The 57671-nt window shown below is 46.3% G+C and carries 60 protein-coding genes and 8 tRNA genes (1 of these 68 running past the window's edge); 14 read left to right on the forward strand and 54 right to left on the reverse strand.

The annotated features are described in order from the left end of the window. Nucleotides 1-186: 186 nt before the first annotated feature. The 22 genes from D2910_RS09875 to acpS form a co-directional block, all read right to left on the reverse strand. Nucleotides 187-260 (reverse strand) — tRNA-Gly (locus D2910_RS09875). 31 nt (nt 261-291) lie between these two features. Further along, nucleotides 292-368 (reverse strand) — tRNA-Arg (locus D2910_RS09880). Between the two features lie 15 nt (nt 369-383). Then, nucleotides 384-469, reverse strand: a tRNA-Leu gene (locus D2910_RS09885). A gap of 113 nt (nt 470-582) precedes the next feature. Continuing rightward, nucleotides 583-657: transfer RNA gene (locus D2910_RS09890), tRNA-Gln, on the reverse strand. 7 nt (nt 658-664) lie between these two features. Then, nucleotides 665-740: transfer RNA gene (locus tag D2910_RS09895), tRNA-Asp, on the reverse strand. A gap of 3 nt (nt 741-743) precedes the next feature. Further along, nucleotides 744-820: transfer RNA gene (locus D2910_RS09900), tRNA-Met, on the reverse strand. Between the two features lie 255 nt (nt 821-1075). After that, a tRNA-Glu gene (locus tag D2910_RS09905) sits at nt 1076-1150 on the reverse strand. Nucleotides 1151-1154: 4 nt separating this feature from the next. Continuing rightward, nucleotides 1155-1229 (reverse strand) — tRNA-Asn (locus D2910_RS09910). Nucleotides 1230-1469: 240 nt separating this feature from the next. Beyond that, nucleotides 1470-1922, reverse strand: coding sequence for a SprT family protein (locus tag D2910_RS09915; RefSeq protein ID WP_084243021.1), 453 nt, complete (start codon nt 1920-1922; stop codon nt 1470-1472). Nucleotides 1923-1985: 63 nt separating this feature from the next. After that, entirely contained in the window at nt 1986-4142 is a 2157-nt protein-coding gene (locus D2910_RS09920) for a Tex family protein (protein ID WP_117313406.1), read from the reverse strand. Between the two features lie 54 nt (nt 4143-4196). After that, on the reverse strand, nt 4197-4796 hold the full coding sequence (locus D2910_RS09925) for a PP2C family serine/threonine-protein phosphatase (protein WP_084243023.1): 600 nt from the start codon (nt 4794-4796) through the stop codon (nt 4197-4199). Continuing rightward, entirely contained in the window at nt 4796-5578 is a 783-nt protein-coding gene (sigB, locus tag D2910_RS09930) for an RNA polymerase sigma factor SigB (protein WP_084243024.1), read from the reverse strand. Before sigB ends, D2910_RS09925 begins: the two co-directional genes overlap by 1 nt. Next, entirely contained in the window at nt 5556-6026 is a 471-nt protein-coding gene (gene rsbW / locus D2910_RS09935) for an anti-sigma B factor RsbW (protein WP_084243025.1), read from the reverse strand. The genes sigB and rsbW overlap by 23 nt, the downstream gene beginning before the upstream one ends. Nucleotide 6027: 1 nt before the next feature. Then, complete coding sequence (locus tag D2910_RS09940) at nt 6028-6357, reverse strand: anti-sigma factor antagonist (RefSeq protein ID WP_084243392.1); 330 nt, start codon at nt 6355-6357, stop codon at nt 6028-6030. Nucleotides 6358-6465: 108 nt separating this feature from the next. Then, nucleotides 6466-7467, reverse strand: a complete 1002-nt coding sequence (locus D2910_RS09945) for a PP2C family protein-serine/threonine phosphatase (RefSeq protein WP_084243026.1) — start codon at nt 7465-7467, stop codon at nt 6466-6468. A gap of 12 nt (nt 7468-7479) precedes the next feature. After that, nucleotides 7480-7881 carry an anti-sigma regulatory factor gene (locus D2910_RS09950; RefSeq protein WP_084243027.1) on the reverse strand — a complete coding sequence of 134 codons (402 nt, stop codon included), beginning with the start codon at nt 7879-7881 and terminating at the stop codon, nt 7480-7482. 2 nt (nt 7882-7883) lie between these two features. Further along, a complete protein-coding gene (locus D2910_RS09955; RefSeq protein WP_071152217.1) occupies nt 7884-8246 on the reverse strand; it encodes an STAS domain-containing protein in 363 nt (120 codons plus the stop codon). Next, nucleotides 8243-9073, reverse strand: a complete 831-nt coding sequence (locus D2910_RS09960; RefSeq protein WP_084243028.1) for an RsbT co-antagonist protein RsbRA — start codon at nt 9071-9073, stop codon at nt 8243-8245. Before D2910_RS09960 ends, D2910_RS09955 begins: the two co-directional genes overlap by 4 nt. A gap of 212 nt (nt 9074-9285) precedes the next feature. After that, on the reverse strand, nt 9286-9636 hold the full coding sequence (locus D2910_RS09965) for a type II toxin-antitoxin system PemK/MazF family toxin (protein ID WP_033543552.1): 351 nt from the start codon (nt 9634-9636) through the stop codon (nt 9286-9288). Nucleotides 9637-9640: 4 nt separating this feature from the next. Then, nucleotides 9641-9925, reverse strand: a complete 285-nt coding sequence (locus tag D2910_RS09970; protein ID WP_084243029.1) for a transcriptional regulator — start codon at nt 9923-9925, stop codon at nt 9641-9643. 101 nt (nt 9926-10026) lie between these two features. Continuing rightward, nucleotides 10027-11142, reverse strand: a complete 1116-nt coding sequence (gene alr, locus D2910_RS09975; protein WP_117313407.1) for an alanine racemase — start codon at nt 11140-11142, stop codon at nt 10027-10029. After that, complete coding sequence (gene acpS / locus D2910_RS09980) at nt 11126-11512, reverse strand: holo-ACP synthase (RefSeq protein ID WP_117313408.1); 387 nt, start codon at nt 11510-11512, stop codon at nt 11126-11128. Before acpS ends, alr begins: the two co-directional genes overlap by 17 nt. 68 nt (nt 11513-11580) lie before the next feature. Between acpS and D2910_RS09985 the strand changes: the two genes are divergently transcribed. Next, on the forward strand, nt 11581-12189 hold the full coding sequence (locus D2910_RS09985; RefSeq protein ID WP_084243032.1) for a rhomboid family intramembrane serine protease: 609 nt from the start codon (nt 11581-11583) through the stop codon (nt 12187-12189). Nucleotides 12190-12215: 26 nt separating this feature from the next. On the opposite strand, the gene D2910_RS09990 is transcribed toward D2910_RS09985, so the two are convergent. From D2910_RS09990 to D2910_RS10020, 7 genes are all read right to left on the reverse strand, one after another. Further along, entirely contained in the window at nt 12216-13745 is a 1530-nt protein-coding gene (locus D2910_RS09990; protein WP_117313633.1) for a PH domain-containing protein, read from the reverse strand. After that, the gene (locus tag D2910_RS09995; RefSeq protein WP_117313409.1) at nt 13738-14217 is read right to left on the reverse strand and encodes a PH domain-containing protein; all 480 of its coding nucleotides are present in this window, start codon (nt 14215-14217) and stop codon (nt 13738-13740) included. Before D2910_RS09995 ends, D2910_RS09990 begins: the two co-directional genes overlap by 8 nt. A gap of 171 nt (nt 14218-14388) precedes the next feature. Then, entirely contained in the window at nt 14389-15903 is a 1515-nt protein-coding gene (gene cshA, locus D2910_RS10000; protein WP_117313410.1) for a degradosome RNA helicase CshA, read from the reverse strand. Nucleotides 15904-16237: 334 nt separating this feature from the next. Continuing rightward, on the reverse strand, nt 16238-16936 hold the full coding sequence (locus D2910_RS10005; protein WP_117313411.1) for an alpha/beta hydrolase: 699 nt from the start codon (nt 16934-16936) through the stop codon (nt 16238-16240). Nucleotides 16937-16950: 14 nt separating this feature from the next. Continuing rightward, nucleotides 16951-18312 (reverse strand): UDP-N-acetylmuramoyl-tripeptide--D-alanyl-D-alanine ligase, encoded by a 1362-nt coding sequence (locus D2910_RS10010; RefSeq protein ID WP_117313412.1) that lies wholly within the window; start codon nt 18310-18312, stop codon nt 16951-16953. 13 nt (nt 18313-18325) lie between these two features. Continuing rightward, the gene (locus D2910_RS10015; RefSeq protein ID WP_117313413.1) at nt 18326-19396 is read right to left on the reverse strand and encodes a D-alanine--D-alanine ligase; all 1071 of its coding nucleotides are present in this window, start codon (nt 19394-19396) and stop codon (nt 18326-18328) included. A 150-nt stretch (nt 19397-19546) separates the two neighbouring features. Beyond that, a complete protein-coding gene (locus D2910_RS10020) occupies nt 19547-20317 on the reverse strand; it encodes a hypothetical protein (RefSeq protein ID WP_117313414.1) in 771 nt (256 codons plus the stop codon). Nucleotides 20318-20476: 159 nt separating this feature from the next. On the opposite strand from D2910_RS10020, the gene D2910_RS10025 reads away from it, so the two are divergent. Then, the gene (locus D2910_RS10025) at nt 20477-21664 is read left to right on the forward strand and encodes an FtsW/RodA/SpoVE family cell cycle protein (protein WP_084243038.1); all 1188 of its coding nucleotides are present in this window, start codon (nt 20477-20479) and stop codon (nt 21662-21664) included. Nucleotides 21665-22196: 532 nt separating this feature from the next. On the opposite strand, the gene D2910_RS16910 is transcribed toward D2910_RS10025, so the two are convergent. After that, nucleotides 22197-22337: an Lmo0850 family protein gene (locus D2910_RS16910; protein ID WP_165850170.1), complete on the reverse strand. Its 141-nt coding sequence runs from the start codon at nt 22335-22337 to the stop codon at nt 22197-22199. 293 nt (nt 22338-22630) lie between these two features. Here D2910_RS16910 and D2910_RS10030 point away from each other — a divergent pair, with 293 nt between their 5' ends. Then, nucleotides 22631-23806 (forward strand): MFS transporter, encoded by a 1176-nt coding sequence (locus tag D2910_RS10030; protein ID WP_084243039.1) that lies wholly within the window; start codon nt 22631-22633, stop codon nt 23804-23806. 23 nt (nt 23807-23829) lie between these two features. On the opposite strand, the gene D2910_RS10035 is transcribed toward D2910_RS10030, so the two are convergent. Both D2910_RS10035 and D2910_RS10040 read right to left on the reverse strand, forming a co-directional pair. After that, complete coding sequence (locus tag D2910_RS10035; protein WP_117313415.1) at nt 23830-24687, reverse strand: SDR family oxidoreductase; 858 nt, start codon at nt 24685-24687, stop codon at nt 23830-23832. 96 nt (nt 24688-24783) lie between these two features. After that, on the reverse strand, nt 24784-26082 hold the full coding sequence (locus tag D2910_RS10040) for an MFS transporter (protein ID WP_117313416.1): 1299 nt from the start codon (nt 26080-26082) through the stop codon (nt 24784-24786). 118 nt (nt 26083-26200) lie between these two features. On the opposite strand from D2910_RS10040, the gene D2910_RS10045 reads away from it, so the two are divergent. Next, nucleotides 26201-27421 (forward strand): helix-turn-helix domain-containing protein, encoded by a 1221-nt coding sequence (locus D2910_RS10045; protein ID WP_117313417.1) that lies wholly within the window; start codon nt 26201-26203, stop codon nt 27419-27421. 34 nt (nt 27422-27455) lie between these two features. Here D2910_RS10045 and D2910_RS10050 read toward each other — a convergent pair whose 3' ends face one another. Both D2910_RS10050 and D2910_RS10055 read right to left on the reverse strand, forming a co-directional pair. Then, nucleotides 27456-28982 carry an aminotransferase class V-fold PLP-dependent enzyme gene (locus D2910_RS10050; RefSeq protein WP_117313418.1) on the reverse strand — a complete coding sequence of 509 codons (1527 nt, stop codon included), beginning with the start codon at nt 28980-28982 and terminating at the stop codon, nt 27456-27458. Between the two features lie 15 nt (nt 28983-28997). Further along, nucleotides 28998-30116 carry an NAD(P)/FAD-dependent oxidoreductase gene (locus D2910_RS10055; protein ID WP_101801581.1) on the reverse strand — a complete coding sequence of 373 codons (1119 nt, stop codon included), beginning with the start codon at nt 30114-30116 and terminating at the stop codon, nt 28998-29000. Nucleotides 30117-30268: 152 nt separating this feature from the next. Here D2910_RS10055 and D2910_RS10060 point away from each other — a divergent pair, with 152 nt between their 5' ends. From D2910_RS10060 to cls, 5 genes are all read left to right on the forward strand, one after another. Beyond that, nucleotides 30269-31111 carry an MBL fold metallo-hydrolase gene (locus tag D2910_RS10060; protein WP_084243044.1) on the forward strand — a complete coding sequence of 281 codons (843 nt, stop codon included), beginning with the start codon at nt 30269-30271 and terminating at the stop codon, nt 31109-31111. Between the two features lie 207 nt (nt 31112-31318). Further along, nucleotides 31319-32581, forward strand: coding sequence for a glycosyltransferase (locus D2910_RS10065; protein ID WP_084243045.1), 1263 nt, complete (start codon nt 31319-31321; stop codon nt 32579-32581). Then, nucleotides 32526-33245, forward strand: a complete 720-nt coding sequence (locus D2910_RS10070) for an HAD-IIB family hydrolase (protein ID WP_240633599.1) — start codon at nt 32526-32528, stop codon at nt 33243-33245. The genes D2910_RS10065 and D2910_RS10070 overlap by 56 nt, the downstream gene beginning before the upstream one ends. 203 nt (nt 33246-33448) lie before the next feature. Then, nucleotides 33449-34279 (forward strand): squalene/phytoene synthase family protein, encoded by an 831-nt coding sequence (locus D2910_RS10075; RefSeq protein WP_101801579.1) that lies wholly within the window; start codon nt 33449-33451, stop codon nt 34277-34279. Between the two features lie 139 nt (nt 34280-34418). Further along, nucleotides 34419-35873, forward strand: a complete 1455-nt coding sequence (gene cls, locus D2910_RS10080) for a cardiolipin synthase (RefSeq protein WP_084243047.1) — start codon at nt 34419-34421, stop codon at nt 35871-35873. Nucleotides 35874-35958: 85 nt separating this feature from the next. Here the strand turns inward: cls and D2910_RS10085 are convergent, their stop codons facing one another. Further along, nucleotides 35959-36834 (reverse strand): M15 family metallopeptidase, encoded by an 876-nt coding sequence (locus tag D2910_RS10085; protein ID WP_117313419.1) that lies wholly within the window; start codon nt 36832-36834, stop codon nt 35959-35961. Nucleotides 36835-36954: 120 nt separating this feature from the next. Here D2910_RS10085 and D2910_RS10090 point away from each other — a divergent pair, with 120 nt between their 5' ends. Beyond that, complete coding sequence (locus D2910_RS10090; RefSeq protein WP_117313420.1) at nt 36955-38106, forward strand: 3-phenylpropionate MFS transporter; 1152 nt, start codon at nt 36955-36957, stop codon at nt 38104-38106. A gap of 285 nt (nt 38107-38391) precedes the next feature. Here the strand turns inward: D2910_RS10090 and D2910_RS10095 are convergent, their stop codons facing one another. From D2910_RS10095 to D2910_RS10110, 4 genes are all read right to left on the reverse strand, one after another. Continuing rightward, nucleotides 38392-38637 carry a hypothetical protein gene (locus D2910_RS10095; RefSeq protein WP_117313421.1) on the reverse strand — a complete coding sequence of 82 codons (246 nt, stop codon included), beginning with the start codon at nt 38635-38637 and terminating at the stop codon, nt 38392-38394. A 54-nt stretch (nt 38638-38691) separates the two neighbouring features. After that, the gene (gene yidC, locus D2910_RS10100; protein WP_084243051.1) at nt 38692-39492 is read right to left on the reverse strand and encodes a membrane protein insertase YidC; all 801 of its coding nucleotides are present in this window, start codon (nt 39490-39492) and stop codon (nt 38692-38694) included. A gap of 173 nt (nt 39493-39665) precedes the next feature. Further along, nucleotides 39666-40451 (reverse strand): helix-turn-helix domain-containing protein, encoded by a 786-nt coding sequence (locus D2910_RS10105; protein ID WP_084243052.1) that lies wholly within the window; start codon nt 40449-40451, stop codon nt 39666-39668. A gap of 282 nt (nt 40452-40733) precedes the next feature. Next, the gene (locus tag D2910_RS10110) at nt 40734-41639 is read right to left on the reverse strand and encodes a diacylglycerol/lipid kinase family protein (RefSeq protein WP_084243053.1); all 906 of its coding nucleotides are present in this window, start codon (nt 41637-41639) and stop codon (nt 40734-40736) included. A 105-nt stretch (nt 41640-41744) separates the two neighbouring features. Here D2910_RS10110 and D2910_RS10115 point away from each other — a divergent pair, with 105 nt between their 5' ends. Beyond that, entirely contained in the window at nt 41745-42872 is a 1128-nt protein-coding gene (locus tag D2910_RS10115; RefSeq protein ID WP_117313422.1) for an MFS transporter, read from the forward strand. A gap of 35 nt (nt 42873-42907) precedes the next feature. Here the strand turns inward: D2910_RS10115 and D2910_RS10120 are convergent, their stop codons facing one another. Beyond that, nucleotides 42908-43294, reverse strand: coding sequence for a hypothetical protein (locus D2910_RS10120; protein ID WP_084243055.1), 387 nt, complete (start codon nt 43292-43294; stop codon nt 42908-42910). 63 nt (nt 43295-43357) lie between these two features. After that, a complete protein-coding gene (locus tag D2910_RS10125; RefSeq protein WP_117313423.1) occupies nt 43358-43825 on the reverse strand; it encodes a GNAT family N-acetyltransferase in 468 nt (155 codons plus the stop codon). Between the two features lie 94 nt (nt 43826-43919). Between D2910_RS10125 and D2910_RS10130 the strand changes: the two genes are divergently transcribed. After that, nucleotides 43920-44411 (forward strand): GNAT family N-acetyltransferase, encoded by a 492-nt coding sequence (locus D2910_RS10130; protein WP_084243057.1) that lies wholly within the window; start codon nt 43920-43922, stop codon nt 44409-44411. A gap of 23 nt (nt 44412-44434) precedes the next feature. Here the strand turns inward: D2910_RS10130 and D2910_RS10135 are convergent, their stop codons facing one another. From D2910_RS10135 to mntR, 6 genes are all read right to left on the reverse strand, one after another. Further along, entirely contained in the window at nt 44435-45127 is a 693-nt protein-coding gene (locus D2910_RS10135; protein ID WP_117313424.1) for a DUF4064 domain-containing protein, read from the reverse strand. Between the two features lie 423 nt (nt 45128-45550). Beyond that, nucleotides 45551-45832 carry a GNAT family N-acetyltransferase gene (locus D2910_RS10140; RefSeq protein ID WP_084243059.1) on the reverse strand — a complete coding sequence of 94 codons (282 nt, stop codon included), beginning with the start codon at nt 45830-45832 and terminating at the stop codon, nt 45551-45553. 16 nt (nt 45833-45848) lie between these two features. After that, the gene (locus D2910_RS10145) at nt 45849-46820 is read right to left on the reverse strand and encodes a ring-cleaving dioxygenase (RefSeq protein WP_084243060.1); all 972 of its coding nucleotides are present in this window, start codon (nt 46818-46820) and stop codon (nt 45849-45851) included. A 675-nt stretch (nt 46821-47495) separates the two neighbouring features. After that, nucleotides 47496-48380, reverse strand: a complete 885-nt coding sequence (locus tag D2910_RS10150; RefSeq protein ID WP_084243061.1) for a DUF1002 domain-containing protein — start codon at nt 48378-48380, stop codon at nt 47496-47498. A gap of 52 nt (nt 48381-48432) precedes the next feature. Beyond that, nucleotides 48433-49296: a CvfB family protein gene (locus tag D2910_RS10155; RefSeq protein WP_084243062.1), complete on the reverse strand. Its 864-nt coding sequence runs from the start codon at nt 49294-49296 to the stop codon at nt 48433-48435. A 20-nt stretch (nt 49297-49316) separates the two neighbouring features. Continuing rightward, nucleotides 49317-49739 (reverse strand): transcriptional regulator MntR, encoded by a 423-nt coding sequence (gene mntR, locus D2910_RS10160; RefSeq protein ID WP_084243063.1) that lies wholly within the window; start codon nt 49737-49739, stop codon nt 49317-49319. 164 nt (nt 49740-49903) lie between these two features. Here mntR and D2910_RS10165 point away from each other — a divergent pair, with 164 nt between their 5' ends. Next, nucleotides 49904-50059 carry a lmo0937 family membrane protein gene (locus tag D2910_RS10165; protein WP_117313425.1) on the forward strand — a complete coding sequence of 52 codons (156 nt, stop codon included), beginning with the start codon at nt 49904-49906 and terminating at the stop codon, nt 50057-50059. A 57-nt stretch (nt 50060-50116) separates the two neighbouring features. On the opposite strand, the gene D2910_RS10170 is transcribed toward D2910_RS10165, so the two are convergent. The 3 genes from D2910_RS10170 to D2910_RS10180 are packed head-to-tail and all read right to left on the reverse strand — an operon-like array spanning nt 50117 to nt 53679. Next, nucleotides 50117-51235: a GNAT family N-acetyltransferase gene (locus tag D2910_RS10170; RefSeq protein WP_084243064.1), complete on the reverse strand. Its 1119-nt coding sequence runs from the start codon at nt 51233-51235 to the stop codon at nt 50117-50119. A gap of 25 nt (nt 51236-51260) precedes the next feature. Continuing rightward, complete coding sequence (locus tag D2910_RS10175; RefSeq protein WP_117313426.1) at nt 51261-53357, reverse strand: heavy metal translocating P-type ATPase; 2097 nt, start codon at nt 53355-53357, stop codon at nt 51261-51263. Next, nucleotides 53323-53679, reverse strand: coding sequence for an ArsR/SmtB family transcription factor (locus tag D2910_RS10180; protein WP_117313427.1), 357 nt, complete (start codon nt 53677-53679; stop codon nt 53323-53325). The genes D2910_RS10175 and D2910_RS10180 overlap by 35 nt, the downstream gene beginning before the upstream one ends. 175 nt (nt 53680-53854) lie before the next feature. On the opposite strand from D2910_RS10180, the gene D2910_RS10185 reads away from it, so the two are divergent. Then, on the forward strand, nt 53855-54274 hold the full coding sequence (locus D2910_RS10185; RefSeq protein WP_084243067.1) for a universal stress protein: 420 nt from the start codon (nt 53855-53857) through the stop codon (nt 54272-54274). Nucleotides 54275-54324: 50 nt separating this feature from the next. On the opposite strand, the gene D2910_RS10190 is transcribed toward D2910_RS10185, so the two are convergent. The 4 genes from D2910_RS10190 to D2910_RS10205 all read right to left on the reverse strand — a co-directional run. Continuing rightward, on the reverse strand, nt 54325-54660 hold the full coding sequence (locus tag D2910_RS10190) for a fluoride efflux transporter FluC (protein WP_117313428.1): 336 nt from the start codon (nt 54658-54660) through the stop codon (nt 54325-54327). Further along, nucleotides 54657-55001 (reverse strand): fluoride efflux transporter FluC, encoded by a 345-nt coding sequence (locus D2910_RS10195; RefSeq protein ID WP_240633615.1) that lies wholly within the window; start codon nt 54999-55001, stop codon nt 54657-54659. Before D2910_RS10195 ends, D2910_RS10190 begins: the two co-directional genes overlap by 4 nt. Before the next feature lie 44 nt (nt 55002-55045). Then, nucleotides 55046-57412: a penicillin acylase family protein gene (locus tag D2910_RS10200; RefSeq protein WP_117313430.1), complete on the reverse strand. Its 2367-nt coding sequence runs from the start codon at nt 57410-57412 to the stop codon at nt 55046-55048. 91 nt (nt 57413-57503) lie between these two features. Beyond that, on the reverse strand, nt 57504-57671 hold the end of the coding sequence (locus tag D2910_RS10205; RefSeq protein WP_084243071.1) for a potassium/proton antiporter. 1311 nt of this gene lie beyond the right edge of the window; the window shows 168 of its 1479 coding nt (coding positions 1312-1479); the start codon falls outside the window, past its right edge; the stop codon is at nt 57504-57506.

A 57671-nucleotide genomic window follows, 5' to 3' on the forward strand; every position in this document is an offset into this window, starting at 1 on the left:
AGCGTTCGTCCTGAGCCAGGATCAAACTCTCCATTATAGAAGTAGTTGATTGCTCAATACTGCTGGCGCATCGCCGTTCCGAAGAACGCACGATTCGCTTTGATCTGCACAAGTGCTGATCAGTAGATTGTTTATTGACGTTTTGCTGTTCAGTTTTCAAGGTTCAAAATTCAAAGTTAAAAATTATGGAGCGGGTGAAGGGAATCGAACCCTCATCATCAGCTTGGAAGGCTGAGGTTTTACCACTAAACTACACCCGCATAAAGTTTGTATTATATAGAAGAAAAAGATTGGCGCGCCCGAGAGGACTCGAACCTCTAACCGCTTGATTCGTAGTCAAGTACTCTATCCAATTGAGCTACGGGCGCAATCGGAATACGCTATGGTGCGGCCGAGAAGAGTCGAACTTCCACGGGATTTCTCCCACTAGGCCCTCAACCTAGCGCGTCTGCCATTCCGCCACGACCGCATATTATTTTAGAGACAAATTATATTATAACCATTCGTCGACCTTAAGTCAACAATAACCTTCGAGGATCAATCGGCAATATATTCATCTTCTTTATTCTATATAAATAAAAATGGCTGGGGTACCTGGATTCGAACCAGGGCATGACGGGATCAAAACCCGTTGCCTTACCGCTTGGCTATACCCCAATAAAAATGGCGGTCCCGACCGGGATCGAACCGGCGATCTCCTGCGTGACAGGCAGGCATGTTAACCGCTACACCACGGGACCATTTGGTTGCGGGGGCAGGATTTGAACCTGCGACCTCCGGGTTATGAGCCCGACGAGCTACCGAACTGCTCTACCCCGCGATAATAGTATATAGTGAGTACTTTCATACTCGATGTTCCGGTAGTTGACACCTGCATCGGCTTCGCCTGCTTCGGTGTTACTCACCGTCTTCGTGCGGTTCGTTGCTCTACCCCGCGATAATAATATTTACAATGTCTCTCTCGTATTTCTACGACGTCTAATCAGTATAACACTGTACGCAACTTAATGCTTGAAGAAATGAAATATGTTATTCAAAGATAATTCATTATGTATAAATTTCTAAGAAATAATAATGGTGACCCCTACGGGATTCGAACCCGTGTTACCGCCGTGAAAGGGCGGTGTCTTAACCGCTTGACCAAGGGGCCATTCTGGCTCCGAAGGTAGGACTCGAACCTACGACCATCGCATTAACAGTGCGGTGCTCTACCACTGAGCTACTTCGGAATAATGTTTTAAGTACTTGTCGACTTTTTCTATTATAAAGAGCGCCGAGAGAATCGTCAACTACTTTTCAACAAATAATTTTATATTTAAATTCCCGGCATATTAAATGCCGCAACGAAAAAGAAGATCCCCAACTTCGAGGACCTTCTTGAGAATCGGCTAAAATATCTTCGAGGAATTTTTCCAGCTTACAAGATTGAAAAATTCCCGAAACCAATCACATGTATTTTTATCAAAGGATTATTTCATAGCCAGCTTTCCCGAACATCTGCCGCAGCGATACTTCTCGGTATTCATCCGGATCTTGCGGATATAGTCGGTCTGGCACGAAACGCATTGATAAATATAACGCTTTGCCGTCTGGCGTTTGCCATTCTGTTCAATGTGCGAACAAAATCTCGGTGAGCCGGTCAGCTTTAAAAGATTCCGGAAATCTGCGTCGCGGTGCTTATAGCCTTTCCCTTCCAAATGAAGATGATAATGACAAAGCTCGTGCTTGATAATCCCTTCCAGCTCTTTATAACCGAATTTCTCATATGAGCTTGGATTGATTTCGATATTATGCGAGCGAAGCATATAGCGGCCGCCCGTAGTGCGAAGTCTGGAATTGAAAATACCTTTGTGGATGAATGGCTTCTTGAATATCGTTTCAGAGATTTCCTCTATTAATCCTGTCAGTTCGTAATCAGTCATTCGGATTCCCCTGTTTCATTATTATAGAAAATGGCCGTCCCGAATTGCAGAACGGCCATCTAGTTAAATCTGTTCTTTCGGCTGAAGCATCGTCAAAGCGATGCGCCCTTTGTCTTTTTCCACTTTTTCCACCCAAGCAGTCACGATATCGCCTACAGCGACGACTTCAAGCGGGTGTTTCACAAAACCTTTTTTCAGTTTCGAGATGTGGACGAGCCCATCCTGTTTCACGCCGATGTCTACAAACGCCCCGAAATCGACGACATTGCGGACGGTTCCCTGAAGCTCCATCCCCGGCAGCAAGTCTTCCATCTTCAAAATGTCACTTTTCAATAGTGGCTGCGGGAATTCATCGCGCGGATCACGGAATGGTTTTTTTAACGCATCCAATATATCCTGTAATGTGATTTCGCCGACTTCCAGTTTCTCTGCAAGCTCTTTTACATCCAAACCATCCAGCTTTTCAGCAGTCTCAGGCTTACCGACGTCTTTTTTATCGGCGTCGACCATTTCCAGCAGTTTTTCAGCTACCGCATAACTTTCGGGATGTATGCCTGTAGCATCCAACGGATTCTTCCCTTCCGGAATTCTCAGGAAACCGATTGCCTGTTCATAAGTTTTGGCACCGAGGCGCGGAATTTTCTTCAATTGGACGCGTGAAGTAAAGCGCCCGTTTTCATCACGCACTTTAATGACGTTTTCAGCCACCGTCTTACTTAAACCGGCTACATACTGAAGCAATGAAGAAGAGGCTGAATTCACATTGACCCCAACTTGGTTTACCGCTGTTTCTACAACAAATGTCAATTGGTCAGCCAATTTCTTTTGAGAAACGTCGTGCTGATACTGCCCCACGCCTACTGCTTTGGGATCGATTTTCACCAGTTCCGATAATGGATCCTGCAATCGGCGGGCAATTGACGCGGCACTCCGTTCTTCTACTTGAAGATCCGGAAACTCGGCTCGTGCGATATCCGATGCGGAATAAACACTGGCACCCGCTTCGTTTACGATGACATAAGAGATGTCAGCAGCGCTTCCAGAAATGAAATCCGCCACGAATTGTTCCGTCTCCCTCGAAGCCGTGCCGTTTCCGATAGCCATAATCTCAATCGGATACTTGTCAGTTAGGCGTTTCATAGTCTTTTTCGCACCTGCCTGGTCATTTTTCGGCGCATGAGGGTAAATAACAGCAACTTCCAGTAATTTACCAGTTTCGTCAATTACGGCTAATTTACAGCCAGTCCGGTATGCAGGGTCCACCCCTAATACCATTTTGTTTTTCATTGGCGGCTGCAATAAAAGATTACGCAGGTTTTCGGAAAAGATATGAATTGCCTGCGTTTCGCCTTTTTCACTGAGTTCATTTCTGATTTCGCGCTCTACGGACGGTTGGATCAGCCGTTTATAGCTGTCTTCAATCGCTTGTTCCAAGTAAGGCACGGTATTTCCTGAACCTGTGATCCATTTCCTCTTCATCAAAGTGATGATCCGGTCAGCCGGCGGATTGATCGCGACTTTCAGTACATTCTCCTTTTCGCCGCGATTGATCGCCAAAATACGGTGAGGTACGATTTTTTGGATAGCTTCTTCGTATTCATAGTACATTTCAAAAACCTGTTTTTCATCGTCATGGTCTTTTTTGACGGCAGTAGCGATCATTCCATCTTTTCTCGTCATATACCGGATTTTCTCCCGAATATCCGCATCATCCGCGAAAAGTTCGGCCAAAATATCTTGTGCTCCTTGAAGTGCTTCTTCGGCATCCGCCACTTCTTCGCTGATGAATTCGGAAGCTTTTTTCAGGACGTCGCCATTGCCTCCTTCGAAAAGCCAGTCAGCTAGCGGCTGCAAACCTTTTTCTTTTGCAATGATTGCTTTTGTCCGGCGTTTTTGTTTATAAGGGCGATACAGATCCTCCACTCGTTGAAGAACCGTTGCCTCCTGAATCTCCTTCTCAAGCTCCGGAGTCAATTTTTCCTGTTCAGTGATCGAACGGATGATTTCTATTTTTCGTTGTTCAAGATTTTGTATATAAGTATAACGGTCATCAATCGCTTTAATCTGAACTTCATCAAGTGAACCCGTCGCTTCTTTGCGGTAACGGGCGATGAACGGGACGGTATTGCCGTCTTCGATCAAAGCGATAACCTGTGCCACCTGATTGGGGCGCACATCTGTCTCTTTAGCGATCAGGCTTTGGATTTGTTGTGATTCCATCAAAACACTCTCCTTTATTTCCACTCTATTTTACCACACAAAAAAGAAGCCCACTCATTTGAGCAGGCTTCCTGTTATGAATGTCGCGTCGTCACCGGTTTGAATGGTGGCGAGAATATCGTAATACAATTGTTCAGGGAATCCTGAACGGCGCATCAAACTTTTCGGATTGCGCAATTCCACACCATCCGAGTGGATGAGGAATAAGTCATCTTCCACATAAGTGTAGAGCTGTGTGTGCAATTTTTGGGGACGTCCGGAAAGATACCCCATTACCGGGAGCGGATAGATCATTTCATCTGTCCCTTTTCGGTAAAGATAGAACCGGATATTCCCGACGCAGCTGTACTCAAGGGTCTTGCTCTTAAAGTCCACTTTAAAGATGGCAACCGCTGCGCCTCTTTTTTGCACCATCAAATCATTAAAACGGTTCATCAGACTGTCTATCGATTCGTGGTGATGTTCTCTCAGAATTTGCGGGATGACCTGCGAAGATTCTCTCGCAATAGGCCCACTCCCTAGACCATCGGCTACTGAGCAAATAAAGTAATCATCGGTTAAGACTGTGTGATAGCTGTCCCCGGATTCAAAATTACCTTTTTTTGCTTCATTGAAGATACAGGCGTCAATAAACTTGTGACGAATTTTTTCCACTACGAAACTCCACCCGCCGCTAATATGGCTTCCTGTAATTTCTTGATGGCCTTGCGCTGCAGGCGAGAAACATGCATTTGCGAGATACCCAGTTTATCGCCGGTCTCTTTTTGGCTCAGCTGCTCTATGTAGGTGTACTGGATGATTTGCTTCTCGCGTTCGGAAAGCACATTCATCGCATTGGCCACCAACATGCGCTGATCCGCTTTTTCATACCCATCGTCTTCTTGTCCGACAACGTCAAATAAAGTAACGGTGCTTCCGTCTGAATCGGCCTCCAAGGAATGGTCCATGGACAGAGCTTGATAGCTTTTTCCCATTTCCATCGCTTCAAGTACGTCGTCCTCTTCGACATCAAGATATTCTGCAATTTCCCAAACTTGCGGGGAACGCTGGAGCTCACTCGTCAATACTTCTACAGTCGCTTTGATTCGCGGCCCTAATTCCTTGATTCTCCGAGGCACATGAATCGCCCAGGTCTTATCGCGCAGGAATCGTTTGATTTCACCGATAATAGTCGGGACAGCAAACGCTTCAAAACTGCGGCCAAATGAAGGGTCATATCTTCTGATAGCACCCAGAAGCCCCAGCATGCCCACTTGCGCTATGTCCTCGTGGTAAGATTTACCATTCGAGTATTTGCGCGCAATGGATTCCACAAGTCTTTTGTAATTATTTACAAGATGTGTCTGGGCTTCCTCGTCTTCATTTTTCTGATAAGCCTCAATCCATTCCAATACCTGTTCTTTGGTAGGCTGATTAGGATGAGATCGTTTCGACATCCTCTTCCACCTGCTCTCCTCCAACATACTTTGTCATGAAGACTGTTACGCCTTCCTGATGATGGACTTTCACTTCATCCATTAATGTTTCGATCAAATACAGGCCAAGTCCTCCTTCACGAAGAAAATCCCCTTCAGCCTGATCGTGGTATGGACCCACTTTCGCTTTGGTTTCTTCAAAGTTGAAGCTTTGTCCGTGATCCGCTACCATAATTTCAATTTTATCTCCGTAAAGAGCGCAGCCAATTACAACTTCACCGTCTTCATCACCGCTGTAAGCGTGTTGGACAGCATTCGTAACAGCTTCACTTGAAGCAATTTTCAAATCTTCGATATCATCGTAGGAAAAGCCGATGCGGCTGGCCAGTCCCGAGATAGTCAATCTTGCAACACCGACGTATTGTGATTTGGCAGGGACACGCATTTCAACATAATCAAAAGGACGCATGTTAAATACCACCTTTTCCAGCTGATTCGATATCCATAATATCACCTAAGCCTGTAATATCGAAAAGCCGTTTTAAGCGGGCTGACAAACCACTCAATTTCAAATGTCCGCCCTGCGAGTTGACTGATTTATAAAAAGCTACAAAAACTCCCAATCCTGTACTATCCATATAATCGACATCTGAAAGATCCAATTCGGCATTCAGTGATTCTATATTTTGGTATGGTTCCAATTTCTCGCGCAGAACCGGCGCAGTATGCGCATCAATTTCTCCACGGACATATCCCTTAAGGACTTTATCTGACTCTTGCAAATCAACTTGAATATTCATCTTTTGACACCCCGTTTTTCTATGATTAACGTAAATTTAAAATAAACAAAAATTAAAAAAGCCACTGTAAGTTTGTTTACCACATTGCTGTGGCGGTTAAACATACAATCAGACTTTTTTGTAAATAACTAATGTAAAGTCATCGCTCAATTCTGCATTTTGCATGCGAACCAGTTCATCATAGACAAATTGGACAATCGTTTGGGCAGATTCATCTTTTTTGCGCAGGATCAGTTCGTTGATTACCTGGCGGTCGATAAACCCTTCAGCTGTCCGTCCTTCTGTAACTCCATCAGTCATTATGACGACCATATCATTTTTATCCAGTTTCACTTCTTTTTCTTCATAAGATGCCATCGGCGAAACACCAAGCAATAAACCTTTCACTGTCAGCTCTTCAAATTCACCGGTTTCGGCACGATAAATCATCGCTGGTTCGTGACCGGCTGAACCATAAGTCAATACGCCAGTTTCCGCTTCATATCTTCCATAGAACATGGAAACGAACATGAAATCGTCGACGCTCTTTTCAACAATCCGGTTGATGGTACTCAACACTTCGCTTGGAAACGCTGTTGAATCGTTCAGACTGTCCATCCCGAATTTCACCATGGACATGCATAGAGCAGCCGGGAGGCCTTTACCGATTACATCGGCAACCGCAATTCCGGCGTGCCCTTCACCGCCACTGATGAAATATATGTAGTCTCCGTTCATTTTGCGCAGCGGAACAGAAAGGAGGCCTATATCCAGACCATCCAGAGACGGCATTGTCGTTGACAATAAAGTTTCCTGGACATTGGCGGCCAAATCCATTTCCACGCGCAACTCTTCCTGTTTCTGCAATAAGCTTTGCCGTTCCTGAAGAGCTAACCCGTAATTGATCATCATCTCAATCAGGAAATCAAAAGAATGCCAGACAGTTTCTGGCATATCTTCATATAATTCCTGCATTGCCGCTTTATGCATACTGATGACATCTTCAGGAGATGTATTTTCAGAAATAAGCTGACGGCTGAAATTCTGCCCGACGTAAAGGTTCTGCTCGGACTGGCGCTGCATATATTGGTTCAATATTTCCTTGTATTGACTGCCGATTTTTTGAACCATTAAGAATTCCCCCTATCGAAGCCACTTGGTAGCTCTTATATCTGTCCCTTCACCTAGGGTTGTTTCTATCTTAAAATCATCCATCAATCTTTTGACACCTGGCAGCCCGGCTCCAAGGCCTCCGGAAGTTGAAAAGCCATCTTCCATCACTTTACGGATGTCCGGTATCCCAGGTCCGTTGTCAGCCGCAATGATCAAGATGCCATTGATGCCGTTTTCTGTCAGGCGCTGAATCTCGATTCTTCCCTGGCCAGCATATAAATAGATGTTACGGGCAAGCTCGCTGATTGCCGTGGTGATACGAGCCTGGTCTACTGTGCCGAAACCCAACTCTTTAGCTACATTGCGGCCAAGTTGTCTGGCGGCTACAATATCCCATTCTGTTTGAATTTCCACTGAGGATTGGTTGCTCATCTTTAAGCCTCCAATTCCAATTGAAGTTTATCCAAACCGTTTTCTAAATCCAATGCTGTCATGACATCTTCAAGTCGAATTCCTAATTCGATCAAAGTGATAGCAACTGCCGGCTGGATACCTGTTATAACAACTCGCGCTCCCATTAGGCTTGACATGCTGATGACGTCTCCCAAAACTTTAGCGATGAAGGAATCGATGAAATCAATTGAAGTCAAATCGATCACTACACCACGGGCACTTGTTTCATGTAATTTAGTCAGTAAATCTTCCTGGAACTGTATGGCAGTCTGATCGTCCAATTCCCATTGAATGGAAACAATCAGCGTATCTCTCAGTTTTAATATCGGTATACGGACATTCATACTTCATCAACCTCCACAATTTTTCGATTTGTCCAAGCCAAAGCTTGTTCAACGCCGCGCTGCAATGTGCTCGTTGTGGTGAACTCATTCAGATTAATGCCCAGTGTAACAATCGTTTGGGCGATTTCCGGGCGAATGCCGACCAGCATACATTTCGCTCCGACCAAGCGGACAGCGTCAGCAGCCTGAATAATATGGTGGGCAACCATTGTATCAACTACAGGTACACCGGTGATATCAAGCAGAATCACTTCTGCCCGATGCTTAACTACACCCTCCAGAAGATTCTCCATGATGAGGCGGGCCCGTTCCGTATCAATTGTCCCTACAAGCGGCATAACCGAAACTTTATCAAAAACCGGAATCAATGAAGCGGAAAGTTCCTGTAAAGCAATCTTCTGAAGGCTTACTGTACGTTCCCAAGTTTTCGAATATGTATCGATGGTGCTGTCGCGGATAGGTGTGATCCACTTATTGAACTCTTCTGCAAAAGCGCGCAGATTGTCGCTATTGATAACACCGTCTCTTTCCATTCCAGCAAAAACAATTTCACCGAAGTGATTGATCGCTTTAGTGACGAATGTGATCGACCAGCCATAACGGACAACTTTTTCTGCAAAATCATTTAAGCGGCTTTCGTATGCCTGGTGGCTCTCCAATAGATTGGACGTCATCAGTTCTGCAAATTCACGGCTTGTTTGATCCATCAATTCCGCAGGCATCACTTCGAATGAACGCTCGCCTTTTTCGTTTTTCATCATTTCTTGCCAGTTGGAAATAATTTCAGTCATGTTCTCTTGAATATATCTTGCCATTTGCTTATTCATGTTTTTAAGGATCCTCCTTGGACTCTTGCAACTCTCTTTTAAGTTCCCCTGCACTGCCAACTCTTCTATTTTAAAGTTCTCTATCTTTTATTGTATCGGAAATATGCATTTTGCACATCTTTTTTATATCCCAGACCGGTTTTGAGCAGGCGATATTGCAAAAAACATCCGAAGAATAGGACTCTTCGGATGCTTTCATGGTGTATGTATACTTAGAACTTAACAAGTCCAACACTGATTTCTAATGCTTCATCCACTTTTTCCATCAATGCTTCATCAAGTTGGGTAATTTTATCCGTCAGCCGGGATTTGTCGATCGTCCGCAATTGCTCAAGCAATATCACCGAGTCCCGCTCGAAGCCATATTTCTTGGCATCGATTTCCACATGGGTAGGAAGTTTGGCTTTTTGGATCTGAGCTGTAATCGCCGCTATGATGACGGTCGGACTGAACCGGTTTCCTATATCATTTTGTATTACCAGCACCGGCCGGGTGCCACCCTGCTCTGACCCGACCACTGGTGATAATTCAGCAAAAAAAACGTCTCCGCGTTTTACAATCAAGTTGTCACCCTCCGCTTACGAGTCGCACGGTCATATGCTCCGCTTCGTACTCCGCATGAGAACATTCACAGGAAATCGAAAGATTGATCTGTGACATCTCGACGTAGCCCTTGATCATTGCTTCCCGAATATGATTTGAATCATACATGTTTTTCATGACACGCTGAGTGGAAACGTAAATATAATCTCCGTCTTCCTGAACCCGTTCATCTGAATGTGTAGTAAGTTCTGAAATCAATTGTTTCGGCAGTTTCACGACTACCTCTTTTGTCTTGGATCTCTCGTACACAGCTGACACCTCCGGAATACCGTTGTTCTCTCTGTTCTATATTTCTATTCTATAATCTTAACATCCCTGATGCCTTAAGGAAAGACAATTCTAGAAGTTCTTTATACCCCAATATAGAGTCTGGGCACCCGTTTTGTCAGGATACAGGGGATTTCATAAGGAATTGTCCCTAATTTTTCCGCCCATTCATCTATTAGAATTGCGTTGCCTTTTTGGGAACCGAGCAGCTGCACTTTTTCTCCCACAGGAAATTCGCCGGTCAGTCTGATCATGCATTGATCCATGCAAATGCGCCCAACTATCGGCATACGCTTGCCGTCCACCAGCACTTCCTGTCCTTGAAGGCCACGGATCAGCCCATCCGCATAGCCGATCGGCAAAGTGCCAATCCACTCATCTTCAGGGCAGGTGTAAGTTGCGCCGTAACTGAGTGTTTCACCTTTCATCACTTTCTTCACATGGACGATTTCCGTCTCCAGGCTCATCGCCTGCTTCAATTCGAAGGGCATTTCATGTTTCACAAAGCCTGACGGGGCAATTCCGTACATAGAAATACCGATTCGCACGGCATCGTATGCCAATTCCGGGTGCATGATTGCCGCGGCACTGTTTGAAACGTGAAAAATCAAGTTGCCGCCATTCCATTTTTCTTTAATCGCATTAATCCTTTCGACCTGTTTCAGAAATAAAGGATTCTCAGCTTCATCTGCCGTGGCGAAATGGGTATACAGCCCTTCCACTTCAAACGGATGCCCCCCGACAAATTCAAAAGCCGCTTCAGCCTCTTCCGGCTGAATACCGATCCGCCGCATTCCTGTATCAAATTTCAAGTGGATTTTCAGCGGACTGCTGCCGATAATCGCTCCAAGCTCCTGTGCGGCTGCGTTGAGCCATTCCATTGAATAGGCAGTCAGGTTCACATCGTGCTTTATCGCCGCTTCAATGAAATTCACCGGCGATGCGCCCAGCACCAGAAGTTCGGCGTCGATATGATTTTGCCGCAGATATAGTGCTTCGTCCGGTGTTGCCACAGCAAGCATGGAAGCACCGCTCTTCAATGCCTGGCGCGCAACTTCCAGCACGCCGTGGCCATAAGCATCCGCTTTGACGACAGCCATCAGGGCTGCACCGTTCGCCCGCTCTTTTAAATTACGCAGATTATGGTCGATTGCCGTTAAATCAATTATCGCTTTTGTCGGTCTATAGTTGGTCTCCATCTTTTTCCTCCGCCTGTATCTTTGACTGCAGCAGGATTTGCGCTGCCGCGTATTCTTTCGTATGGGTAATGGAAATCAAACCTTCTTCTTGATCTTTAAAATAAACGGAAGGCTTGCCATTCAAGTCTTTTCTTATCTCAATGTCCTTGAAAGAACAATTTTTACCGATTCCTGTCCCTTTCGCTTTTCCGAAAGCTTCTTTTGCAGCAAAACGTCCGGCAAGGAATTCTGTTTTCCTGTTGACAGACAAAAGTTCATATTCCACCAATTCGTTGTCCGTCAAAACGCGTTCACGAAATTTCGCGGACTTGCCGTCCAGCCGCCTGATGCGACCGAGTTCGACAATATCCAAGCCGATTCCAGTAATCATAGATGCTTCTCCTTTCAATCATAAACAGGAAAAAGGTATAATATTCAGTATGAAACAGAGGTGACGAAATGTTTATTCGCAGAGAAAGTTTTTCAGAGTATTTACGCTTATATCCTGTTGTATCCACATTGATCGCGATTAATGTTTTGATACATATTTTATCATGGATTCCTATTCTCGGCCCTACTATCTTCAATTACGGCGTCGGTTACAACCGATTGATCGCAGAAGGTGAATGGTGGCGCTTCATCACGCCGATGTTCTTGCACGGCGGCCTGATGCACTTGCTGTTCAATATGTTCTCGCTGTTCCTGTTCGGACCGGAGCTTGAGCGATTGACGGGCAAAGTCCGCTTCATCACAGTCTATGGGCTGGCTGGCCTATTTGCGACTGTTGCAACATACTTCCTTCAGCCGCTTGATTATCTGCATGTCGGCGCCAGCGGAGCGATCTTCGGCGTGTTCGGAGCTTACGGCGCATTATTGTATTACGGCGGCCGCGCACTGCCGCAATTAAAGCAGATCATTCTGCCGATTCTGGTCATCAGTGTCATCATGACGTTCCTAACGCCGAACATCAATGTTACGGCGCACATAGCCGGTATGATCACCGGATTCCTGATCGGACTTGGATTCTTCCATCCTAAACGGATAGTCAGCTGGAAAAATAAAAGATAGACAAAAAGATAAAAGGTCAGCTGGAATCATTCCGGCTGACCTTTTTGTTTAACTGAAATCGGCAATGGATGATACCAGTCGAGAATGCGGGTGGCATCATCTTTCTCCATATAATTGATGCGGGCTGAATAGCCAAGCATTCCGGATTTGATCGTCGCCTGGATGGAGGCGAGATCTTTCTTCCGCTGAAAATATGTTTGCAGCACATTGACCGCCTGCACTCTTTTTTTCCATACGTAGAATGTATGCTTGCTGAAGCCCCGGAACTCCATCGTCAATTGCCGGCCCGTGAGCGCATAACCTGTTGTGCGGTGCTGCCAAACGCCAATTGCAATAACCGGCGGCACAATCAGCAGCGACAGCAGCCCGTACGGGAAAAAGAAGTAACTCATGAGGCCGATCACCGGCAGCAGCCATAGAAAATCAAGCCGATAGTAAAAATGGACGCTTCGTTTTGGCGCTTTCGTCAGTTCAGGCTGAAATTGCATATCAGGGAATAACTCCGCCAAAATCGGCAGCATGCGGGCTTGTTTGACTAGCGGGAACAAGCGGATCTTTTCATCTTTTCCGCCCATCGACCCTCCTGCACTTTCAACTGTCACCACAGCGTAGCCAAATAATTCCCGCAGCGGATTTCTTGAAACTTTTATTCCTTGGATGCGCTTGAAAGGCACTGAGATTTTCTTCTTCTCAAGGAGGCCTCTTGTAATGTAAATGTGGTCGTCATCCACCTGGATGGTGAATTGATAATTCGCCAGCACGGTCAGGATCACGGAAATGATCCAGGCGACCAGAAGTCCGGCGAACACCGCCAGAGCTGCGATAAGATAACCGAAACGCAGAAACAGCATCACTTCTTCATAGATTGTTTCATAAGGGATCAAATCGCTGAACTGCGATAAAAAAACAGCCACAGCTGAAATCACGACGCCTATTCCACCTGAAGTGGTCGCAAGAATCAATAACTCTTTCATCGACATGCGGTAAAGAGTCTTCACTTCTTTTTTCGCCTCACCGGTTTCTTCCACGGATTCTTCAACCGCTTCATGCGGGCCCATAGTGGGTACACCCCGATGTTTAGCATGCTCCATTTCCTTTTCGATGCGATCCGCATCTTCACGGTTGATTGCCGTGAGTTCCGCTTCCGCCTCACCGATTTTGCCGGATCCCGCAGTTTCAACGCGGACCTTCACGAGATTGAACGGCCGGTGGAAAATTCCTTCTGTATAATTCAGGCTTTGAATCCGTTCAAATGGTATGTACCTCTTCTTCTTCACAAAAAGACCATATTCGATGCGCAATTCCCCGTCTTCAAACCAATAGACAAATCTCTTCCACTTGATGATCCCGATAATCAGCGAGAATAATACAACTACCAGCCCGATCAAAAGAGGCAGCAGACCGATCCATCCCTGACTGAACATGGCGCTCATGCCGCCGTCCCTGAAAATATTGACACCAAAAATCACGATGAACGGAATGATTAATTCCTTCAGGCTTTTCATGAAATTGATAAAAGCGGAAACCGGATGAAGTTTATAGCGAGTATCAGACATCATCTTCCGCCACCCTTGCCAAAGCCGAAATCATTCCCCGCAGCTCATCGGCTTCAGCCGTAATCAAAGCTGGAATCGTATGTGTGGTTGCAGCTGTGGAAATGGAAATTTCAGCCAAGTCATATCGCCGTAAAATCGGTCCCTGCTCCGTGTCCACATGCTGCACGCGCACCATCGGAACTAAAGTGCGTGTAACGATAAAAAGGCCATGCTGCAATTCGATTTCCTGTTCCCGCACTTCATAACGCCAGCGCTGCCAACGGATTTTCGGAAATAGGTATATCAGCAAAAAAGCGAATAACAGGAGCGCGCCGCCATAAGCAGCATAAAGCCACACCGGCCATTCAAAGAAATAAGTGAGTGCCGCGGCACCACCTGCCAATAATGCCAGAACAGCGGTTTCCATTATTCCATAAAGCCGCCAAACCGTTAGCCCTTTTCTTGAAATCCTGTTTTTAGGCTGATTATTCATATCCGATTCCCCATTCCATTCTTCTTATTCACAGTCTTTCATATTCTTCTATACGTTTCAATAGCGGGAAAGATTCGGGAGGTTTTATTTTCCGCCAAACTCTTTGCTGTGACAACGTAAAAAATAGCCCGCCAGCAGTTTCCTGCTGACGGGCTATTTGAAAAGTTGATCTTAAGATTCGTGACGGCGAGTGCGTCCTGGACGTCCTCCGCCAGATCCGCCAGATCCGCCTTCACGGCGGCGGCTAGCGCCTGAGCTTGCGCCGCGGCTTGCCGGACGGCCTGAGCCTGAAGAACGGTTGCCTTTATAACCGCCGCCTCCGCTGCTGCGTCCGCCTTTTCCTTTGTAGCCTCCGCCACCGCGTGATGGCAATGGACGCTCTTCAGAAATAGAAACTGGAACATCTTCCGGTTCTTTCGTCAAAGTTTTAAGAGCTGCTGCGATCAAGTCAACTGCATCATGCTTTTCAAGCATTTGCGTCGCGAAATCACGGTAGTCTCCAAGATTGTTCTTGTCTGTCATTTCAATCAATTGTTCCATAGCGACACGCTTTTGGCCAAGTACGGCTTCATCAGCAGTCGGTGGAACCAATGCTTCCATTTTCTTCTTAGTCGTGCGTTCAACGATGCTCAAGTAGCCCATTTCACGTGGTGTTACGAACGTGACCGCGACTCCTTTTTTACCTGCACGGCCAGTACGGCCGATACGGTGAACATAGCTTTCCGGATCTTGAGGAATATCAAAGTTGTATACGTGTGATACGCCTGAGATATCAAGTCCGCGGGCTGCTACATCAGTTGCAACCAGAATATCGACTTTTCCTGCTTTGAATTGCTTCAATACAGACATACGTTTCGCTTGGCTCAAATCGCCGTGAATTCCTTCAGCTACATAGCCGCGGATATTCAAAGCTTTCGCCAACTCATCAACACGGCGTTTAGTACGGCCGAAGATGATTGCAAGTTCCGGTTGCTGCACATTCAAAAGGCGTGAAAGAACGTCGAATTTTTCGCGTTCAACAGATTTAACATAGAATTGCTCGATGTTTTCAACTGTCATTTCTTTTGATTTGATCTTAACGATTTCCGGTGTTTTCATGAATTTCTCAGCAATGCGGCGGATTGCATCCGGCATAGTTGCTGAGAACAATAATGTCTGGCGTGTTTCAGGAACACTTGACATGATTGTCTGGATGTCTTCGATGAAGCCCATGTTCAACATTTCGTCAGCTTCGTCAAGGATCAATGTGTTGACATTGTCCAATTTCAGCGTGCGGCGGTTGATATGGTCCAAAAGACGTCCTGGCGTACCAACGATAATTTGCGGGCGGTTTTTAAGCGCGCGGATTTGACGTCCGATTTCCTGTCCGCCATAAACGGAAAGAATACGTACGTTTTTGTCCTGTCCGAGTCTGTAAAGCTCTTCAGAAACCTGAATAGCAAGTTCACGAGTTGGCGCAATGATCAATCCCTGTACGTTACCATCTTTAGTGTCGATCTTTTCGATCAACGGAATACCGAAGGCAGTTGTTTTACCAGTACCTGTCTGTGCCTGGCCGATGATGTCCTTGCCTTCCATACCAAGACGGATCGTACCTTCCTGGATTGGTGTTGCTTCTTCAAACCCCATGCGTCTTACGGACTTTAAAGTTGTTTCGCTGATATTTAACTCTGAAAATTTAACCAAATTTTTTCAATCTCCTTTTGTCTTCATCTTATTTACAAATGGTACACATTTTAGATGAATTCGTGACAAGGTCGAGCCTTTATGAGGAAGTTTCACGTCGAAAATCATACTCTGTAGTTTTAAGTTCAGAGGGATGTGTGAACAGAAAAAGCTCGGGCTTTGCCGAGCGGTCTGATCGGCGGGTGTTTCATGCCCAAAATATAGAACAAACCGTTTTGCTCAAAAAAATACTCTTCACAGGGAAGAGTGTTTCAAAAATGTATCCATTGCTCTAAATAGAATAACACGCTTCATAGGCACTTGCAATCAATACGCAAAGGTTCCATTAATCAGTTTATTCATGTTCTTTTGCCATAAAAGCCAAAACATGGGCAAACCATTCTTCACAATCGTCACTGTAGCATATGAGGTGCTTGCCGTTATCGGAATGGTAAATCTCCTTTTCCACAGAACCGATTTGATTGTAAATATGTTCAGCGGCGCTCAGGGGCACGATGCCGTCTTTTTTTCCCTGAACAATGCAAACCGGCAGCGTCAGTTTGTCGTAGTAAGGTTCGACCATCTTCACTACGCGCAAAAATTCGAAAGCCGAGCTTACCGGGGTATTCAATAATTTATATTCATATAAATGAAATAACGGATTCTGTGCAATCTGGCCTTTTACGGCATCCGCAGCTGCCAGCCTGATTTCCTCAAGCATTTGGCCCGCGCTGATGTACTTTACGGCTGCGCTCAATAAAACGATCTTCTCGATTTTATAGCGCATCGCCAAGTACATGGCAATAAGGCCGCCCATCGAAAAACCGACAATCATCACTTTGTCGGTCTGCTTCTTCAATTCCTTTAAAGCCAGTTCAGCAGCCATCATCCACGACTCCGCAGTCTTATTGCGGAGATCGAGAGTCTCTCCGTGGCCAGGCAAAGTCGGAATTTTTACCATCCAATCCGTCTTTTCTTCTATATAATCAGCAAACGGCTGCACTTCGAAAGGGCCCCCAGTAAAACCATGGATCATCAATACTCCGATTTTCAAAGTGCTTCCTTCTTTCAATCAGTTTCGATAAAGGGGTCGATAATATTTTCGAGAGCCATGCCACGCGATCCTTTTACTAAAATGACGGATTTCGCGGATATCGATTTGTCGAGAAAATCGATAATCGGCTGATAATCATCTTTGCTCCAAATCAGCTTCCCTTCAAACGTATCCTGAAGTTTGGTGTAAAGCCATTCCATACGCGGACCATATAAGCAGACGCCATTGATCTCCGAATTGATGGACTTGGCGATCGCTTCATGGTATTCCTGTTCCTGGTCGCCGAGTTCAAGCATGTCTCCAAGTACGACCCACTTATCGTCTTTCATCGTTGTTTCGCGGATGAAGTTCAATGCCGCTTTCATGGAAGAGGGCGCGGCGTTATAGGCGTCGTTGATGAAAGTGGCTCCGTCTTTCGCGGGAACCATCTGCATGCGCATATCAGTCAGCGCGGCATCTTTCAGAGACTTTCGGATATCTTCCTCCGTCAATCCTGCCTCGAGCGCTATCAAAATTGCCGATAATGTATTTTTCACCTGGTGGTCTCCGAGAACCGGAATGGTGAATGTCGCGTCAATAATGCCGCTCACCATGAATGTGCTGCCGTTCTCCGTCGCCCGTATATCCGTCACTGTCAATTCATTATTATCATCAAAGCCGAATGAAACAGCTTGCGGGAAATTCTCGACAAAAGGTTTCAGCAGCGGCTCATCACCGTCATAGAATAATTTGCCGTGCGTTTCAAGGCCGGCTGTAATTTCGAATTTCGCCTGGGCGATTCCTTCTCGGGAACCCAGGTCCTGCATATGCGCTTCACCAATATTAGTGATGACCGCATAGTCAGGACGCGCCAATTCCGACAAGAACTCGATTTGCCCATATCCGCTCATCCCCATTTCAAGGACAGCGAATTTCGTATCTTCTTCAAGGGACAGTATCGTAAGCGGCAAGCCCAGTTCATTATTGAAATTACCTTGGGTTTTCTGCACTTTGAAATAAGGCTTCAGCACGCTTGCCACCAGATCCTTAGTCGAAGTTTTGCCGTTCGATCCAGTAATCCCGATCACTGTCACAGGCAATTCGTCACGGTACGCCCGCGCCATTTCCTGCAGCGCTTTTTGACAATCATCGACGATCAGAATCGGCAGGTCGTCCGGAGGAGAAGGTTCATCGCGCTGCCATAGAGCCGCAGATGCGCCAGCTTCGATCGCATGGCGTACATATTGATGGCCATTGACTTTTTCGCCGCGGAACGGCACAAAAAGATCGCCTTTTTTAAGCGTCCGTGTGTTGATCGAAACGCCGGTGATTTCAATGCCTTTTAAATTTGTTTTAACATCCAGCCATTTGGCTACTTGTTCTATCTTCTTTTTCATTAGGTTTCTCCACTCAATCCATTTTTACTTGTAGTAATTGTTTTTCCTCATAGCGTTCTATTGCAAGTTCGATCAGCTTTTCAATTAAATCCGGATACGCCAGACCGGTGTTTTCCCACAATAACGGAAACATGCTGAAAGGCGTGAATCCCGGAAGGGTGTTGACTTCATTGATCAGAATCTCGTTGTCCGCAGTCACAAAGAAGTCTGCACGCACAAGACCCGAACAATCCAGTATCTTGAATGCCTTCTTCGCCGAAGCCACCAATTGTGCATAGACTTCTTCCGGAAGTTCGGCCGGGATGATCATCGCCGTATTGCCGTCTTTATATTTCGCCTGGTAATCGTAGAATGCTTTTAATGGCTTGATCTCACCGGCAACTGAACATTCCGGTGCATCATTGCCCAGTACGCCGATTTCAATTTCGCGTGCAACGACTCCTTGCTCAACGACGATTTTACGGTCGAATTTCAAAGCTTCGTCTATTGCCGCAATCAGTTCCTCTTCGGTTTCAGCTTTGTTGATGCCTACGCTCGATCCCAGATTGGCCGGTTTTACGAATACTGGCCATTCCAGTTCAGACGTGATTTTTTTTACTAATGCCGCCTGGCCGTTTTTCCACTCTCTTCTTATAAAATACACGTAAGGCGTTTGTTTCAAACCAGCGATCTCGAATAATTGCTTCATCACCACTTTATCCATGCCGGCAGAAGAAGCCAGTACACCATTTCCAACATATGGAAGGTTCATCACTTCGAGCATGCCTTGCACTGTTCCGTCTTCGCCATTTGGTCCGTGAAGCAGCGGAATGATGACATCAAGGCCTTTTTCAGGTTCCGCCGGAAGAAAACCGGAGATGTCGTTAGGTGCCGAGCCGCCTTGTTCGAGCTGCAATTGCTCGATGCTTCCTGCCGGTCCTTCAAGAGAAGCGCCTTTACGCCATTCCCCTTCCTGTGTAATGTAAACCGGATAGACTTCGTATTTTTCAAAATTCAAGGCTTTCGTTACCGCCTGTGCCGTTGAAAGGGAAACTTCATGTTCTGCTGATTTTCCACCATATAATAAACCGATTCTTTTTTTCATCCCAATAAACCTCATTTCGTTTTCCAATATGCTCTAGTTTATCACGAACAGGATTAGACGAAAAATTTTTACCTGCATGTATCGAAAGAAATTACACTTCAGCAAATTGAAAAAGCTGCCGATATCGATCGGCAGCACCAGGCATTACTTTTACTTCCACTGTTTCAGTTTACGGTCATAAACCACTTTCCGTTCAATCTTCTGCTTGGTGTATTCACTGATGTCCGTCCAGAAATCATCCATAAAAGAGACCTCTTCTATTTGACGGATATGCAATTCCACCGTGTTCTTGGTTTTTTCAGGATCAGCCAGGGAAATCAGGATCCCTTCGCGGTAATACCCCTTCATTTCCTTCAGGATATCCACCGGCAATTCAGGAATCATATCTTTCGATTTCCGCCGCCAGAAATTCTGGCCGTGATCTTCGCGCCGAATCGATTGGATAAAGTAATTGCCGACCAATTCGTTCAGACGCTCCATGTTTCGGAAATAGATTTTGGTGGTCTGCTCATCTTCACTCGATAAGTATACGAAATCATTCAATAAAGTTGAGTAAAAAGGCGGCCGCATCGGTTCTTTCTTATGGCCTATATATAGGAGTTCGGCCTGTTCCTGCGGGGTCAGAGAATTGACTTGTTTCTCACTGCGGAAATCAATCCAGCAGAATTCACCTGTTTTAGCGGCCCGGGACTTGCGCAGTTCCGGAAATTCCTCCTGAGAAGCAAACTCCATTTGAGTGTGCATATTATAGGAAGCATCCTGATACGAGTGCTTCAGCAACAGCAGATTCTTGGGCATCCGGACAGCATTCATAAACTGGGCGAAGGTCAGGCCACTGAACAAGGCAAATTGGTCAGCATCGTTTAGATAGATGTAAAGATGCTGAACATAATGTTCTGTATTATTCACTTTCTTCACCATTTCCTTCACTCCATTCTTCCCTCATTATACGGGCAGTCATATTAAATATGAAACATCTAAGCTCGAGCGGCGTCATTACTTTTGTAATGCGCATAAACTGTAAGAATAAGTTATAATGTAAATCGACTCTCAATAATAAAAAAGTACAGGTGAATCTAAATGCAGACAAATAAAAGCTTTGCCGACCGGATCGACTGGTCGCTCGCTTTCATATTATTCCTTTTTTTCATTGTCAGCCTGATTGCGATCTCTTCCGCGCAGACTTCAGGCCAATACGCTGTTAATTTTGTGCCAAGACAAGGTTTATTCTATATTATTTCCATCGGCATGATCGGTGTCCTCATGTATTTCGATCCGGAACAGTATAAGAAAATGGCTTATTACCTCTACGGCTTCGGTATTCTTTTACTGATCCTCTTGATGCTTGCACCGGCAGGTCCGGGCCAGATCGGCGAACCGGTCAACGGCGCGAAAGCCTGGTTCCATACCCCTTTTGTCAATATACAGCCGGCCGAGTTCATGAAAACCTTCTATATATTGGCTTTGGCCAAAATGATTTCAGCGCATCATGAGAATAACGCTTTGAAAACAATTAAAACTGATTTATTTTTATTGGGGAAAATAGGTTTTTTCCTTATGGTTCCGCTCGCCTTCATCCTTCAACAGCCCGATATGGGTACAGCTCTCGTGTTTATCGCGATTACGCTCGCAATTATTGTCGTCGCAGGTATATCATGGAAAATCATCCTGCCGAGTTTCGGCGGAGTCGCTGTTATCGGTGCAACTTTATTGTGGATGACCCTCAATATGCAGGAATTTTTAACCAATACATTCGGCATCCAGCGGTATGCCTTTGCCCGCATCTACACCTGGCTTGACCCATACTCTTACGCGGACGGTGAAGGATATAACCTGATAGCAGCTATGAATGCCATCGGATCCGGCGAAGTTTTCGGAAAAGGTTACCAGGGGCGCGAAGTTTATGTGCCGGAAAATCATACCGACTTCATCTTTACCGTAATTTCCGAGGATTTCGGATTTATCGGCGCCAGCGCTGTCATCATCCTGTTCTTTATGCTGATTTATCATCTGACAAAAATCACACTTCAACTGAAGGATACGTTCAGCACTTATGTCTGCGCAGGGATTATCGCCATGGTGACGTTCCACGTATTCCAAAACATAGGGATGACAATCCAATTATTGCCAATTACTGGTATCCCGTTGCCATTCATCAGCTACGGGGGAAGTTCACTGATCGGGAATATGCTCGCGATCGGAATTGTCTTCAGCATGAAGTTCCACCACAAAACATATATGTTCGGCAACGATAAAGAAGACCAATAAAAACTCCGACGCTGCTCGCGTCGGAGTTTTTAAGCTTGTTGAGAAAGACAAAATTTTTAACTTCGATGTTCCGCAAAACAGCTTCGCTTTCCGGTGGGCTCGCACTGAGCTAACTTGGTCTCGTTCCACTTCGCCCGAGTGGATCTCAGCACTTCACTTGGTCCACCGGGAGTCTTCGCTGTTTTGCTCCATATCTCAATTCGCTTTCTACAATAGAAAAGTCTTTTACTTTTAGTATCTGAAGAAGATGACCCTTCAGTTCAGACAAAACAAAAATGAAGCGCCAGGCGGCGAAGGGCAAAGATGTGCTCCTGCATCGCTGTGCTGCTTCGTCGCAAAGACTTGTCCTCGCAAGCTTCGGCCAATGTCTTTCCTGCGGGAACCAGAGCGTGTCCTGAGACCCCGGAGCGAGCAAAGCGAGTAAGAAGGCTCAGGCCGCTCCCCGCGGAACGCGTCCGCCTAAAGCATAATGAGTTGAGAAGTGTCGGTTTCTCGACAGCCTGAAAAACTCCGACGCAAAAGCGTCGGAGTTTTACATTTCAGATTGAGCTCTTGGGGGTTGTGGTAATGCAAGTGCTTTCAGTAATTCGGTGCGTGATTTAGTGATTTTTGCTTGGATTCCAAGTTTCGATAAATTTGAAACAATATTGCGAACCTCTACTTCCTTCGCCATCCATATCACCTCTCCGTAGTCATTCATTTATAATAACGTATGTAACTCCTGAAAAGATTCATCTAAACAGGTAAATAGTTGACTTTTCTGTGTCTATGTATATAATACCATCTTTTCAAGCTTTTAAACTTTTCATTTTCATTACAAAATTGCACTTTTGTAAATCTTCCAGTTCTCTTGATCAAGGGGTCAGGATCATAATTTGAGATATCGGTGCCATTCCTTCATTTACCTTCTCAGCGAACAGGAGTAAACTGAAAGCACAGCCTTTTTAGAAAGCGGGAAATTATTTTATGAAGAAAACTATTTTGTTGCTGATGTCCGTCCAGTTTTTCGTGTATCTCGGATTCGGTATTATCATCCCGATCCTGCCTGAAGTGATCGTCCAGCAGGGCTACAGTGAGATCCATGTCGGCGGCCTCATTACCATCTACGCGCTCTCCTCTTTTTTTACAGCTCCATTATGGGGGAAACTGTCAGACCGTACCGGCAGAAAGAAATTGATTTTGACAGGTCTCGCCGGGTTCAGCTTGAGCTTTTTCCTGTTTTCGCTGTTTCTGGATAATCTCACGCTTTTATATCTATCACGTATTGTCGGGGGACTTTTTTCCGGTGCCTTGTATACAGCGGTAACAGGTTATGTTGCCGATATAACAACCGATGAAGAACGCAATAAATACATGGGCTTCCTCGGGATGTCAATCGGCCTGGGATTCATTTTCGGCCCGGCTATCGGCGGTTTGCTTGGAGCAGTTTCACTTTCTCTGCCGTTCACCGTCTCGGCTGTGCTGATTTTGCTTCTCATGGCCTACGCAAGCTTTGTATTGAAAGAGCCTGTCCGGCAAGGTGAAGCCACAAAACGCGCTTTGCTTCCGAAAGGCGCCAGCACTCTTTGGCAGTTCCGGGTCCGTTACCTGTTCCTGATGTCGTTCATGGTGACTTTCCTGCTTGCCGGCCTGGAATCGACGTTCCAGCTGTTCCAGATCGATCAGATTGAAATCACGCCGCTTCAGCTCGGCTATCTGTTCATGGCGAGCGGGTTTGTCGATGCGGCAATCCAAGGCGGTGTTGTCCGCAAGATTAAAGACGGCGCTGAAACGAAATGGATCATCGGAGCCCAAATCGTTACGGCTGCCGGTTTGCTGCTGCTGCCCTTTACCACAAGCCTGCTGTTTGCAGGAGTTGCTTTAAGCATTTTCACAGCCGGCAATGCACTTGCCCGGACAGCATTGGTTTCATTGACTTCAAAAGAATCCGGCGGCAAATATGGAACAGCTGCCGGCATGACCTACTCTATGGATAATATGGGGCGCATCATCGGTCCTTTGTTCTTCACTTGGCTGTTGACGATGCAAGCCGGCGCCATCTATTATTTATCCGGTGCATTGGCGATTGCCAGCATCCTGCTGATCGTCCTTTACCGTGGTTCTTCGAAAAGCGCATCAGAAAAAGCAAGCACCCCAGCGTAATGGAGGTGCTTGCTTTTTTATGGTTAATAAGGTGTGCCGCCGTTAATGTGCAGAACCTGCCCTGTTACATAGGAAGAATCATCGGACGCCAGGTAAACATAGCCCGGTGCAAGTTCATCGGGCTGGCCAGGACGCCCAAGCGGTGTCTGGCTTCCGAATCCTTCGACTTCATCAGCCGGGAACGACGCCGGAATGAGCGGCGTCCAGATAGGACCCGGCGCCACGCCGTTGACACGGATGCCTTCTTCCGCGAGTGACCCTGATAAAGCTCGGGTGAATGCGAGTATCGCACCTTTTGTTGACGAATAGTCGATCAATGTCGGTTCACCCCGGAAAGCGGTGATTGACGTAGTATTGATGATCGAGGCTCCGCGTTCCATATGTTCAAGCGCCGCTTTCGTCAAATAGAACATACTGAATACATTTGTGCGGAAAGTGCGTTCCATCTGCTCAGCGGTGATATCTTTCAATGACTTTTGGACATGCTGTTCCGCCGCATTGTTCACTAGGACGTCCAATCCACCGAATTCATCCACCACTTTTTGCACGCTTTCTTTACAGAAGGACTCATCACCGACATCCCCGGCGATTAAAATACATTTCCCGCCTTCTTGTTCAATCAGGCGTTTTGTTTCTTCCGCGTCTTCATGTTCATCCAGATACAGAACAGCGACATCCGCCCCTTCTTTGGCAAAGGCAATGGAAACCGCACGGCCGATTCCGCTGTCACCGCCCGTAATCATAGTTTTTTTGCCGGGCAGGCGCTGCGCCTGCCCCGCCAGATTCTTGGCAAAATCAGGTGCGGGATCCATCTCACTTTCAAATCCGGGTTGCCGGTCCTGCTCTTGGCCCGGCACTTTTTTCGGCTTATCCTTATCCATCGCGAATCATCCTTTCCAGATTTATATGTCTTTGTGGATTTTCCCCTTTTGGATAATCGTAAACATGGCCAGCCGTCTTAGCGGAGCACTTCTTTTTTATTTCTGCAGGTCAGGAGCTGCCGGAATAAAATCCTGATCGAGCTCCGGATGAGCCTGTTTCAAAATTGAAGGACGCATCATGAAGCTCGTCAATACGATCAGGCAAAGGCTGCTGCCGATAACGACGTACTCGGCCGGCACGAGATCATACAACAATCCGAAAATCAGATATCCGAGCGGCATCATCGCCATGGCCATCGATTCCAGGATGCCGAAAACACGACCGCGGTATTCTTCTTCGACATCCTTTTGCATCATGACGCCGATCGGTGTGTTGACAAATACATTCGTGACACCGAAAACCAGCATCAGCACCAGAAAGAAAACGACGGATCCGTTGTAGGACAGGTCAACCATCAGCGGCAAGGCAAGTCCGGCAAGGAGAACCGACATGACCAGTATCCCCCTTTTTGAAAAGCGCAACGGAAATTTCACTTCTTTGCCTACCGAGAAATAGATGGAAGCTAATAGCATCCCTACTGCAATCATCGCTTCGATGAAGCCGAAATGCGTCGCCTCGATTTTCAGTTCCTGGACCGCGATAAACGGCAGCCCGATCATCAGTGCGGAAAAGAAGAAATTGATTCCGACAGCAACCGTCACGATCACCATGACCACCCGGTTCGATTTCAAATAGACAAAACCTTCTTTCATGCCAGCAGCCATCGATTTTTTAACAGCTCCAGCGGTTTCTGCAATCCGGTTCGTAAACAATTTGAAGTTCATCGTAGACTCAAGAACTACAGCCACTAAATAAGCGGCCACCTGGATGATCAGAAACACGTTCATCGAAACGAACCCGAACAGGATCCCTCCGACAACCGGTCCGCCGATCGTAGCGATCGCGATGGCCGATTGATTGAAACCCATCGCCTTTTGAATACGGTCAGCATCTATCAGGTTCGCGATGGCTGAAGAGAATGTCACACTCGCAAACATGGAACTGACAGAAATCAGAGCAGTCGTCGTGTAGATCGCCGGCAGCGACAAACCTGCATAGATGCTGTAGACCAGCAAACCGGCAACTGCCAAAGCACTGGCCAGCTGCGCTAAAATGACGATCATTTTCTTCGAGTAATTATCCGCGATATACCCGGCAAATGGCGCAAGCAGCGTTCTCGGCAAAATGCTGCAGATCAAATTGAGCGCAAAATTGGCGGCTGATCCCGTGAGCGCAAGTACATATAAACTGATGCCGAAAGCGTAAACGGAACTGCCGAACGTCGAGATAAGCTTACTGATGGTAAACGTGTACAAATGATAAGTAGCTTTGCTGATTTTTGCTGCTTCGCTCATTTTTTTCACTCTCCATTTTCAAAAGTTTAATTTAATTAAACAAAATATATCATGGTCCTTCTGGTAATGCAAGAGAAAGTTTAATATAATTAAACTATACTGAAAAGCAGGTGATGAAATGGCTTCATTAGGTGAGCGCATACGGAAATTAAGAAAAGAAAGAGGCCTGACATTGCAGGCATTGGCAGGTGAAGAACTGTCCAAAGGCATGCTCAGCCTGATAGAGAACAATAAAGCCAATCCTTCTATGGAAAGCTTGGCTTATATTGCCAAACAATTAAATATCCATCTAAATGAACTTCTCGAAGAAGTTTCCCCCTCAGAGCTGCGGGAGGTTTTAAAGGAAGTTGAAAATATCTACCTAAAAATAATGGATGATATGACAAGCGGCTTCAAGAAAATTGTTGAACTTGTCACTCCATTCATCGATCAATTGCCTTACCGCTATGAATCTGCCCGCCTCCTCGAAATCTACAGCCGCTGTCTTTATTATATGAAAGAAGACGGCTGGCAAAAACATCTTGAACAGGCAGAAGAAATGTACGAAGGCCTCCATCTTATGAACAATAGTGCAGATATCCAGTTATTCCGGGCTATGCTCAAATTTAACGACCATCAGTACGAAGAGTCTTTGAAAATGCTGAAGCATTCACGGAAAGTGTTTGATGAACGGGGAATCATTCTCGACTCACTAAAAAAATTGGACTTCGACTTTTCGGAAGCGATTCTTCACATGGCAATTGCTGAAGATGAAGATGCTCTGAATATTATTGAAGACGCAATCAATTATTCGAAAGAACACCAGATTTTTTATAAAATCGATGCTCTATACAGAGTTACAGCTTTCCACTCCATCTTAAATAATGATGAAGAAAGAAAGAATTATTACATCGATAAATTAAGAGTGTTCGCCGACTTTACAGAAGATCCCAAAATCGATATCGTTCTGGATCTGCTGGAAGCTCATTACCTCAATAGCTTTAAGCATGACTTTGAAGGAGCCTTGAAGTTAATAGACAAGAACATGAAAAAATATAATGATGAAGAGACTTCCCAATTCTACATCGAAAAAGGGAAGGCATTATATGGTATGGGGAAACTTGATGAAGCATTGCCATGGCTTGAGAAACACCGCCTTTGGGAGTTCATGCATCACCCTTACGACTTGTTGATGAATTATGAAAAAGATGCATATCTTGCATTAATCTATGAAGAGCAGGGCAGACATGAATTAGCCATGAAACACGCAGAAATAGCGAAGAACAATGCTGATCCCATGCCCGACCTGCCCTATAAAAAATTCATCATGAACGTCTATGATGAAATAACTTCAAAATAAAACCCGCCGATAACGGCGGGTTTTTTCATTCCTTCTAATAAGCGAAATAGATTGTGTAAAACTTTTGCAGTGCAGCCCAGTCTTTTTCAAAACCTGGCTGGATGCAGGAAATCTGAAAGATGCCGCGCCGGCGAAGATAGCCGCTTTGGGCATGGAGTTCATATCCTGATAAATGGGCATCTTGCGGAAAATCCGCAAATTGTTCAATCGACCTGATTGTGATTGCGGTAGGAAATCCTTCTGCCATTAATGGCCATGTGCCAATTTCCCCTTTTACATATTCAAACCGCTCCTGCAGCAATTGATAACGTTCCGGATATTGCTTCAACGCAATTCCGAAGCTTTTCAGCAAGCTGTATGGCAAGGTGAAAGGGATGTCATGCTGATACATCCCGAGATCCAGATAGCTTGGCAATGAGTAGTCTGCAGTTATTTCGTGATCAGAAAATACGACAGCGAGTCCGCTCATTGTGCCAACTGCTTTACCGCTGGTCGCCGTCGCCAGCCAACAGGCTTCCATTGAAAATGGTATTGCCCCAAAACTGCTGATGCAATCAACGCAAAGTTTAATATTGTATTCTTCGCACAGCTCACGGATAGCTTCAAAATCATTCACCATGCCGGTCGAAGTTTCGCCGTGCACCATCAGCAGCCAGCCATATTTTCCGCTTCCCAGTAATTCTTGGATGGATTCCATGGAAAAACTTTCGCCCCACTGGTTTTCTTCACTGTCGAATTCAAGCTGCCACCGCGTTGCCTGCCTGATCAGCCGCTCACCGAATTCTCCGTTCGACAAAATCAGACCGCGTTCATTCCGCCTGGAAAGCTGGGCCACCATCGCTTCATTGGCCAAGGTGCCACTCCCTGACAACAGGTAGGGTGAAGCACCGGACATGACTCGCAATTTTTCTTTCACTTCCTGATAGATCGCCTGAAAGGTGGATGACCGGTGAGACATCGCTTCTTCAGTAAAGGGGCGTCCCAATTCTTCCGTCAGTTTCAGAGGGCCCGGCAAAAACAATCTTCGTTTTGCCTGCAGCCTTGCAGCTACAGACTCCGCATAATCAGCGCGCGTGGTAATCATGGGAATAAAAACGGCGTCCCCGCTGCCTACAGGCTCTGCGAATTGACGGAAGCCGAGCTGTCCATAAAGTTTCAATTCACGGACTGTGCCAGAAATTACTGCGGCATCAAATCCTTCTTCACAGCAATAATCGGATAAAGCACGCGCCAGCAGAAAGAAGACGCGGCCATTGCGATGTTCTTTCCGAACAGCGAGCAATCGTATTTCGCAAAGTTTTCCCGGATTATCGAGATGTACTTCAACTTGGCCAATTTTTCGATCCAGGGAAAACGGCCGGTCGGAGCGAACGGCAATCATGCCCACCAATTCCTTATCGGACAATACGACCAGATATGTATTCTGTTCATGATAAGGATCCACTCGCATCGCTGATTCATGGGCTTCATGCTGGGGAATCTCTTCCACGAATGTGGTGTAGTTCAGTTTTGCTATTTCATCGAATTCCTTTTTGGAGCGGGCAATTTTACACCAGTACACGAGTCTCTCCCCTTTCTATACTTTTCGGAAAACCTCATCGATCGAGTAGTCACCCAATTCGATATCCGGTGGAATCCCCATCGCTATTTTAGCCAGCTGCGAGCCCAGAAACGGTCCTGCCGTCAGCCCCGAAGATCCCAAAGCATTGGCGGCGAAAAGATTTTCGTGTTCCGGAACCTGGCCGATAAACGGCAAAGCACTTAAAGTCGATGGCCGAAAGCCGGTGCTGGCGCCTGTCAATTCTGCGGCAGCCAGCCCAGGAACAACGTCCAGGACTTTATCAAGTACATGGTGGATACCCCCTGCCGTCAATTTAGTATCAAAACCCGCATTATTTTCATGTGTGGCTCCGGCTATGATGCGTCCATCCGAAAATGGGACGATATATTGTCCGAACGGCACCATCGCCACCGGCCATTCGCCAGTCGCATTGTCATCCAGCTGCAATTGGAGAATCTGCGCTTTTTGCGGCACCACATCCATCTCCAGTCCAAGGGCTCCGAATAATTCAGGCGCCCACGCACCTCCTGCCGACACGATGCTGTCAGCGAATATTTCCTGCTGCTCCGTCTGTACGCCGACCACTTTATCGTTTTCAACAATCAGCTTCGCATCTCCTGCGATAATTTCTGCGCCCAGTTTTCTGGCGGCGCTAATCAGTGCATCCCGAACAGCTCTGCCATCCACTCTTGCCGCGCCGCTTACGTAAAGCGATCCATATTCATCGCCTGCATGCGGAAATAAAGCTTTAGTCTGCCCGGCATCCAGCCTTTCAATGACACCCATTTCAGGTGCATCTTCTTTTCGCTCACGGGCTTTGGCTTCCATCTTATCCAATTTGCTGTCTTCGTGGATGCTGACAATGCCCACTTGCTTATAACCCGTCTCCGTTTCACCCAGTTCCACCAGTTCCTTTATCAATGCAGGATAGTATTTCGCTCCACTTTTTGCGAGGTGATACCAGGCTTTATTGCGGCGCTGGGATATCCATGGACAAACGATTCCTGCGGCTGCACCGGTCGCCTGGCCCGGATCTTTGCGGTCGATCAACGTCACTTCCGCTCCTGCTTTCGCCGCTTCATATGCCGTCGACGCTCCCAGGATCCCTCCACCAATAATGATCAATGACTTCATATCTTCACCTTTTTTCTGCTTCTTATGCATTCCATTCTAAAGCACAACCGCACCATACTCAACTTCGTTCCAAATTGCAGCGGCCTGATTCAATTTTTGTATTTGCGGGTAAAGCAAGAAATAGAAACGATACGAGACAGGAGGAATAGACAATGGAAAAAAGCAGAAGCACTGAAGCCATCCTGCCGATGACTTCCGTTAAAAGCGGCTCCGGAGTGGAAGTTGCCCCGGATGTGTATTGCTACACCAATCAGATCGTCAATCTCTTTTTCATCGGGAACCCAAATGTAAGCAGTGATTATATTTTAGTGGATGCCGGCATGCCCCGCTCCGCTGATAAGATCCTCCAGGAAGCCGAAAATCGGTTTGGCCCGGATCACAATCTGAAAGCGATCATACTTACCCATGGCCATTTCGACCATGTCGGCAGCATCATCGATATTCTTGAAAAATATCCCGTTCCCGTTTACGCACACCCACTGGAATTCAGCTATCTAAAAGGGATAACCAATTATCCTCAGCCTGATTCATCGGTTGAAGGCGGGCTCGTCGCGAAAATTTCAAAAGCATTCCCTGCGGAAGCCATCGATATTTCCGCGCATCTGAAAGAACTTCCAGCAGATGGGTCAGTGCCTGGCATGCCCGGTTGGCAATGGATCCATACTCCCGGCCATTCGGAGGGACATGTTTCATTGTTCCGAAAAGCGGGCAAACTGCTGATTGCAGGAGATGCTTTCGTGACCGTCAAACAGGATTCCCTCTATAAAGTATTGACGCAGAAAAAAGAAGTCTGCGGTCCCCCTGTCTATTTGACCACCGACTGGCGGGCAGCATGGGAGTCGGTTGTAAAACTGACTGATCTGCAGCCGGCAATTGCAGTCACCGGCCACGGCAAACCGATTTATGGTTCTGCGCTGGCGGAAGGGCTTGTTGATCTCGCGAAAAATTTCCAGAAGAAAGCAGTGCCTTCCCACGGCAAGTTCGTCGACCGTTAACTTTACTATAAAAAATTAAATTATATATTTTGCTTCAGCCTTTAAACGCCAGCATCAACTGGCGTTTTTTGTGCTGGTCCACCAAAGATTTACAAATATATTAATTTTCAGATTTAAGGTTTATGGTTCCATATCTTGGGGTATACAAAAACGAAGTCCCAATTTTTTTAATAAGGATTTATGAATATAGAAACGGAGATGAACTCGATGATTAAGAAAGTGCTGTTTGTTTCGGATCATGGAGATCCATTGGCAAAGTTGGGCGGTAAGCAAGCCGGAGGCCAGAATAATTATGTAAAACAATTGGCACTTGCAATGGAAGATAAAGGACTGCAGGTAGATGTCGTCACGCATTGGTGTGAAGAATCGGCCCCCCGTATCGAAGAATTCGGAAAAGCGTGCCGTGTAATCCGCATAGAAGCCGGATACAAAGGCTTCGTATCAAAAAATGAAATGCATTCAATGCTCTCTGCATTTTATAACGAATTGAAAGAGACACTTCCACTCGAAACTTATGATATTGTCCATACCCATTACTGGCTGTCAGGTTTAATCGGGATAAAATTGAAGGATGAGTTTAATCTGCCATTCATCCACACATCCCATTCCCTTGGCTGGGCAAAAGAAGAAGCCACAGGAATTGAAGATGAACGGCGGACAGAAGCTGAAACTGAGATCTTGCAAAAAGCCGATCACGTTTTAGCTACTACAAACAGTGAAAAACATTTGATCAAAAAGAATGTCGACTCTCCTTCTCCCATCAGCGTAATCCCCATTGGTGTTGACGAAGCGTTTAAAGTACGCGGAAGCCGGACCCATATTCGCAAAAAACTTGGATATTCCAGTCCATTATTCGTTTTCGCCGGAAGATTGGAAGAAACCAAAGGCATCTTCACCTTGCTGAATGCATTTAAGCTGCTCGCCGAAAAGACGACAGATACGTATCGCCCCCGCCTTGTGCTCGCTGGCGGCGAACCGGATGCAATTGACCCTGCGACAAAACTTCCAAAAAACCATAAAATCCGGAAAGCTTTGCGCGGTATAGAAGATCATGTGGACTTTCTCGGCCCTAAATCACAGGAAGAACTGGCATTGCTCTTCAATTCCGCGACAGCAACCATCGTCCCGAGTTTCTATGAATCCTTCGGAATGGTTGCGGCAGAAGCCCAGGCTTGCGGAAGCCCCGTTATCGCTTCGAATGTGGGCGGACTTAAAAATGTCGTTCAGGATGGGGTTACCGGCCTTCTTGTGGAAACGAAAAATGCAGTCGATTTGGCTGTAGCGATGGAGGTTATTTCGGTTAATTCCCTTCTTGCCCAAAAACTCAGCAGACAAGCTGTAGAACTGGCTAAAAAAGATTTCCATTGGCCGTCGATTTCTGAAAGAGTATTGAAAATGTATGAGGTGGTAAGCAGTGAAAGAAGCAACACATATACTGGCAACCGATTTAGATGGAACATTAGTCGGTGATCGAAAAGGGCTCGATGGACTTCTGGAGTTCTATAATAAACAGAAATTCACCGTGTCTCTTATCTACATCACCGGACGCCATTACCAATCGGCTTTGTCACTGATCCAAGAGGAAAATTTGCCTGTCCCTGATGTACTCGTTACGGATGTCGGGACAGAAGTCCATATCGGAGCACCGCTCAAAAAAGACCTGGAATGGGAAAACAAGATGCTCGGACAATGGCAGCCTGAAGCAATTGATGGACTTGCCGCGACATTTGAAGGTTTGCAAAAACAGGACCTGCCGGTTACTAACCGGTGTTCCTATTACGCTGAAGATATTAAAATTGTGGAAGCTTTTGAAAACAGTCTTACAGAAGCAGGAATTCCTCACAGGCTGATATACAGTGGCGGTCGTGACCTCGACATCCTGCCAGCCGGCAGCGGCAAAGGCTCAGCGCTTGAATATATCCTAGATAAATTCAGTGCACGTGAGGCCAAAATACTGGTGGCCGGTGATTCGGGCAACGATAAAGAAATGCTGACTTTGGGCCATCCATCTGTTATGGTTGGCAATGCCCAGCCTGAATTGCTTGAATGTCCTGAAAGCAAGATGATTTTCAGAGCTTCGAAAGCTTGTGCCGGAGGCATTCAGGAAGCCTGGACGCATTTTCATCCGGAATAACCCTCCCTTTCCAAACCTCGTGTTCTGGAAAGGGATTTTTCTTTCGGTTTAGCGTCAGTCCCCGTTATCATTTGTTTTTTCCGTCAGATGGTTTATATTTAAGGGGAAGGCAATTTCATTTTCAGGAATGGTTTACGCCAAGAGAATATACATAAATACATAAACGCACGATGGAGTATCCAAGTGAAAAGGAGGAATTTGAGATGAGTAAAGTTGCGAATCTGCAAAAAGAGTCAATGGTCATGCTGAAAGAAACGAGCCGTACCTTCTTCATTCCCATCAGTTTTTTGGAACCTGCTCTGAAAAAGACTGTAGGCTCAGCTTACCTTTGCATGCGCGCAATCGATGAACTCGAAGATCATCCGGAATTGGACGATGAAGTTAAAAGCAGGCTGTTACGGGAAACCAGTAAAATGCTTCATATGCCCTTCGATCGGGAAGCTTATGAAGCGCTGCTTAAACCTTATGAACACATGCTTCCGGAAGTTAGCCTCCGATTGGCTGATTGGATCAGTGTCTGCCCGCCTGAAATAGCGCCGAAAGTCTTGGAGTCGACAGCGGAAATGGCCGACGGAATGGCCAAATGGGTAGACAGAAAATTTGTCATCCGCACCCGCGAAGACCTCGATGATTATACGTATTATGTCGCGGGACTGGTCGGTACGATGCTTTCCGATCTCTGGAAATGGCATGATAATACGGAAACAGATCCGCAGCTTGCGATTGGTTTCGGGCGCGGCCTGCAAGCCGTCAATATGCTCCGCAATCTGGATGAGGACCGCGAGCGTGGTGTCAGCTTTGTACCGGAAGGCTGGACACGCGACGATATGTTCAATTATGCAAATGAAAATCTGGCACAAGCCGATCTGTATGTAAAATCGATCACCAATAAGCGGATTCTGATGTTCTGTAAAGTCCCGCTTGCTTTGGCACACAGCACATTAAAAGCATTAAAATCCGGCAGAGAGAAAATGAGCCGTACAGAAGTTGAAGGCATCGTTGAACAATTGAAAGAACAGGAACAAATCAATTAAACCGGCAAGCCCGTTTCTTTTGAAGCGGGTTTTTGCTTTAAGAAATAATTCCAAAGTCATGTTTTACAATTTCTTCTTTTAGAGAAATAAATGGTTTATACTGTAAGTACAATGCAGTTCGCACAAAAGGGGCAGTAAAATGACACTCACCATCATCAGCGTCTTATCCGTCGCCATTTTCATATTGAATATTTTCCTTGCCGCAGCACTGGTTTTTCTTGAACGCCGTGATGCTTCTTCAACATGGGCGTGGCTATTGGTGCTGTTTTTCATTCCGATTGCCGGTTTCTTCATCTATCTCCTGCTTGGACGGCGCCTCAGAAAAAAGACATTGTTCAAATGGGAAGGCCGTACACGTGTAGGAATCGAGAATTTGATCGCTCATCAAATGAACGAGCTTCATGATGATACGTTCTTTTTCAGAAATGACAATACCAAAGAGTATAAAGACCTGATTTATCTTCACCTTCGAAATAATGGTGCTGTTCTGACTCAAAATAACGATGTTCAGATTTTCAATGACGGCCGCGATAAATTTGAGTCGCTTATAAAAGACATCGAAAATGCCAAACATCACATACATATCCAGTACTATATCTTCAGGCTTGATCAATTGGGCAACCGGCTGTTGGAAGCTTTGACAGCAAAAGCGAAACAAGGTGTGAAAGTCAGGCTGCTGTATGATGATATGGGTTCCCGGACATTAAGCAAAAGGCATTTCAAAGAGTTGATCAGGTACGGCGGAGAAGTGGAAACGTTCTTTCCTTCCATACTCCCGCTCATCAACCCTCGTTTAAATTACCGCAACCATAGAAAAATCGTTGTTATCGACGGATGCATCGGATACATCGGCGGTTTTAATGTCGGTGACGAATATATCGGTCTCAGCCGGAAATTCGGCTATTGGCGCGATACACATCTCCGGCTGGAAGGCGGAGCTCTGCATCCGCTTCAAACCCGGTTCATCCGCGACTGGAACCAGGCTTCCATTCGCCAGGATATTGAGTATGATGAGATTTATTTCCCTGCTATAGCTGAAAAAGGTACGACATCCATGCAGATCGTGTCAAGCGGTCCCGACGAGGAATGGGAACAGATCAAAGACGGCTATATGAAACTGATCAATATGGCCGATGAATACATTTACATCCAGACCCCATATTTCATCCCGGATGCCAGTTTCTACGACGCGATCCGAGTGGCGGCTTTATCAGGGATCGATGTTCGGGTGATGATCCCGAATAAACCCGACCATCCCTTCGTCTATTGGGCGACGTACTCTTATGCCGGCCAGCTGCTGCGTGCAGGGGCGCGTGTTTTCATTTACGATAACGGTTTCCTGCATACGAAAATGATCGTCGTGGACGATAAGGCATCAACTGTCGGAACCGCCAATATTGATGTCCGGAGCTTTAAATTGAATTTCGAGGTGAATGCATTCATCTATGACAATGAAATTTCGAAGGAACTTGGCAGACTGTTCCATCAGGATATGGAATTGTCGAATGAACTTACTATGCAAGCCTATTTCGAAAGAACAAAAATGATCAAAACAAAAGAATCGATTGCCCGTTTGCTGGCTCCGATTTTGTAAGAAAAGCGGAAACGGCCGTTGGAGTCTGGACAATAAGAAAAGCGCCGATCAGCAATAATTGCTGATCGGCGCTTTTTCGAATCATTTATTGTTGTTCAAGATATTCTTCCAAAGTGATATCCGCATCGTAAATCTCTTTCGCCGCTTCTTTTCCGACATAGCGGAAATGCCACGATTCGTGCATATAGCCGGTCAATTGCTCCTTGCCTTCCGGATAACGCAGGATAAAACCAAAACGATGGGCATTGTCAGCCACCCATTTTCCAGCTTCCGTATCCCCAAAACTGGCCGCCGCCCAGTGCTGTTCCGCTCCGGATTCACCTATGTCAAAGGCCAAACCAGTCTGATGTTCCGAAAAACCGGGACGGGCACTGTACCGGTCCGCTTTTTCCTGCCCGTCTTTAGCGACATAGCCCTCATATAATTCTTTTTGGCGGGCAAAGTCACGGAATGTACTGAATGCGGTTAAATCGATATTCGATTTCAGCGCTTCAGCACGCATCGCTCCAAAAGCATCCTGCGCATCAGGATTTACACCTGGAGCATAATCCGAAGGCAGCGGATTCTGTTTGTTCGCAAGCAGGATGCCATCGATTACGGTCGGTTCATCCGGCAATTCAATCGATTCCGGATATACGGTAGCATCCTTGACTTCCTCTTCCACCGCTTCTTCATTAGGTTCCGGTGTTACCGGCAGTTCTTCTTCGACTTCTTCCTCTTTTTCTTCCGGAATGACCACGTCTTCTTCCTGCACATCCACAATTTGCTCTTCCGCTTCAGATTCAACAGCAGGCTGCTGGCTATCCCCCCCCGTCAAAGCATTGAGACTCCGCTCCATATCCCAGTCGTGAAGATAGAGCCACACAGTGATCGATGCCGCAATAAGAACAGCACCGATGATCAAGATCCATTTTATATAAGGTTTCTTATCTTTTTTATTCATTGAATAACGAGATTGCATAGTTCTCCTTCTTTCTCTCAAGTTCTTTATCATTCTATCACCTTTATGCTTTAAATTCTCCCTAAATCAATGAACTTTCGATATACTTGAAATGACTTTTAACGATTAGAGGGTACACGAATGAATAATCAAAAATGGCTGTCACTCAACTTCTTCGCTTTCTTCTTTACGTGGGGCGTATTCCTTCCATACTGGACCGGATGGCTAACTAACGATAAAGAACTCAGCGTTTCCGCCGCGAGCATCATCATGGGAGCCGGTATGATTGCCCGTTCTTTATCCACCTTGCTGTTTTTTCCGATGCTCACCCGCCTGTTTTCCCTTGGCCGGCTGATGCAGATCCTGGCCATCGCTTCATTCGTCAGCATGGCTTTATACATACCGGCAAATTCGTACATCATGTTGTTTGCCATTACATTCATCTTCAGTTTGGTCTATCCGAACATTCTGCCCGCCATGGAAAGCGGCGCCACTGTGTTGATGCAAAGTGACCGCATCCATTATGGCAAAAGCCGTTCTTTCGGTTCCTTAGGCTATACCATTGCGTTGCTGATTGTCGGAATGGCAACCGCCGTCTGGCAGGAACAAGCGATTCTTTGGGTGATGCTTGCCGGTCTGCTTTTCATGGCAATCACACAATCGGCCGTCTCTTCAGCACCTTTATCAATAAAACCGGAACCCAAAAATCAGGCAAGCAAAGGCGCTGTCACCGAATTATTGAAGTCGAAAGCGTTTCTGACCGTCTTGATCGTTTCGATTTTATTGCAGGGGGCCCACGCGGCTTATTATAATTACGGATTCATCTATTTACAGGATATCGGCGTCAACAGCTTTTATATCGGCCTCGTGCTCAATGTCGCCATCATTTTTGAAATCATTTTCTTCGCTAAAGCGGATACCTGGTTTGACAGATGGAGTGTGTCTTCAATGTTTCTTCTTGCGGGCATCGGCTCAACTGTGCGCTGGATCCTGATATTCATGTTTCCCTCTGTTTGGGTGTTCATTTTTTCACAGGTGCTGCATGCGCTTTCTTTCGGCGTCGCCCATTTTGCTTTCATCCGCTATATCTTTGAAAAACTGGATCCCTTGCACATTCCGGCTGCCCAAGGAATGTATGCAGCGATTGCCATGAGCCTGAGTGTCGCCTTGCTGACATTCATCGGCGGATTCCTGTATGAAATTTCACCTGGCTTATCATTCCTGGGCATGATCGCGTTTTCGTTCCCGGCAATCATCGTTGTTCTGATGACCCGAAAAAAATATTTGTATTAATTTTTATTCCACCCCCAAAAGCCTCAGATGCCAGCCGAATAAATAGGTATCAAAGCTACAAGGAGATGGGCATAATGAAACAAATTTCACAAAGCGATCTTCTCAATCTTTTAAATCGATTGGATCATTTGCTGAATGAACGAGAACAGGATAAACGGCAGGCTCAAAATACCGCAGCTACCGCTTAAGAAGACTTCAAAGGAACATAATATAGCAAGAAAAAACAGCGCCTCCCATTATTGGGCGGCGCTGTTTTACGTTTATCAAAAACTTTCAATCAGTCGATTAAAACAAGATGGTCCCCAGTACGACGAAAAAGAGAATACCGAAGATGACTGCCATCCCCATCATCCATTTCGCTTCCCGGTCCATGCCCTGCGCTTTCATCTGACGGTATCTGAATGTGTTCGTCAGAACGAACAGCACAGTCATGAAGAGAACCGCGATGTCCATATATCCCATGAACAGGAATACGACGGCCAAAATACTGAGTGAGGCAATGCCGATTCCTTGCAGCATTTTTGAATTCATTTGTTTCGCTCCCTAAAAAGAAAGCCGGCATCCAATGCCGGCAAGCTTTCATGATTATTTCTTTTCCAGATCCACTTTTTCATCTGATTCAACTGCTTCCAAAGCGATTTCCGGATGGTTGGAATAAAACTTGCGTCCAATGAACGTCTGGATGATCAGCAAGATACCACCGACTGTCCAGTAAACCGGCAAAGCGGCCATAGACGTGAAAGAGATGAACATGATCATAATCGGTGAAATGTAGATGAAGAGTTTCATCTGCTTCTGCTGCTGTTCCGGCATAGTCCAAAGAGACACTTTTGCCTGGAAGAAGTAAACAGCCCCGGCAATCAAGGTCATGATGATATCGGGTTCACCAAGATTGAACCAAAGGAACTCGTGCGAACGAACTTCCGGCGAGTACAGGATCGCGAAATACAGACCCATAACGATCGGCATCTGGATAACAACCGGAAGACAGCCCATATTCAACGGGTTGACTTCGTGTTTCTTGTAGAGCCCCATCATTTCCTGCTGGAGCTTCATCTGTTCTTCTTTATCTTTCGTGCTCTTCAAGCGCTTTTGGATGTCTTCCATTTCAGGACGCATGGCATCCATCTTCACTTTCATCCCCTGCTGGCGCTTATAAGTGCGCAGCATGAAAGGCATCAATACGAGTCGGATGACAACTGTAATAGCTACAATCGCGAGCCCGTAGCTGCCGCCAAAAAGATTACCTAAATAATCGAGGGAGAAATCAAATGGCGCGACAAAAATGCTATAGAAAAATCCTTCTTTATTCTCTACAGCCGAACAGCCACTCAGGAAAAGCACTGCTGCCGTAAGCATTGACATTAAAATAAATTTCTTTTTCAAATTAGTCACCTTCACCTTTTTAAACTATTAAGAAGTATACCGCATTCGAAGCGCATATTTCAAACCGCGAAAAGTCTCTGCCTTGTTTTTTATAAGGGATTTGACAGGATTGTGGCTTAACGTCAGCCGCACCAACTAAAAAAAAACAGAAAAAAAAGGAGAATTTCTTCTCCTTACTTGGCGTTTGGCAATGTATATCTGAAATAAGGAATATGCTGGCTGTCGCGGAATTGCTTCGGCGTAACCGTCGTATATTTCTTGAAAATGCGGGTGAAGTAACTTTGGTTGCAGAAATGGAATTGCTTCGAGATTTCTGAAATCCCTTTGTCTGAATGGCGGAGATAATGCTGAGATTCCTCAACACGGCGAACATTCAAGTATTCCACCAACGTGATGCCCGCGTGTTCACGGAAAATCCGCGACAAATGGCTTGTTGAAATATGGAAATGCTTGGCTACATCTTCAACAGACAAATCGCGTTCCACTTCGTCGTTGATGAACATGACCACTTTGTTTACAGTCTGATGCCCAAATGAAGGCTGTTTGCGTTCTGAGATAACTGAAATGAAAAATTCAATCAGTTCATCCGCTACATATAAAAACTCTGAATCATTCATGCGGTTGTCGACAAGCTCGATGCAGGCATTATTGAAAGCAAAAGCTTTTTTAGGAGGCACGCGCATTTCGAAAAGTTTTCTTGCCATCACCGAAGAAAGTACTATGTAATAGTTTCGGATTGCACGGATCGTATCTTTGCCTGCATGCAGTGAAATCATATCGATCAAAGCACGAAGCGTCTCTTTGGCTTTCTCTTTTTCCAAGTGATGGATTTCGTAGATTAATTGGGTTTCTGTCTCAAAAAACTTTTCCAGGCCATCATATTGGTTTAAGTTTTCACTTTCCGTCATGAAAATCTTGGAAATGGTTTCTTGAATTGTTGGTACAGCAATTATATTCATCTTTTCCCCGTCTTTCTTTTCACAAGTTTTTGCAGTCACTATGTTAACTATATACTGAAACAATAAATAAGGACACAGTTTTGCTCAAAAATATATAATTTTTTAAGTAATATGGTCTACTACCTATGCCCTATCCGAGAATTTTATAGGAAATATCTTCCCTAAATATATACTAAACATACCGCAAACATTATAAAAAATCTCGCTTTTTCTCTAAAAGTAACATACATTTAATATTTCTGAAATGCGTCACACCTTTCCCGCTATAATGATTTTATTATTCTACTCTTCTAATTCTTCTTTGTCTGGCGGAATGAGCGCACGAATATGCCGTGGCAGGACTTCAATCTTAAAGGGTGTTGCACATCCTTCATCACCGTCAATATTACAAATTAACGGCTCTTTTGTCCGGATGACCACTTTTGTTGTATGGATGGCTTCAACTTCAGGGTCTTCCTCCAGTTTCCCCCGCCATAATGCTCCTGCCATTCTGACAAAACCGGCAAGTTTTGCGTGTTCTATGATATATAGATGAAGCAGCCCGTCATCCGTCAATGCTTCCGGTGCCAGCTTTTCAAATCCGCCCACCGAATTGGTCAATGCGACCAGAACCAGTTTGGCGTCGCCTTTCCAAACGCCATGATCATGTTCAACTTCGAAATAAGTTTCTTCATCCGACGTAATCGCTTTAATTCCTTCGATAAAATAAGCAAGTGCTCCAAGGCGTGTCTTTTGCTCCGGCGAAACGGAAGAAGTGGACTCCGCGATATCACCGATAGCCAAAATGTTCATGAAGTACATATCGCCTACTTTCGCGATATCTACAGCTTTCTCGGTCCCTTTCTTCAGTGCTTCGATAGCTTCTTCCGGGTCCAGGGAAATTCCGAGTGCCCGCGCAAAATCATTGACAGTCCCAAGAGGGATGAGGGAAAACAACGGTTGATGAGACTGCTCCGCCAGACCGGATACCGCTTCGTTTATCGTCCCGTCACCACCCATGGCCACAACAAAATCATATTTCTGCTCACAGGCCTCACGAGCAAAAAGGGTAGCGTCCCTTTGTTTTTCCGTCTCTTTAGTATCGACAATATATCCCATTTCTTTAAGGGTTTTCTCCACATTTTCTCTATAATCGGCAGCTTTTTCTTTTCCTGCCGACGGATTCAGTATAAACATCGCCTTTTTCATCTTTCTACCTCCAGATGGTATAATAGTTTCATTATTTCTATTTACCCTTTAAACACTCCATCTTAATCCATAATCTTTTATTATTTCAGGGAATGAGGAACAGCAATGCAGCTATTCATCTACATCATCATTTTCTTCGCGTTCTTCGATCTTTTTGCTCAATTGCCGATCATCAGCCCTTTTGCGATTGAATTGCAGGCGACGCCATTTTTGACGGGATTGGCCGTCGGCATGTATTCACTGTCCAATACTTTCGGCAATATCGTTTCAGGCATATTCTCCGACAGAAAAGGACCCTTCGCCATTTTAGTGGCCGGAATGCTGCTGACAGCTGCCTTTCTTTTCACTTACTCACTCGCGGAAGGTCCCTACAGCTTGCTCGCCATCCGCTTTCTCCATGGTTTGGCGGCCGGGTTGATTGTTCCGGCAGCCTTCACTTATCTGGCCAACCGCACAGACCATAGCCGCCGCGGCAAAGGAGCTGCGGTTTCAGGCGCTTTTGTGGGACTTGCTGCTATTATCGGCCCCGCATACGGCGCGATATTCTCCAGCCGCACCAGCGTGCCTGAGACCATGGCAGTGACAGGAACTTTACTGCTGATTCTCGGCATTTCATCTTTTTTCCTGTTGAGCCGCACTGTCAAAAAAAGAAAGGAATTGCCTGCCGAACCGCTTACTTTTAACATGATCATTCTTAACTCAGGTTTATTGCGGGCTTTTATGGGCGCCTTCTTCCTTATGTTTTCACAAGGCGTACTGGCGTATATGCTGCCGTTGAAAGTGTCCGGCCTTGGACTCCCCGCTGAAATGAGCGGCTTGCTATTAAGTGTTTTCGGTATTGCCGCCATTCTCGTGTTCCTGCTTCCGGTGAATCGCCTGTTCGATGCGATCAAGCCTGTTTATACTTTAATAGCCGGATTCTTTCTTATGGGCAGTTCCTTGTTTTTATTGAGTTCTGTTTCTGCGGCTCCTTTGCTTTACACTAGTATGATTACATATGGCATCGGCTTTGCTTTCCTGTTCCCCTCCATTAATTCATTATTGATCGATTCAACAACCGAACGTTCACGGGGCAAGGCATACGGCTATTTTTACGCCTTCTTTTCGATTGGCGTTGTAGCAGGTTCTTCCTTTACAGGCGCATTGGCATTAAGCGCCGACCGCGGATTCATCACCAGCGGTGTGCTGCTGTTAAGCGCCGCTGCAGTGAATCTGGCGACGTTAAGAAAATAAAGAAATGAAAAAAGGGTGGTCCGCAGACCGCCCTTTTATATATTGTCCGTATTTATTTTTGGTTCAGGAGATGCGGATTCGGTATCTTCCGTTTTTTCCTTGCTTGTATCATTTGGTGATAATTTTGTTTTCTCTTCGTTTGCGCCTTCTTTTTGCTGTTCTTCTTCATTGTAATATTGAACCGAAGTCATTGCGCCCTCTGAAACCATTTTGTTTTCACGCGGCTCCTGCGGTTTTGATCCATCGTGCGCCGTTTTTTTATTGTCGTCCAGGTTTTGTGATTCCATATATGAATTCACCTTCTCTTTCGCATTATTGAAAGCCAATGTAGCTTTTTCACGATTTTCGGGGTTTTTGAAGTAAGTGTAGGCACCTACTGCAAGACCCGCCAATAACAATCCTCTGCCTTTTCCTTTTGCCATTCCATCCACTCCTCCGCGAATTGATATCTTCTATCCTATATACCCTTATCCATATTATTTAATCTACTTTGAACTGTTCGGACATCCCTCTTTGTCCAGCTTCATATCCACATGCGGGATGCCGTCTTCATCGTAGACACCCGATATCGGATCAAAGCCGAATGATTGGTAGAATTCCTTTAAATAGACCTGTCCCTGCAGCCGGATCGCTTCAGGCTGCCATTCACTGAAAATAAATCCGATGCTTTTGTTCATCAATTCGCGCGCAAGGCCGCGACCTCTGGCTTCCGGGCTGACAATTACGCGTCCTATTGAAGGCACACCATATTTAAGCTCTCCCGGCACAAGCCGCGAATAGGCAAGGATCCGCCCATTTTCCTTATATGCCAAATGGATCGATTTTTGATCCAGGCCGTCCAGTTCAGGGTACGGACAATTCTGCTCAACTACAAAGACATCCACTCGCAGCTTCAACATTTCATAGAGTTCAGCTGCAGTCAGTTCATCAAAATCATAAAATTTCCAAGTCAACTCCACTCACTCCTTTAGTCTCTATTATTCCACAACAGTGGCTATTCATGGGGAATTTTGATATGATGACGAAAAGAATTTCCGAGGTGATTGCATGATTCGCACAGGTACACCCAAAGATATTACAGCTGTTCAGGAAATTGCCCATATCAGTTGGAATGACACTTACCAAGACATAATCCCAGTGAATATACAGCAAAGTTTCTTAGATAAATCCTATTCCGTCCCAATGATGGAAATGCGCTTGAAAAAAACCATTCTTCTATTGGCTGAACACGAGGGCGAGCCTATAGGTTTTGCCAATTTCACGAAACTCGACGATGATGGAGACGCTGAATTGATTGCCTTGTATTTGAAACCGGAATATCAGCGCAATGGCTATGGAAAAAAACTCCTCGACAGCGGATTGGCTTATCTGCTCGATGGTTCGAACCTTTTTGTTTATGTGGAATGCGAAAATAAAAAAGGCCGCAGCTTTTATGAAGCGAACGGCTTTGAGTTTGTCGAAGAATTTGAAGAACTGTTTGAAGGCCACCCGTTGCAGACAGCAAAATATGTTTACAATTTGAAAGCACCAGCTCTATGAGCAGGTGCTTTTCTTTGTACTGTTTATAGCGGGCGATACGGTGTATCGTCATCGCGGCGCGTATCATCACGGCGAGTCTCGTCACGGCGGACAGTGTCGTCTGTTCTGCGGACTTCATCTTCGCGATATACAGGCTTATCCGTTCTGCGAACCTCATCTTCACGGTATACAGGCTCATCCGTTCTGCGAACTTCATCTTCACGGTAGAGTGAATCATCCGTTCTGCGGATTTTCTCATTGCGGTATTCACCATCATCTCTCCTGTGCAATTCATCATCGCGCATCGGCGGTTTACGTACGAAACACATGATTGCAGCAATATAGAAGAGAATCGATGTCAATGACAGGACGCCTGCCAACAGACCGGCAAGTATGAAGAACACCCCTGCAAGGCTTGCGTTACTGGTCTTCTTCAAATTAATGAGAGCAACAATTGCCAGAATCGTGCTGAGTGCCAGCATTGCCACGAGCGCCCAGCCGAATACTCCGGTTCCACCAATGATGAAATCCACTACCATTTGAGCTTCTTCCGGACTTCCCTCAAAAGCGGGATCATTCATGATATCCTGCTCAAACTGTTCAAACTCGGCAGTGCCTTCCAGACCGCTGATACTGGTAATCAGCCATGCCAATAAAATGATCGTAAGAATGTTAAATACAATTCCGATTATGCCGAGGACCCGTTCCCCTGTCCTGCTGATCGTTCCATTATTCATATAACTGCCTCCTCCTTATTTGCAGCCGTTCTAATTTCCAGAACGGGATGCAGAAAACTTTGTTCATAAATAAGATTCCCTGAAAAAATTTGCTGAAACATGTTTAAATTGCTTTTGCCCGGGTATTTATTTAGTAACAAACAAAATTACAAACATTTGAGAGGGGTTCTATAAAATGGAAAAAAACTTAGTATTTAGCCAATCAGATTTCATGTACGGTGTAGGTGGAGCTTCAATTTTGACTGGTATCGTTTTCTTAATGACATTCCTATAAGAAATTGGAGGTAGTTATGAAAAACTACATAACAGAACATTAGAAAAAGCAATCCAAACCATAATGAATGGCGGATTGCTTTTTTGCGTTTCCTTGCAAGAGATGGCCCCAAAATTCTTGGGCCATCTCTCACTGTCGCTTTTCTGCTTTTATACTTTTACATCCTCATATTCATCATACCGTTCGAATACAGACGCTACGTATGAGCAGACTGGTTCAATCTTATATTCATTTTCGCGTGCATATTCGACTGCGCGGTCAACCAGCTTTTTCGCCAGTCCCTGGTTGCGCATAGTTTCATTTACAAATGTATGTTCCACGACCATAACATCGGCCATTTGGGTCCAGGTGATTTCAGCATTAACCGTCCCACCATCTTCATTGCGGAATGCAAATTCATCCTGGCCAAGCTCCACCATTTTAAAATCCATCTTCCATCCTCCTCGATTATTGCTTATTAATGCTCAACGGACGCAGCGATGCTTCTATTTCAGCTCTTTTTGGTTCCAGGAATGGAGGTAAAGCCAGGTCTTCCCCTAAACTTTCCATTGGTTCATCTGTTGCAAATCCCGGTTCATCTGTGGAAAGCTCAAATAGAATACCATTCGGCTCCCGGAAATAGATGGCTTTAAAATAATACCGATCAACTTCACCGGAAGTCATAAATCCGTTATCACGCAAATATTTATTCCATTTGCTGTACTCTTCAAAGGTCTTCACCCTAAATGCAACATGATGGACACTTCCGCGTCCAGGACGTTCCGGCGGAAGATCCGGACGTTCCTCTACATGTACTTCGCCGGCAGGGCCGCCTTTTCCTGTCGAATAGACAAAAATATCTGCCATGCCATCAACTTCTGATGGATAGGAACCGATTTCCTCAAAGCCCATAATTTCCGTCAGCACCGCCGCCGTCCGGTCTTTTTTACGGACCGTCAGCCGGACATTTCCTAAACCGACAATCGCATATTCTTCGGGAACTCCAGCTTTTGTCCAAGGGATACCGTACTCAATCCCTGTGCCTTCATCAACCGTTAGCATTAAACGGGAGCCTTCAAAGTCTTGAAATTCAACCGTCTGACGATTGAACCTTTCACGGATTTCACCGTGAGGCACCTGAAATTCCTCAAAACGCTTCAGCCAGTACTGCAGCGCTTCCTCACTTTTCACGCGGAACGCGGTGTTGCTGATGCTTGAAACACCGGGATACGTGCGCCCGGCCATCGGAATATCAAAATACGTCATATCTGTTCCAGGCGTACCCACCGCATCTGCGTAAAATAAATGATAGGATGATGTCGAATCCTGATTAACGCTTTTTTTCACAAGCCGCATGCCAAGGATCCGCGTAAAGAAATCATGATTTTTATCAGCATTGGCCGTAATTGCTGAAACGTGATGAATACCTTCCAATTTCATAAAAAATGCCTCCTTAAATTATCTTGAATTCGAGATATTAATTAAATAATAACATTCCTCGTGCGTACCAGCAAGAAAACGGATTTAGCTTAAAGTGCAAAAAACCGACTCTTCTTAAATCATTTCGCTCTAGGCGGACGCGTTCCGCAGGAAAGGCATTGTCCGAAGCTTGCGAGGGCAGTTCTTTGCGACGAAGCAGCGCAGCGATGCAGGAGCACATCTTTGCCTTTCGCCGCCTGACGCTTCATTTTAGGTCTGCGCGGAATCGATAGATTCACTTTTTCAATGGCAACAAATTAAAAGGTATCTTCATCTATGAGAAAGCAATCTAAAGATATGAAGCAAAACAGCGAAGACTCCCAGGGGATTAGAAATAGAGTTGGTTTGCCAACTCTGTTTCGAGCGAAGTGCTGAGATCCACTCGGACGAAGTGGAACGAGTCCGAGTTAGCTCAGCGCAAGCCCCCAGGAAAGCGAAGCTGTTTTGCGGAATATCGGTTTCCTGCTTTTCTTTCTCAACAGTCTAAAAAAACGGACAGCCTCGGCTGTCCGTTTCTTTGTGTCTAGACTCCTGCCGCCCAGCTCATAGGAGAAAAGGCTGCTCCTGCATCGCTGCGCTGCTTCGTCGCAAGAGATAGCCCAAACTGGTTTGGGCTATCTCTCACAGTCGCTTTTCTTAATTAAACCACGAACGCACAGTGTTCGCCAGGTTTCTGAAGAATTCTTTGACGCTGTTCCAGAATCCTTCATCGTTGACGATTGTGCCGATCTTGTCTTCGATCGTTTTACTTAAGTCTTCAAGTTGAGTCGACCATTGGGAAAAATCGATATCCAATTGGCGGATCCGATCCATCAGATCGATCAATAATTGACGGTCTTCCGGGCTCAGCTCAATTTGCAGCTTCGACAATTGCTCTTCTACAATCTGTTCCACGTCTTCACGTGAAGCAGGATTCTGTTCAGCAATCTGCTTTTTGATCTCTGTCAGCAACTCGCTTACTTTCGCTTCATCTACACCTTCAGCGAGTTCAGTCGCCACTTCAAGTTCATCGTTTGCAACGTCTGTCCGTTCAGGATCCAATTGTTCACCATTTACTTCATAAGCTTTGTAAATACCTACAAGTGCTGAGTGGCCAGTTACCGGTTTTGGTGCGGCAACTTCAACTGTCGCATTCTCGATTCCAGCCGTCAGCATTGCATTGGCATACATTTCCGTTGTTACTTGTGTGATGTTATCCGGCGTTACGATTTGGATGACCAGGCCTTCGCCTTCATCTTTACGGGTGATTTTTGCTGAAGAAAACATACGTGCACGCGCGTCCCCGTCTTTGATATAAGTGACAAGGTCTTCACCCGTGACTTCGATTTCTTCCACTTCCGCCTCTTCTTCGACACTCAGGCTTTCAGCGACACTCGCTTTTTCGTCTTCAGAGAGGTTGCCTCCGTATACCACAATCGGCACTCCGTATTTTTCATTGATGCCGACATTCGCTGCTGCCCAAGTGGGAACGAGCGTCGATACCATTAAAATCATTGCTATGGTTGCTATCAGTTTCTTCATCTTTTTAGCCCCTTTCATAGAAATAATACGATTCCGATTCAGAAAGGTTGCATCAATGCTGCTGAAGTTTGGTCCAGCCGTCTTCCTGTACGATTCGACGGTCTTTGTACAGGCGCCCCAAAGCACGCTTGAATGCAGCTTTGCTCATGCCGAACATTTCCTGGATTTCTTCTGGTGAAGATTTATCGCCGAATGGCATCTGGCCGCCAGATTCCGTTAGATAACGCATAATCGTTTCAGCATCATCCGACAAGCGTTCCTGCTTGCGCGGCAGCAGCGAACCGTTCAATGTGCCATCATCTTTCACGCCAATGATACGCACCGTTTTTTCTTCGCCAAGGCGCGGTTCTTCTTCCCGCTCGGTTTCATGGACAAAGATGCGGTACATTTCCGGAACCGAAATCATGAATGTGCCGACCGGCAGCAAGCGATAAGCCCTTGCTTTCAAATCCTGATTATAGACAGACGTCGGTGCATCAACATACAATTCGTTGACCTTCTCTTCAGTTGCAAGGCGTCCGTAAAGATCGCCGTAACGGTCTGTCCGGATTGTCATGAAAATGTGATCGCCCTGTTGTGGCCATAGTTCTTCGAATTGCGGCAAATCTGCCGGCAGCAGGTAGACTTCACGGGTAGTCCCGATATCCACGACTGCTCCTTCGCGCTTGGATACCTTCAATACTTTCGCCCAGCCGTAAATGCTTGGCAGAATATGCGGAATCATCGGTGTTGCCGAAATGCCGCCTTGGCGGTTTCGGTAAAGGAAAACTTCAATTTCTTCCCCGATTTCGCGTCCTTCTTCGATTTCAGACTCATTCATCAGAACTTCATCACCTGAACCGTCTGATAAGATCCACTGGGAACCTGAACGGTCCTTGATTTGTAATACTGCTTTTTCACCTGGATGCAATGCCATAATGAAACCTCCTGTTTCTATTAACTATTCTTCTCTTCATTTTTAAGTTTTTCCAGCTTTTCGATAAATTGAGGATTTTCCTCAAGTACCTGGACAAGATCAGCAATCCGGTTGATTGAATTCCAGCTCAAATGGTGTTCAATTCCTTCCACATCATTATAGATGCGTTCCTCATCAACACCGATCAGCCGTAAAAACTGCTCCAGTAAATCATGTCTTTTGACAAGGCGTTTGCCTAATTTCTGTCCTTGCGGCGTCAGCACCAGTCCACGGTAACGTTCATAAATCAGATAGCCGTCCTTATCCAGCCTCTGCACCATCTTGGTGACAGAAGACGGCAGCACGGATAACGCCTCAGCAATGTCCGAAACTCGGGCGTAGCCTTTCTGTTCGATTAATGAGTATATGATTTCAATATGGTCTTCCATACTTGGAGTAGGCAAATTTCGTTCCTCCCTAACGTGGCTAACCTTAAGTTTACTATACCCTCACCCCGTGAACAACCGAGCTTTCCCCACACCGATTACAGTTTTTTTTCACGATAGGTTTGCGGGGTATTTTTTGAGGGTACATATTACTATCTAAGCAGAAAGGTCGGTGAAAACACATGGCTCGTATTTTATGGATTATTCTTGTAGTTATTTTAGCAATTTGGCTTATCGGATTTTTAATGGACGTAGCAGGCGGATTAATTCACCTATTACTAATCGTAGCAGCAATCATTCTTATCGTTAACTTGATTTCCGGTAGGAAAGGGATATAGAAGAAGAGACGGCGAGGGTCAATCCTCACCGTCTCTTTTTCTGTTTATCCATATTTGCTATTCTCTGATTTTCGAATAGACGCATGTATCACGCAGTTTATTGTCGAGGCGGGAGATCGTCTCATTGCGGAGGATGCCTTCCAGTTTAAAATCAAGCCTTTCCGCAACAGCACGGCTTCTGACGTTGTCAGGATCGCATTTGATTTCCACCCGGTTTGCCCCGAGTTCCTCGAACGCAAAACGCGTTATGCGCTCAACCGCTTCAGTCACATACCCTTTTCCTTCAAAACGATTGTCGACCCAGTAGCCGATTTCGAACTTCCGCACTTCCCAATCGATGCGGTGCAGCCCGCTTGATCCAATGAATTCCCCGGTTTCTTTCTGGAAAAAATGAAGGCGGAGATCTTTTCGCAATTGGAAATCAGCAGCCGCTTCGATGAGATTCGCTTCAATCTGCTTCAGGTCAGGTTTTTTCTGCGCAAACGGCATCCAGGGACGCAGCGATTCAATGGAATGCTTGATCGCTTCATAACTGTGGACCGCATCTTCACGACGCGGCGCGCGGATCAGCAAACGCTCCGATTCGAATTCTTCCGGAAACTCGAGCAGGACAGGATTAAAAGGTGTCCCTGACGGTTCCGCAATCGTATCTTCCCATAAAACAGGCGTCGTAACACCCTGTTGCCAGTCTTCTCGGGTCATTCCGTAAGTGACCGCATCGAAATAGCGGTTTTCTTTTGCCGAAAACCAGGCTTGGCGGATATGGGCTTCTTTAACGAACCCCGTCCGTTCAAAAGCCTTGCGCATCGCAAAGTTATCGTGGCGCGTATGCCCTTCCAGCCTGATTTTCTTTTCCGGCAATGAGAAAACGAAATCCGCCGTCATTTTCAATGCTTTCGGCCCGTAGCCTTTCCCACGGTATGGATCGGCAATCCGCAAATCGAATAACGGGATGTCGTCCTGCAGATCAAAGATTTTCACAAGCCCGACCTGTTCCCCTTCATCATTTTCAACCCAGAAGGTAGTTACCTGATCAGACTGGTAACCGCCTTCTTCGATCGTCTTCTGTATTAAGGCACGGACTGGATGTTCCTGTCCGTGATATGGCCAGGAATTCGTCGTCATAAAATGGATCAGCTGTTCCTGCTCTTCCATTGTCCATTCAGTTAATTTCAAAACAAATCCTCCAAGCATGCATTGCTTACTTTTGAACCTTGACCAGGCGCAGAGCATTCAAGATTACGAGCAGGGTCGCACCCATGTCCGCGAAAATCGCAATCCATAAAGTGAGCCAGCCCGGAATGATCAACAGCAAAGCAATTACCTTCAGCCCCAAAGCAAACATGATATTTTCCTTTATTATACGCAATGTCTTGCGGCTTAGTCGAATCGTATAAGGAAGTTTTTCAAGATCGTCAGCCATCAGCGCGATGTCAGCTGTCTCAAGCGCCGTGTCTGTACCCGCTCCTCCCATGGCAATGCCGACTGTGGAAGCCGCCAGTGCCGGCGCATCATTGATGCCGTCGCCGACCATTGCAACGCGGCCGTATTGCTTCTGGAGTTCACGGATCGCCGATAGTTTGTCCTGCGGCATCAATCCTGCCCGCACATCGGTGACGCCGATTTCTCCAGCGATTGCATTAGCGGTCGCTGGATGGTCGCCTGTCAGCATGACAGTGCTGCCGATGCCCATCTCTTTCAATTTACGCACAATGGCCGGGCTTTCATTTCGAATCGCATCAGCCACAGCAATGACGCCGATAAATTCTTTTTCTTTAAAGACAGCCATCACCGATTTACCGCGCTGCTGCAGGCTTTGGGCATGCTCGGGGATTTCAAACCCGAATTCTTCCGCCCACAGCAGACTGCCGATATGGATCCGCTCTCCATTAACCAAGGCATAAGCCCCTTTGCCGGTGACCGAATTAAACCCTTCGGAAGGAAGCATCTGCGTCGCTTCCTTGACGATAGCGCGAGCCAACGGATGCTGGGACATCGCTTCTGCTGATGCAGCCAATTGGATGAGCTGATCTTTCGTATACCCATTTTCCGGTACCGCGTCCGTGACTTCCGGATAGCCTTTTGTCAGCGTTCCGGTTTTATCGAATGCCACGACGTTGATGCGGCCTGTTTCTTCCAAGTGAATGCCGCCTTTAATAAGGACGCCTTGTCTCGCCGCATTGCCGATAGCCGTAACGATTGCGACCGGTGTCGATACGACAAGTGCGCAAGGGCAGCCGACAACCAGGACAGCTAAGGCCTGATAAATCCACAGCTGCCAGTCGCCTGTCAGATACCCCGGCACCAATGCGGTTAGGAAGGCGATGGCGATGATTGCCGGTGTATAGTATTTCGCGAACTGGTCGACGAATTTTTGCGACGGCGCTTTTTCCGCCTGCGCTTCTTCCACCAAGTGGATAATTTTTGCGATGGTTGTATCTTCAACGCGTTTGGTGACGGTCACTTCAAGCGCACCTTCTTCGTTCATCGTGCCGGCAAATACATCAGCCCCAGGTTTTTTGACTTCTGGAATCGACTCACCTGTAATGGCCGCCTGGTTAACCGCAGACTCGCCGCGAAGCACTACCCCATCCATCGCAATTTTCTGCCCAGGTTTGACGATCAGTACATCACCGATGCGCACTTCTTCCGTGTCCATTTCGATCAATTCACCATCCCGCTGGATCAAGGCGCGTGAAGGCGCCAAATCCATAAGGCTGCGAATCGACTGGCGTGCTTTATTCATCGAAAACGATTCAAGCGCCTCACTGATCGCAAACAAAAATACGACAACAGCGCCTTCACGCCATTCTCCGATTATGGCAGCACCGATGACAGCGATGGTCATCAATGTTTTCATATCGAATTCAAGGCGGCTAAGGTTCGTTAAACCGGTACGGAACATATGATAGCCGCCGACCAGCATGGATCCGCCGAACAGGCCGATTGCCCAAGGGTTGCTTTCACTTGTCTGGAAAGAAAGGATGACACCGGCAATCAGCAGCAGGAACGAAATCGCCGTTTCAATCGTCTGACGCCGTTTGTAGAAAGGCGTTTGTTCGATTTTCGCTCTTTCCGGATAGACCCGGATATGGTCGAATGCCCCCGCGCGCTCCAGGTCCGCGATGGAAACGTCACCATCAACAGTCAGCTTCGAAGCCCCGAAATTCAATTCAACCTCTTTGATATCCGGCAGGCTGCGTATATTCTTCTCGAATTTCGCCGCGCAATTCGTGCAGGACAGATTTTCAAGACGGTATGTTTTAACCAACTTCTTCACCTTCTTTCGCGTGTTCATGCGCAATGGTCACAAGCTGATGGACGTGCTTGTCCGACAGCGAGTAATAGATTTGCTTGCCTTTTCGTTCGGATTTTGCAAGTTTGCGCTCACGAAGATACCGCAGATGATGGGAGGCAGTAGCTGTCGAGCCGCCGATCACCGCCGCAATATCGCAGACACACATCTCTTCTTCTATCGTCAGGGCGAAAGCGATTTTCAGCCGTGTTTCATCAGCCAGCGCCTTGAAAAGAATCGCCACATCAGTGAGATCCGTCATTTGTTTTTGAACATTTTCCACTTTTCCGGGATGATCTTTCGAAATTTCACATATCTCTTTCATGGCTCTTCCTCTTTTCATTCAAATATCCATTTGATTGTTTTCCTCAGTGTAGCCTTTTCCGCCGTTATAGTCAAACCTCCGTTTGAATGATGAGCGCTTTTTTTGCCAAGAGGAAATTAAGCTTTTCACGTCGAATAGAGACACTAAGCTTTTCATAAAAGAGGGGGAGACGTCGATGTATCAGAAAATACTTTTAGCGGCAGATGGTTCTGAGCACTCAAGAAGGGCGGCGGCCGAAGCATTGAAGATGGCGAAGGTGTTCAAAGACGCCTCTGTGACCTTGCTTTATGTAGTCGATTATGAAAAAGCCCGGACGGAAGTGCAGCACGATAAACACAGCGACGAACCACATCATTACCGACGTCAGCTGCTCTTGCCGCTTGAGGAAATCTTCAGCTCTGCGGGTATACCCTATGAAACCACGACCCTTCACGGTACGCCAGGTCCTACAATCATCAAGCACGCCAATGAAAACGATTATGACGTCATCTTCATCGGCAGCCGGGGACTCAATTCATTCCAGGAAATGGTGCTCGGAAGCGTCAGCCATAAAGTGGCGAAACGCGTCCATGCCCCTGTGGTCATCGTCAAATGAAATAAGAGGCTGGAAACAGACGGTATCCGTCGGTTTCCAGCCTCTTAACGTTAAAAAATCATATATCCTGCTACAAACAAACCCAATCCGCCGAGCAGATTTGCAAGCAAGTAAGAAATACCTGCCAGCCATTTGCCGTCTTCAAAATCCTTTACCGCATCCAGCGCCATCGTCGAGAACGTGGTGAATGCGCCAAGAAATCCGGTCATCCAAAAAACGGACAGATTGCCGCTTCCGACAAATGCACCTAAAGCAAATGAACCCAGGATATTCACCAGCAGCGTAGCAATTTTCGGCTGACGCCACCGGGCTTCAGCGACCAGGTAAAACAGGTAACGGGCCATGGCGCCGAGAAATCCGCCAAGCGCAATTTCAATCCCGCTCATCCACTCACCCCTTCCCGCCCAAGCCACAATCCGGCAGCTGCTGCCGCTGTTGCCGCGATGGTCATTCCGAGACCATATAGAATACCGGTTGCCAGGGAATTCTCAAGCATCCGGAACCAATCATTCGAGAAAGCCGAAAAAGTCGTAAATGATCCAAGCAGCCCAGTCGAGATGAACAGCCGCAGTTCAGCAGATTTTCCGCTGAGTTTCATGACTGCGAAACCGATCAGAAAACTGCCGACGATATTGATGATCCAGAGACTGACAGTGCCCGGAACCGCTGCGTAAATCCAGGCCCGCAGCAAAGAACCCGCCATGCCGCCGAATCCGACCGCTAACATCCTTTTCAAATCAAACGCCCCATATCTTTTTTTCCCATTATAACTTACTCGGCTGTGAGTGTTAAGGTCGATCCTTCCGCCGAACCGTCTATCGTTGTCTCATGGTAATTGCCTTCCGCCCATTTGCCGACTTGATTATGGAAGAAGTCAGATTTCACATGGCCGCTCAGACCCGGCCCTACAATATGGTGTGCACTGGATAAATCAGAAAGGTCTGCTACAAATCGCCATGCCGCTCCGTGGTCGACATTGCCCTGTTCATCAAATGCTGCCGCCTGCACGGTGATATTTGAACCGCCAAGTGCCACCGGATCCGGATTCAGGATACTTTCGAATATAGGAGAAGCTCCTGCGAGCGGATGCGGGAATGTCAATTGATGATACTCTCCCCATTTCCAGTCTTCCGGGTCTCCCGAAAACTCATCTTCAATTTCCGTTAAGCTTGTTTCCAGCGCATCCGTCAGCCACTTTCCGACGCCGCCATATTCACTGACCCATGTTCCGTCATTGCCGGCAAACGAGTCGCGCATCATCGCATCCGTAATGTGATTTTTGCCCGGCATCAGCTCATAGACATCCTCCGGGAAGCTGTCTTCCAGCAACGTATGCGGCAGCTGTTTCATCCATTTATGGAACATCAGCGGCGCCGCCTGATCTGCAGCATCCACCTGGTCCCATTCAGCGAGAATCGCAAGCTCTTCTTCGTAGTCGTCACTTTCCGCCCTGACTGCTTCGATCATATCCGCCAAAAATTCCTCAGCATAAAGATTTTTCTTATCCATCTGAAGCTCCATCATATCTTCAGCCGTTAAATTATCTGATGCCTCCAGCACTTCCGCGATCCGCTTGTAGCGGTAGGGCTGTGCCCAAAAATCAGTGATATGGTATTCATAGGAATCGTCGACCACTTCATTGTTCGCCGTGGCAATAAAACCGTTTTCCGGATTCACAACAGTCGGCAATTCATCGAATGGCACATAGCCTTCCCAGCCATAATCCGCGGAATCACCGGGAACCGGCAATTGGCCATCACCTGTTTTACGGATTGGAATGCGTCCGTTCGCTTTATAAGCGATGGTGCCATCCGTTCCCGCAAAAACGAAATTCTGGGCAGGCGCCTGGAAATCTTCCAGCGCCGTTTCAAAGTCCTCCCAGTTTGAAGCTTTATTGAAACCCAGGACTGCCTGCAGTTCAAGAGTCGGTTCAAGGGCCGTCCATTGCATTGAAAACACCGCGCCCGGATCTTCCTCTTCATAGAGCAGTTCAGAAATGACCGGACCATGGCGAGTGACCACCACTTCAAAATCAACGGTTTCGCCGTCTTTCACTTTGATCGGCTCATCCCTTACTTCCGCCTGCTCCCATTCACCTTCATAACGGAATTGAGTCGGATCTTCCGGATTCGGCGTTTCGATATAAAGGTCCTGTACATCAGGACCGACATTGGTGACACCCCAGGCGACTTCTTCGTTGTGCCCGAGAATGATGCCGGGCACGCCAGCGAAAATGACGCCGCTGACATTCTGCTCCGGAGACTGCAAATGCATCTGATACCAGATGGACGGCGTACTTAACCCAAGATGCGGGTCATCTGCCAGGAGCGGCATGCCGCTTTCCGTCTTATCACCGGAAACGACCCAGTTATTGCTGCCGTTGAATTCATTCGGCACAAGCGAAGCATCGAATTCGCCCGCCACTTTTACCTGGCTGTTGATATTGGCTTCGATAATTGCCGGTGCATCTTCCGGATAGTCGATAAACAACTCCTTGGCTTTCGCTTCAGGAAATTCACCAAGCGCCCAGTGTCTTACGGCAAGCGATGACCAATTGCCCCCAAGATCGTAGGCCATGAATTTTCCGATGGCCAGTGAATCGACCGGTGTCCACTCTTCCGGCTCGTAGCCAAGCAAACTGAATTCATAACTCAGGGTATCTTCTTCCTTTGCTTCATCTATAAAAGCGTTGACTCCTTCTGCAAACCATTCCAGCACTTGCTTCGATTCGTCATCGTAGCCTTCCCATGACTTTTCAGCCGCGTCGCGCAAACTGAAAGTCCGGAAAAATTTATCCGTATCGACTGCCGCAGCGCCGACTGCTTCCGCCAATCTTCCGCTTGCCTGCCGACGTGACAAATCCATCTGGAACAACCGGTCCTGTGCCACGACATAGCCTTGCGCGCGGTACAGGTCTGCATCGGACTGCGCTTCGATATGCGGAACACCGATGTCGTCACGGGTAACCGTCACATCTTCATCCAGTACGGAGACGTTTAATTCCCCATTGATCACCGGTTTTGATTTTCCTATGTAAGCGTTAACATAAATGAGTCCGATAACGGCAATCGCCACCAACACCCCAAGCGTCCCCAACACCCATTTAAGCCATTTTCTCTTTTTCTGCTTTTTCTCCATTTCCACTTTCTCCCCCTTTTCGATGTCTTAATTTTATTCGACCATAGCCACGGCAATTCCTTCAATGTAAAAAAGCCCGCATATTAGCGGGCTAGTTTACGATGTCCTCTTCACCAAGAACCATTTTCACTTTTGACACTTGCTTTTTCTCTGTCAGGACATAGAGTACGTCACCGACTTTGAGCTTCGTTGTGCCGGTTGGCATAACCAGGCGGCCTGAGCGGATGATCGCACTGATCAATGTCTGCTTCGGCAGACC

It is taken from the genome of Planomicrobium okeanokoites, assembly GCF_003428875.1.
GTDB classification, from domain to species: domain Bacteria; phylum Bacillota; class Bacilli; order Bacillales_A; family Planococcaceae; genus Planococcus; species Planococcus okeanokoites.

Bases quoted from the DNA above. Each gene is read 5' to 3' on its own strand.
- D2910_RS09915 (WP_084243021.1), bottom strand. From the start codon at position 1,922: ATGACTGATTACGAACTGACAGGATTAATAGAGGAAATCTCTGAAACG.
- D2910_RS09920 (WP_117313406.1), bottom strand. From the start codon at position 4,142: ATGGAATCACAACAAATCCAAAGCCTGATCGCTAAAGAGACAGATGTG.
- sigB (WP_084243024.1), bottom strand. From the start codon at position 5,578: ATGTCGAAACGATCTCATCCTAATCAGCCTACCAAAGAACAGGTATTG.
- rsbW (WP_084243025.1), bottom strand. From the start codon at position 6,026: ATGCGTCCTTTTGATTATGTTGAAATGCGTGTCCCTGCCAAATCACAA.
- D2910_RS09940 (WP_084243392.1), bottom strand. From the start codon at position 6,357: ATGAATATTCAAGTTGATTTGCAAGAGTCAGATAAAGTCCTTAAGGGA.
- D2910_RS09945 (WP_084243026.1), bottom strand. From the start codon at position 7,467: ATGGTTCAAAAAATCGGCAGTCAATACAAGGAAATATTGAACCAATAT.
- D2910_RS09950 (WP_084243027.1), bottom strand. From the start codon at position 7,881: ATGAGCAACCAATCCTCAGTGGAAATTCAAACAGAATGGGATATTGTA.
- D2910_RS09955 (WP_071152217.1), bottom strand. From the start codon at position 8,246: ATGAATGTCCGTATACCGATATTAAAACTGAGAGATACGCTGATTGTT.
- D2910_RS09960 (WP_084243028.1), bottom strand. From the start codon at position 9,073: ATGAATAAGCAAATGGCAAGATATATTCAAGAGAACATGACTGAAATT.
- alr (WP_117313407.1), bottom strand. From the start codon at position 11,142: ATGGAGACCAACTATAGACCGACAAAAGCGATAATTGATTTAACGGCA.
- acpS (WP_117313408.1), bottom strand. From the start codon at position 11,512: ATGATTACTGGAATCGGCTTGGATATTGTCGAACTCGGTCGCATCAGG.
- D2910_RS09985 (WP_084243032.1), top strand. From the start codon at position 11,581: ATGTTTATTCGCAGAGAAAGTTTTTCAGAGTATTTACGCTTATATCCT.
- D2910_RS09990 (WP_117313633.1), bottom strand. From the start codon at position 13,745: ATGTCTGATACTCGCTATAAACTTCATCCGGTTTCCGCTTTTATCAAT.
- D2910_RS09995 (WP_117313409.1), bottom strand. From the start codon at position 14,217: ATGAATAATCAGCCTAAAAACAGGATTTCAAGAAAAGGGCTAACGGTT.
- D2910_RS10010 (WP_117313412.1), bottom strand. From the start codon at position 18,312: ATGAAAAAGAAGATAGAACAAGTAGCCAAATGGCTGGATGTTAAAACA.
- D2910_RS10015 (WP_117313413.1), bottom strand. From the start codon at position 19,396: ATGAAAAAAAGAATCGGTTTATTATATGGTGGAAAATCAGCAGAACAT.
- D2910_RS10020 (WP_117313414.1), bottom strand. From the start codon at position 20,317: ATGGTGAAGAAAGTGAATAATACAGAACATTATGTTCAGCATCTTTAC.
- D2910_RS10025 (WP_084243038.1), top strand. From the start codon at position 20,477: ATGCAGACAAATAAAAGCTTTGCCGACCGGATCGACTGGTCGCTCGCT.
- D2910_RS16910 (WP_165850170.1), bottom strand. From the start codon at position 22,337: ATGGCGAAGGAAGTAGAGGTTCGCAATATTGTTTCAAATTTATCGAAA.
- D2910_RS10030 (WP_084243039.1), top strand. From the start codon at position 22,631: ATGAAGAAAACTATTTTGTTGCTGATGTCCGTCCAGTTTTTCGTGTAT.
- D2910_RS10035 (WP_117313415.1), bottom strand. From the start codon at position 24,687: ATGGATAAGGATAAGCCGAAAAAAGTGCCGGGCCAAGAGCAGGACCGG.
- D2910_RS10040 (WP_117313416.1), bottom strand. From the start codon at position 26,082: ATGAGCGAAGCAGCAAAAATCAGCAAAGCTACTTATCATTTGTACACG.
- D2910_RS10045 (WP_117313417.1), top strand. From the start codon at position 26,201: ATGGCTTCATTAGGTGAGCGCATACGGAAATTAAGAAAAGAAAGAGGC.
- D2910_RS10055 (WP_101801581.1), bottom strand. From the start codon at position 30,116: ATGAAGTCATTGATCATTATTGGTGGAGGGATCCTGGGAGCGTCGACG.
- D2910_RS10060 (WP_084243044.1), top strand. From the start codon at position 30,269: ATGGAAAAAAGCAGAAGCACTGAAGCCATCCTGCCGATGACTTCCGTT.
- D2910_RS10065 (WP_084243045.1), top strand. From the start codon at position 31,319: ATGATTAAGAAAGTGCTGTTTGTTTCGGATCATGGAGATCCATTGGCA.
- D2910_RS10075 (WP_101801579.1), top strand. From the start codon at position 33,449: ATGAGTAAAGTTGCGAATCTGCAAAAAGAGTCAATGGTCATGCTGAAA.
- cls (WP_084243047.1), top strand. From the start codon at position 34,419: ATGACACTCACCATCATCAGCGTCTTATCCGTCGCCATTTTCATATTG.
- D2910_RS10085 (WP_117313419.1), bottom strand. From the start codon at position 36,834: ATGCAATCTCGTTATTCAATGAATAAAAAAGATAAGAAACCTTATATA.
- D2910_RS10090 (WP_117313420.1), top strand. From the start codon at position 36,955: ATGAATAATCAAAAATGGCTGTCACTCAACTTCTTCGCTTTCTTCTTT.
- D2910_RS10095 (WP_117313421.1), bottom strand. From the start codon at position 38,637: ATGAATTCAAAAATGCTGCAAGGAATCGGCATTGCCTCACTCAGTATT.
- D2910_RS10105 (WP_084243052.1), bottom strand. From the start codon at position 40,451: ATGAATATAATTGCTGTACCAACAATTCAAGAAACCATTTCCAAGATT.
- D2910_RS10110 (WP_084243053.1), bottom strand. From the start codon at position 41,639: ATGAAAAAGGCGATGTTTATACTGAATCCGTCGGCAGGAAAAGAAAAA.
- D2910_RS10115 (WP_117313422.1), top strand. From the start codon at position 41,745: ATGCAGCTATTCATCTACATCATCATTTTCTTCGCGTTCTTCGATCTT.
- D2910_RS10120 (WP_084243055.1), bottom strand. From the start codon at position 43,294: ATGGCAAAAGGAAAAGGCAGAGGATTGTTATTGGCGGGTCTTGCAGTA.
- D2910_RS10130 (WP_084243057.1), top strand. From the start codon at position 43,920: ATGATTCGCACAGGTACACCCAAAGATATTACAGCTGTTCAGGAAATT.
- D2910_RS10135 (WP_117313424.1), bottom strand. From the start codon at position 45,127: ATGAATAATGGAACGATCAGCAGGACAGGGGAACGGGTCCTCGGCATA.
- D2910_RS10140 (WP_084243059.1), bottom strand. From the start codon at position 45,832: ATGGATTTTAAAATGGTGGAGCTTGGCCAGGATGAATTTGCATTCCGC.
- D2910_RS10145 (WP_084243060.1), bottom strand. From the start codon at position 46,820: ATGAAATTGGAAGGTATTCATCACGTTTCAGCAATTACGGCCAATGCT.
- D2910_RS10150 (WP_084243061.1), bottom strand. From the start codon at position 48,380: ATGAAGAAACTGATAGCAACCATAGCAATGATTTTAATGGTATCGACG.
- D2910_RS10155 (WP_084243062.1), bottom strand. From the start codon at position 49,296: ATGGCATTGCATCCAGGTGAAAAAGCAGTATTACAAATCAAGGACCGT.
- D2910_RS10165 (WP_117313425.1), top strand. From the start codon at position 49,904: ATGGCTCGTATTTTATGGATTATTCTTGTAGTTATTTTAGCAATTTGG.
- D2910_RS10175 (WP_117313426.1), bottom strand. From the start codon at position 53,357: ATGAACACGCGAAAGAAGGTGAAGAAGTTGGTTAAAACATACCGTCTT.
- D2910_RS10180 (WP_117313427.1), bottom strand. From the start codon at position 53,679: ATGAAAGAGATATGTGAAATTTCGAAAGATCATCCCGGAAAAGTGGAA.
- D2910_RS10185 (WP_084243067.1), top strand. From the start codon at position 53,855: ATGTATCAGAAAATACTTTTAGCGGCAGATGGTTCTGAGCACTCAAGA.
- D2910_RS10190 (WP_117313428.1), bottom strand. From the start codon at position 54,660: ATGAGCGGGATTGAAATTGCGCTTGGCGGATTTCTCGGCGCCATGGCC.
- D2910_RS10195 (WP_240633615.1), bottom strand. From the start codon at position 55,001: ATGTTAGCGGTCGGATTCGGCGGCATGGCGGGTTCTTTGCTGCGGGCC.
- D2910_RS10200 (WP_117313430.1), bottom strand. From the start codon at position 57,412: ATGGAGAAAAAGCAGAAAAAGAGAAAATGGCTTAAATGGGTGTTGGGG.